Consider the following 57,671-nt stretch of genomic DNA (forward strand, 5'->3'; position numbering starts at 1 on the left):
AGCATGGCCGGTCTCGGCCCGCGGCGCCCTGTTCTAGGACCCCGGATGAACGATCCATGGCGTGTCGGGTCGTATCCTACGTGCTAAGATAAATTATTCTTCGAGGAGGGTGCCATGGCTGTGAAAAGACTCAACAAGCAAGAATTCCTGGATGAACTCAATCGCAACCTGAAAGATCATCCTGGGTATGAAGACTGGATGCAATTCGTGCCGCCACCTGAAGGTGTGGAGCCGGATACGGTAGAAGGATTTGAACGCGCCGGACCGGAACCGCGTCACTCGCTGTATGACCTGGTCGCGCTGAAAGTCGGCGAAGCCTTCGAAATATTCCCTAAATAATTATCCGCCTGTCTTCCCATCCCGCCCGGGATGGGAAGTTACGAAGCTGTTATTCGTTCTCTGATTTTCCAACCAGCACGCCGCGCGCATAAGCCCAATGGTCTTTCGGCGCCGGCCTGGATTCGCCTTCATCCATCAGGTAAACCTCGGTCACTTCACGTGGAAAGTATTCCAGGTGCACCCAGAAATTCTGTGTCTTGCCCTTGTAACCGGCCGAAGCGGTTTCGCCTGAAATGGAATCCTGGTACCAGACGATCTGCACGTGCTCCAACTCTACTTTTTTCATTTTGATCCTCATCGCTAATGGCTACCGTCATTCTACGCCGGCAACGCAAAGCACACATATGAGGTGGGTGGGTTGATTCCGGTTTACAGATGACGCGCTGACATCTTCTTACAATGTGCCGCCATTCGCAACCGTAAACCCGATAGTCGTCACTTCCGCATTGCTCGCGGCAAACACCGTACCGCCGTGCATATGGGCAATCGCCTTGACGATGGCGAGGCCGAGTCCGTGGCTGTTGTCACTATCTGTGCGGGAAGAATCGACGCGATAGAAACGTTCGAATAATCTCTCGAGATGATGCGGCGCAACCGGAACACCCTGGTTGCTGACATTGATTGCAACAGCATGGTCGCGCTCTTCGATATGCACGCGGATAGTCGAATTGCGATCGCAGTGCTGGATCGCGTTGTACAGCAAATTGGTAATCGCGCGGCCGAACAATGATTTATCTATGCCGGCTTCAGCATCGCCTTCCACCGCCAGCGAGACGCCGGCATCTTCGATCAACATATCGAGGAATTCGGCACTCTTCAACACTTCCGATGCGATTGATGTCTGCTCCAGATTGGCCGCGCGTATGCCGCGATCCGCCTGTGCCAGGAACAGCATATCGTTGATGATGGTACGCAAGCGTTCCAGTTCTTCCAGGTTCGACTGCAATACTTCGGTCAACTCTTCCACCGAACGTTCACGTGACAGCATCACTTGGGTCTGCCCGATCAGATTACCGAGCGGTGTACGCAATTCATGCGCAACATCGGCATTGAAAGTCGACAATTGCACATAAGCCTGTTCGACCCGCCCCAAAGCACCATTGAAAGACAGCACCAAACCATTGAGTTCGCTCGGCATATCGCCGGTCGGCAAACGTTCCGCCAGGTTCAGCGGGCTCAGGTTTTCCGCATGGCGCGATAAATCGTCGACCGCCAGCAAGCCGCGCCGCGCAATCCACCAGCCGAGACCGGCCACCACCACCACGCCAAACAGGAAGGCAATGACCAGCGCCGCATTGATGGCACGGCTGGTGGTATCAAAGGCGCTGGCATCCAGTCCGACCGTCAGCGTTACCGCCGGTCGCTCACCGGAGGCCGGGATTTCACGGCTCAGGGTCAGGTAAGTACCATTCTCGGTAACAATCCGGCGCACGCCATTACCCTCATTGCTGACCCGCGCATCGGCGGCGAAAGGCCGCCCTAGCCGGAATGCCGGATCCTTGCCTTCCACCAGATAGACGATGCTGCCGTCTTGCGGCGTCAGCTCGGTCATCTTGTCCTCCAGCAGCAGCCACTTTTCGGCAGTATTGATGCGCCTGACGATCAGGCTTTCAACAAACTCGAAACGGGTTTTGATTTCCTGCAATTGATGGCGGCGCAATTCCACGCACTGGAATTGATATAGCGCATAACCGGTGATGGAAAACACCACCGCGGCCGCCAATGCAAACATCAGCGTCAGGCGGCGCGCAATCGAATGCGTACTTGCGCGGATAGCTGCGTTGGCTGCGTTCATGCAGACGCCTCGCTACGCTCTTCCAGCAAGTAACCCATGCCACGTATCGTGTGCAAGAGTTTGATTTCCGATGGCTCATCGAGTTTGGCGCGCAAACGCTTGATCGCCACCTCGACGACATTGGTATTGCTTTCGAAATTGACGTCCCACACCATCTCGACGATGACGGTCTTCGACAGGACTTGTCCACGGTGTCGTGCCAGCGCCGCCAGCAAAGCGAATTCCTTGGCTGTCAGATCCAGTCGGCGCGTACCACGCGTGGCGCGACGCGCGATCAGGTCGATATGCAAATCTGCCATGCGGATATGTGTCGACTCTTGCGGACGACCACGACGCCCGAGCGCTTGCAAGCGCGCCAGCAGTTCGAGGAAGGAAAATGGCTTGACCAGGTAATCGTCAGCGCCGGTCTGCAAACCATGGATGCGGTCATCGACCTCACCGCGCGCCGTCAACATGATGACCGGCGTACTCTTTTGCCGACGCAGGGCTTGCAATACTTCTATGCCATCACGACCCGGCAGCATGATGTCGAGCACGATGGCGTCATAGTCGCCGGTCAGGGCCAGGTGCTGGCCGTCGACGCCATTGTTGGCGACATCCACTATGCAACCTTGCTCGGTCAGGCCTCGCTGCAGGTAGGCGACCGTCTTGACTTCGTCTTCGATCAACAAGATTTTCATAAGATACGCATCTTCCTTTTTGCCGCTTATGAATAGCGTAAGGGCAAGATCAAACCCGCCGCTACTGCCTTATTCATGCGCATGCCAGCCGCCGCCCAGGGCCTTGATCAGCTTTACCGTATTCACGAGGCGCTGCCCATGCAATTGCACTTCCTGCCGTTTGTAGTTGAGGAAGGTTTGCTGGGCAACCACCACTTCGAGATTCGTTGTAATCCCGCTTTGATACCTGTCGGTAGACAAACCCAGCGAACGATCCGCACTGTCAGCCGCAACCTTGGCCGATGTGATCGCCTGCGCCAGCGCTACGTCACTGTTCAAACCATCCTGCACTTCCTGCATCGCGACCAGCACACTTTGTCGATAATTGCCCAGCGCCTGCTGGTAGCCGGCTTTGGCGAAATCAACATTCGCTTTGGTACGACCGCCATCAAAAATGGTTTGCGTTGCACTGACACCAATCGACCACAGCAAAGCAGGTGCACTAAACAAATTACTGAGCTGGTTCGCGTCACTGCCGTACAGGCCGGACAAACCCAGCGACGGGAAGTAGGCGCTGCGTGCCACGCCGATTTGCGCATTGGCTGCCGCCATCGCACGTTCGGCGGTGGCAATATCAGGACGTCGTTCGAGCAGGGCCGCCGGTGCCGTCAATGAAATCGCAGGGACTGTCGTTACCGCGAGATTGACCGGCAGTTTGAAATCCGGGGCCGGTACACCAACCAGGGTCGCGATCGCATTTTGATAGCGTGCGCGCTGGTCGCGCAACAGGGTGAGTTGCGTCTGGGTTGCCGCCGTCAATCCTTGTTGCTGGTTAAGATCGAGGCCCGATGCCGCACCCAGTTCGTGGCGTGCACTAATGAAGTCCAGCGCCTTGGTTTGTGCACCCAGGGTTTGTTGCAATACATCGATCTCTGCATCGGTCTGGCGCAAGACCAGGTAATCAGCGGCCAGTTCAGCCGTCAACACCAGACGCGTATTTTCAAAATCGGCTTGTGCCTGTTGCGCGGTAGCGCCGGCACCTTCGGCCTGGCGGCGCACGCGGCCGAACAGATCCAGTTCATAGCTCACGGTAAAGGCAGCATTGAAATCATTCTGGATGACGGAAGTATTCGGCGTGTTGTAATTACTCAGCGGGCGGTCTGCCGAAGTACGGTTACGTGCAGTCCCGGCCTGCGCGCCTATCCTTGGGAAGAAAGAGCTATTCGCGACATTCGCCTGCGCCCGTGCCTGGTCGACACGTGCTTGCGCGATCACCATGGTTTGGCCATTCTTCAGCGCCTGTTCCTGCAAGGCGTTCAATTCCGCATCGTCGAATATCTTCCACCACGCGCCTTTCAATTCGTCATCACGCGGATTGCTGGCTTGCCAGCCGGCTTCAGTCTTCCATGCCTGCGCCACCGGCGCATCAGGACGCTGGTAGTCAGGACCGACCGCACAGCCACCCAGTATCAGGAGTGCCAGCAGGGAGGCAAAGGCCGGGCTACGACGCAGGATCACGACGCTTTCCCCTTGTTGGTCGCTGGTGTAGCTGCCTTATCAGCCGGCGGTGTGATCACGCTCACTGCATCGCCATTGCTGAGCGAGTCGGCCGGATTGATGATCAGTTTGTCTTGTGCCGTCACACCGCTCGCCAGTTCAATATCCACACCCAGTTCACGCGCAATCACAACCGGCTGCAGACGCACTTTGCCATCGTCGCCGACGACCGCGACGCGCGGGCCTTCTGGACGGAACAACAAGGTGTTATTCGGTATCGTCAGCGAACTCGCACTGCCGCCGCTGGCCTTGATCGCGACCTGCGCATACGCACCCGGCAACAGTACACCATCAGGATTCGGCAAATCGATAGCGACCTGCAAGGTGCGGGTTACCGTATCGATCGCGCCTGCGGTACGGGCGATCTTGCCGTCAAATACTTTGCCCGGTATTTCATTCAGCGTGATGCCTACCGTATTACCGGCCTTGATCTGCGTGGAGTAACTTTGCGGCACATAGACATAGACGCGCAAAGGATCGCTTTTCGCCAGCGTGAACAGCACGCGTGTGCTGCCGCCTGAATCGACCAAAGTACCGATATCAATATTACGACGCGTCACGATGCCGTCGAAGGGCGCAACAATACGGCTGTAACCCAACTGATCCTGCAGACGTTGTACCGCCGCTTTGCTTGAGTTGTCAGCCGCTACCGCAACTGCCAGTGCATTACGTTTTTCATCCAGGTCCTGTTGCGATACCGCGTCGCGTTTGCGCAATGCATCCCAACGTTCAAAGGTGCTCTTTGCCAATTGCAGGTTGGTAGTGGCTTGCGCCTGTGTCGCCTTGGCTTCGTTCAATTGCTGCGCGACTTCCGGTGTATCGATCACGGCCAGCAAGTCGCCACGCTTGACCGGGTCACCGATGTCTTTCACCCAGCGACTGACGTAACCGTTGGTGCGCGCATTAATGGGCGCTTCGATAATCCCCTGCAGCGTACCCGGCAGGCGCAGTACATTATCCGTCGCCGAACTGCGCGGGCTGGTTACCGAGACATAGCGCGTGGCTTGCTGCTTCGATACCTCGGCCAGTTCAGTCGCTTTCGCGAAACGCAGGCCGATGACGATCGCAGCGCCTATCAGCAGGACGCCGACGGCGATCAGCGCGAACTTCCGGGTCCGTGACAACAGGTGCAAACGTTGTATCCCGTGCGCAGCCTGATGCGCTTGCAAGCCGTGGATACCGATATTGGAGTGGCGATCTTGAGTCATATCAGCTATTTCCTTCGAGTACTGCAGTATGGGGCGGCGGCAAACCTTTTTTGGCTGCACGCTGCGCCAGGAATTGATGGACGCCGGCAAACACCAGCGGCACAAAGAATAAAGTCGATGCGGTCGCAAACAGCAAACCGCCAATAGTGGCGCGGCCCAGCGGCGCATTTTGCTCGCCACCTTCGCCAAAGCCCAAAGCCATAGGCAACATACCGATGATCATCGCCAGCGCCGTCATCAGCACCGGACGCAAGCGGGTGGCACCTGCTTCCAGCGCCGCTGACAATGGCGGCTCGCCGGCCAGCAAGCGTTGCCGTGCAAACGACACCATCAGGATACTATTCGCGGTCGCCACACCGACCGTCATGATGGCACCAGTCAAGGCCGGCACGCTTAGTGTGGTCCCGGTGAGGAAGAGCATCCAGGCAATCCCGGCCAGCGCGGCCGGCAAGGCGGTAATAATAATCAGCGGATCTATCCACGACTGGAAGTTGACCACGATCAGCAGATAGACCAGCACGATCGCCATCAGCAAACCGATACCGAGGCCGACAAAGGACGACTGCATGGTTTCAACCTGGCCGCGCATATTGATCTTTGATCCTTTCGGTAATTGCGCGCGTATCGGTTCGATAGCCTTCGCCACCTCACGTGCCACCGAACCCAGGTCACGGCCGCTGACACTGACGTACAGGTCAATCACCGGTTCTATGTTGTAACGCGAGATCACTGATTGTTCACGGCCGGTTTTGACATCCACCAGATTGCTCAGCAACTGGGTAGGCGTACCCGCACTGCCGGTACCGACCGGGATTTGCATCAGCGCATCCAGGCTGTCTATCTTGTACTGCGGCGTCTGTACCGTGATGTTATAAGCGATGCCGTTAGCCGGATTCAGCCAGAATGCAGGTGCAGTCTGCGAGCTGCCGGAAAGCGGAATCAGCAGATTCTGCGCCACGTTGGCCGCACTTAATCCCATCTGCTGCAGGCGACTGCGATCCATCGTCAACTGCATGGCAGGCTGATCAATACGCTGACGGATGTAGACATCGACCGCACCCGGAATCTGTTTCACCGCATTCTGCAACTGCGCGGCCAGGCGGTAATTTTCCTTGATGTTATTCCCGGCAAATTGCACATCAATGGCAGCCGGCAAACCGAAGTTCAGGATTTGCGTAACGACATCTGCTGGCTGGAAGTAAAACTCTATGCCGGGAAAGCGCTTCGGTAATTCGGCTCGCAATTGCTTCACATAATCATCGGTCGGCGCATGGCCTTTTTTCAGCGCAATCTGGATTTCACCATCGAAGGTACCTATGGTGCCGGCATTGCTATACGACAGATTGATACCGCTATACGGCAGGCCGAGGTTGTCCAGCACGGTTTCCAGTTCATCGGCCGGTATGGTTTCGCGTATCACCGCTTCGATCTGGTCAGCGAGGCGCGCGGTCTCCTCTATACGGGTACCGGTCGGGGCGCGGAAATGCAGGCGTGCCAGGCCGGCATCCACGCTAGGGAAGAAATCCTGTCCCAACGTAAAGTACAGGCCGCTGGACAAGACCGTGAAGCCGAGGAAGACCGCCGCATAAAAGCGACGACGCGGCAGCAGGGCGCTCAGGACCAGGATGTAACCGCGACGCATGCGTTCAAAGCGTGCATCGAAGCTCGTGTAAACACGTTGCAACAAGCCAGGCTTGCCTTTCGCTTCGGTATGACCGGCACCATGCGATTTGCGCATGAACAGCATCACCAGGGTCGGCACCAAGGTACGCGACAGGATGTAGGACGCAATCATCGCAAACATCACCGCTTCGGCCAGAGGCACGAACAGGTAACGCGCAACACCGGTCAGGAAGAACATCGGGACGAAAACGATACAGATACACAAGGTCGCCACCAGCGTCGGGATCGCAATCTCGCCGGCACCTTCCAGGATCGCCGTCTCCAGGTCATGCCCGAGATGCAGGTAGCGCTCGATATTCTCGATGGTCACCGTCGCATCATCGACCAGGATACCCACCGCCAACGCGAGCCCACCCAACGTCATGATATTGATAGTCTCGCCCAGCGCATGCAAGGCCAGGATCGATGACAGCACCGACAACGGAATCGAAATCGCGATGATGCAGGTGGTGCGCCAGTTGCCGAGGAAGAGCAGGATCATGGTTGCGGTCAGGCAGGCGGCAATCAATGCTTCATGCATCACGCCGCTGATCGCGGCCTTGACGAAGACCGACTGGTCGAACAATGCCGTGACTTTAACGTCGTCCGGCAGGGTCGGAATGATGTCGCCCAGTGAAGCGCGTACCGCATCAACAATTGCCAAGGTCGATGCACCGCCATTTTTCAGCAGCGACAACAACACGCCACGCTGGCCATCCTGTCTGGCGATATTGGTTTGCGGCGTGAAGCCGTCGCGTACATGCGCCACTTCACCCAGATAGGTGGTGGCACCGTTGACGCTGCGCACGGGCAAGTCATTCAACTCATCCAGCACACGCGGCGAACCATTGATATTGACGGTGAATTCGGTGCTGCCGAATTTGGCGGTACCGCCCGGCAGGATCAGGTTCTGTGCATTCACCGCATTGACGATATCGGTTGGCGACAAGCCTTTGGACTGCAAGGCCTGCGCATCCAGATCGACGGAAACGACACGGCTTTTACCGCCGTATGGATACGGAATCGCGACACCCGGTATCGTGACCAGTTTGGTACGCAAGGAGTTGAGTGCAATGTCGAACAAGCCCTGTTCCGACATGGTCGGGCTGGACAAACCCAGCTGCATGACCGGAATGCTGGAAGCGGAATATTTGATGATGAGGGGCGGCGTCATGGCGGGTGGCATCTGGCGCAGAATGGCCTGCGATACCGACGTCACCTGTGCAATAGCGGTCTGGATACTGGCACCAGGCTGGAAAAATACCTTGATGACAGCAACCCCGGCCAGCGTTTGCGATTCGATGTGCTCAATGTCGTTGACGGTCGTCGTCAACACCCGTTCATTGACGGCGGTAACCCGCTGGCCCATCTCCTGTGCCGAGAGACCGTTGTAGTTCCAGATGATGCTGATGACCGGAATATCGATTTCCGGAAGAATGTCGGTCGCCATGCGCGTCAGCGCGATAGGCGTGGCCAGAAAAATCAGCAAGGCCATTACCAGGAAGGTATACGGCCGCCGCAAAGCGATTTTGACAATCCACATCGAATAATTTCCGTTCTTGTTTGGGATACCGCTGCAGCTGCATCGTCCGGATGCCAGCCCCGATGCGGCAAACAGCGAGAGCCTTGGGCATAAAACGCCACAAGGCAGTCAATATACATTGCCGGCTATGTCTTGTTGCTGACTGGAAAATGACAAATTTGTCAGTTTTGCACGCCTTTCGGCCGGAACCGATGCAAGGGCTGTGATTTTACGCCTGTCCATGCCGCTATTTCCTGCCTACAAACGTTAACAATTGAAGCCGTAAAAAGCCTTTAAAACTTGCAAATAACATGCCGGATTTGGTGTAACCTGCTTCATATAACGAGCCTTTAAGGCCTCGAAAAAATAAAAGACACACCAGACAGACACGGCCGGCGCGTAGCGAGGGCCACGGAGGAGACATGAAGACGCTAACGTGCGCCTTGCTGGCGCTATGTTTAGTCGCCTGCGGCAAAGCAGTCGAAACCAGGACCGGCGAAGCGCCGGAACGACACAGCAGCCTGGGCCGGGAAGCCGAGTTCGAGCTGACTTCGGAACAGTTCGCCAGCGCCTTTAATGCCGCATCGCGCGCCTACGGGCAATCATTCAAGATCGCTAAAGTCGAGGTCCGCCACGGTGCGGTCCACGACTACTTCCAGCACACATTTTCGACCGGCATCTCGCTGACGGCCGCGGTTTCCAAGGAAACCGGCCACATCACGAGTGTCACCGCACTGGTCGCCGAGAATGGCACAGCGGCCGATAACCGCAACAATGTGTTGGCACTGTCGGAAGTCGTGGCTGCAACTGTCAACCCGCGCCTGAGCCAAAACAAAACCAGCGAACTGGTGAGGGACATGATGCAGGAAGCCAGCAGCAGCCAGGACGCCGGCAAATTCCCGCAACGCTTCATCAACAATGTCCGCTATGTACTGCGCAATGGCAGCGGCATTGGTTACTGGTGGATCGCCAACCCCGTCTGAACCCGCGGCGGTGGCATCGCCATCGCCCGCCTTCCCGAGCCGTCTTCGACAGCCCCCGCGACCTGCCCGTCAGCCCACCGCTTATCCCGCCATCCACCCGTTTTGCAAAAACTGTTGCTACCGGTCACCGCCTGCATTGATTTGACATCGGAATTACCGCAGTATTTACTCACTTTTGTTAACAGATAGCGCGCAGTTAAATATGGCGCTCCCCTGGCACTTCAGCCATAATGCCCAGAGGCAAGAAGTATCAAAACAAAGCCGCTCCCGCCTTCTTACAGTACAAAAAATATTCTCCACGAAAGCCCGCCAACATGAAAAATTGGACAATCAAACAACGGATCCTCGGGAGCTTTGCGCTCATCCTGCTTTTGATGGCCTTGATGGCGGCAGTAGCCTGGGTACGCCTGGCAAAAATCGATAACGCGGCCACCAGCCTGCAGGAAGATTCCACGCCCGGTTTGCATGCCAGTGCGATGATCAATGCCTACTGGTTTGAAAACTACATGCTGACGCAACAGATCGCCGAGATCGCGGACAGCGACACGAATCGCAAAAATGATCTGGCCAAGCTGCAAGTCAATAACGAGCACATCAATGCCTTGCAGGTCGAATACGAAAAATCGATTTTTGCCGCAGATGACAAAGCCCAGTTCGAAGGATTCAAACAGGCGCGCGCCAAATATCAGCAAATCCAGCAGGAAATCCTGCGCCAGGACTTGAGCCGTTCATCGCCGCTGGTACATAAATTATTCACAGATCAACTGCGTCCGGCGTGGAAGGATGCGCATGCGCTGATCCAGAAGATCACGGAAAACAACAAAATCATTGCTGATCAATCAGCCCAGCACATCATCGACTCGGTGCATCAAGCCAAGGTCAATATGATGGTGGCCCTCATCGTTGCATTGCTGGCGGCCATCATCTGGGGCTACTTCCTGTTGCGCGCGATTACCGTGCCTATGCAAAAGCTGATCAGCATCCTTGACGTCATGCGCTCCGGCGATTTTTCGCAACGCCTACACCTGGAGCGCAAGGATGAATTCGAGCACCTGGCTTCCGGCTTCAACCGCATGACTGATGAGCTGACCATATTGGTCGGACAAGCACAAAAATCATCGGGCCAGGTGTCCAGCTCGGTCACCGAGATCGCCGCGACCTCCAAACAACAGCAAGCTACCGCTGCAGAAACCGCTGCCACCACCACCGAAATTGGCGCGACCTCGCGGGAAATTTTTGCAACCTCGCGCGACCTGGTACGCACCATGAATGAAGTGTCGCTGGTATCCGAACAAGCCGCGACCCTGGCCGGCAGCGGCCAGACCGGCCTGACCCGGATGGAAGATACGATGCAGGCGGTGATGGATGCAGCAGGTTCCGTCAGTGGCAAGCTGGCCATCCTGAATGAAAAGGCCGGCAATATTAATCAAGTCGTGACCACCATCACCAAGGTCGCTGATCAAACCAATCTGCTGTCGCTGAACGCGGCCATCGAAGCGGAAAAGGCCGGTGAATACGGCCGTGGCTTCTCGGTCGTGGCAACCGAAATCCGCCGCCTGGCTGACCAGACCGCAGTCGCCACCTATGACATCGAATTGATGGTCAAGGAAATCCAGTCGGCAGTCGCCGCCGGTGTGATGGGTATGGATAAATTCTCCGACCAGGTCCGGCGCGGCATGCAGGAAGTACAGCAAGTCGGCAGCCAGCTCTCGCAAATCATTGCGCAGGTACAGGCACTGGCACCACGCTTCCAGGTCGTCAATGAAGGCATGCAGGCACAAGCCAATAGCGCCGAACAGATTAACCAGGCGCTGGTACAACTGAGCGAAGCCGCACAACAAACCGTCGAATCGCTGCAGCAATCGAGCCAGGCCATCGATGAATTGCACCTGGTGTCGAACGGCTTGCGTAACGGCGTATCGCGCTTCAAGGTTTCGGCCTGACGGTAACGGTCATGACTGCCGGTAACGGACCACAGATGCTGTTCCTGCTCTTTCAGATCGGGCGGGATCGCTATGCACTGGAAGCCGCGCAAGTGGCGCTGGTGCTGCCGCTGGCGCGCCTCAAGGAAGTGCCGGGCACACCGGCATGGGTATTGGGTCTGTTCAATTACGATGGCCAGCATGTGCCGGTACTCGACGTCAGCCTGCTCGCGACCGGACAAGCTGCGGCATCACGACTCAGCACACGCCTGGTGCTGGTGCACTACACACCGCTAGGGCAAGCACCGCAATTGCTCGGCCTGGTCGTTGAAAAGGCCACCGATACCCTGCGTTGCGATCCCGCTGATTTTTCCGATTCAGGTTTATCAAACCAGGATGCGCGTTACCTGGGACCCGTCTTGCGTCGTGATGATGGCTTGATCCAGCGTATCAATGTGCAGGACTTGCTCGATACATCGGTGCAAGCCCTGTTGTTTCCGGAAGTGGTCAGCGAATGACGACGCTCAATCGCATCGCCAGCCTGCTCCGCCACAGTATGGGGCTGGATGTGGCATCGGTCGGCATGATGCTGATCGAGCGCGCCGTCAGTGAACGCATGTCAACACTGGGCATGACGCAGGATGCCTATCTTCTGGCCTTGCAGTCAGCGCCCGGTGAATTGCAGGAATTGATCGAACTGGTGATCGTGCCCGAAACCTGGTTCTTCCGTGACCGCGAAGCGATCCTGTCGCTGGCCCGCATGGCGCGTCAACAGATCGCGGAAAAACCGGATCGCTGCGTGCGTGTACTCAGCCTGCCGTGCTCCACCGGCGAAGAGCCGTATTCCGTCGCGATGGCTTTGCTGGATGCAGGCGTCCCGCCAGCCAATTTCCATATCGATGCGATAGACATTTGTCACCGCTCGCTCGGCATCGCCGAACGTGGCGTATATGGGCGCAATTCTTTCCGCGGCAAACTGCTGGAATACCGTGACCGCCACTTCGACACCAGCAAGGATGAAGCCCGCTTATCGGAACTGGTGCGCCAACAAGTCAATTTCCGCCACGGGAATATGTTTGCCAGTGACTTCCTGCTGAATGAAAAACCGTATGACTTTGTGTTTTGCCGCAATGTCCTGATTTACTTTGATCGTGAAATGCAACAACAGGCGGTAGAGGTATTGGACCGACTCCTGCATACGCAAGGCACGATCTTCGTCGGCCCGGCAGAAGCCGGTGTGATGCTGCGCCCGAACCTGGTCTCGGCCGGTATTCCATTGGCCTTCGCTTTCCGCAAACGTAGCGGCGCGCATCCTGCAACCGTCGTAGTGCGCAAAATCAGCCCGCCACCGATGCAGATCAAACCTGTGCCGACTGCGGCACCAGTCAGAAAACCATTCGCCAACGTCATACCCGCAGTTACGCCAGTCGCCACGCCGACAGCCCCGGCAAACGAAGCAATACTCGCGCGCGCCATGCAATGTGCGAACCAGGGTGAACTGGCAGAAGCCGCAGCACTCTGCCACGAGCACATACAGAAAAATGGGCCGAATGCCGCTGCTTACTACCTGATGGGATTGATCAGCGATGCCCGGCAAGATAATGGTGAAGCGCTGCAGTTCTACCGCAAGGCGATTTACCTGCAACCGAATCATTACGAAGCGCTGACGCATCTGGCGGCACTGCTGGCGGCACAAGGTGACACCGCCGGTGCCCGGTTAATGCAACAACGTGCGCAACGGGTAGCCGCTACTGTGGCAAATACGCAGGAGCAACCGCATGCATGAACCCCTGCAAATGGCTGATGTGGCCATGGATATAAAAGTAGACGATTGCTGGAATCGCATCGGCGTGCGCGGCGATAGCACCTGCCCCAAACTGCAAGACTACTTCCGCTGCCTGAACTGCCCGACATATGCCGCAGCCGCCTCGACCTTGCTGGATAGGCCGACGTCGGATGCTGACCTGATCAGTGACTGGGGCCTAAGCAAACAAAGTCTCGCGCGCAGCGAAACCGCCGTTTCCGCATTGATTTTCCGCGCCGGTATCGAATGGCTGGCCTTGCCTACCGATGCCATCGTCGAAGTCGCCGAACAACGCACGATACACAGCCTGCCACATCAGGCCAATCGCGCCATCCTCGGTTTGAGTAATGTGCGCGGCTCCTTGCTGCTCTGCGTTTCACTGACGCAAATGCTGGGCGCTGAACGCGGCACCGCCGCGGCTATCCAGCGCTTGCTGGTAGTCACGCACCAGGGACAGACGCTGGTATTTCCTGTCGATGAAGTCCTCGGCGTACAGCGCTTTAGCCAGGCCGAACTGCAAGCCGTACCATCGACGGTGGCACAATCAAGCATGACTTATACGCAAGCCATGATCGCCGGCAAAGACAGGAAGATAGGTTTGCTGGATTGCAGCCTCTTGTTTTACGCATTGAACCGGAGCCTGACATGAGCTCACCCGACCTGAGCCAAATGTCGATGCTGGAATTATTCCGCCAGGAAGCGGAAAGCCAGACGCATGTCTTGAGCGTGGGCTTGCTAGAACTCGAACAGAATCCGCGCTCCGCCGACCAGTTGGAAGCCTGCATGCGTGCCGCGCACTCGCTCAAAGGTGCCGCGCGCATCATCGGCCTCGCGGCCGGGGTCGATGTTGCACACGTGATGGAAGATTGCTTCGTGCTTGCACAGCGCGGCGAACTGCTGCTGCATCGCAAGCAAATCGATGTCTTGCTCAAAGGTGTGGACTTGTTGACACGCATTGCCAATCCGCCCGGCAACGACGAAACCTGGGGTGATCATGCGGGCAAGCCGGAAATCACCGCTTTCATTTCCAGGCTGACTCTTGCGATGGCGGATCCGGATGGCAGCGACAGCAGTGCCGATATCGCGGCAGAAGATGCCGCACCTGAAGCAGGGAGCCCACCCGTCAGCAATGGCAGCACGGTATCAGAAACACAGGACAACGGCATTCGTTCCGTACGCGTCAATGCCAAAAACCTCGATCGCCTGCTCAGCCTGAGCGGCGAATCGCTGGTCGAATCGCGTCGCCTCAAACCGTTCACCGCTTCCATCCTGCGCCTCAAACGTACGCAGCGCGAGGCCGGGCAGGCGCTGGATCTCTTGCATCAACAGTTATCCGCGCAGACGGCCGATGAAGCGACGCAAGCCGCATTGTCGGAAGTACGTACGCTGATGATGCAATGCCAGCACATGGTGGCTGATCAACTGGGAGAACTGGAAACCTTCGACCGCCGCTCGGTGAATCTGTCGCAACGTTTATATGATGAAGCCCTGGCTTGTCGCATGCGTCCGTTCGCCGACGGTACCCACGGTTATGCACGCATGGTGCGCGACGTCGGCCATGCACTCGGAAAATCGGTACGGCTGGACATCATCGGTAATGCAACGCAGATAGACCGGGACATCCTCGAAAAACTGGAAGCACCTATCGGCCACTTGCTGCGTAATGCCATCGACCATGGCATAGAAAGCCCGCAACAACGCAAAGCCGCAGGCAAGCCGGAGCAGGGCTTGATTACGCTGGAGGCGCGCCACAGCGCCGGCATGTTGCTGGTCAATGTCAGCGACGACGGTGCCGGCATCGACCTCGACCAATTGCGCAGCACCATCGTGGAACGCAAGCTCTCGAATGCCGATACGGTTGCCCAACTGAGCGAAACTGAGTTGCTGGAATTCCTGTTGTTGCCGAGCTTCAGCCTGCGCGATACAGTCACCGATATTTCCGGACGCGGTGTCGGCCTCGATGTAGTCAGCAATATGCTCAAGCAGGTGCGCGGCACCATACGCATTTCCAGTGCGCCGCAACAAGGTACACGCTTCCAGATGCAACTGCCGCTGACCCTGTCCGTCATCCGCAGCCTGCTGGTCACCATCAATGATGAGCCTTACGCCTTCCCGCTGGCATATGTGAACCGCACCCTGGAATTGCGGCGCGATCAGCTGGCCATGCTGGAAGGGCAACAGCACTTCACTTTTGACGGCCGCCAGATCGGCTTGGTCAGTGCGCATCAGATCTTGCAAAAGGGCGAACTGCGCGCCAAGGATGACCTGGTTTCCGTCGTCGTCATCGGCGACCATGAACACACTTACGGCCTGGCGGTCGATGACTTCCTCGGTGAACGCATGCTGGTAGTGCAACCGCTGGATGCACGCCTCGGCAAAGTACCAAATGTACTGGCCGGCGCCTTGATGGAAGATGGTGATCCGGTACTGATTCTCGATGTTGCCGACATGGTGCGTTCGGTAGAAAAACTCACCGCCGCCGGCAAGCTGGATGTGGTCCAGCACGGCGGTAAAAACCTGAATGACGTCAAACGCAAAAAAGTGCTGGTGGTCGATGACTCATTAACGGTACGTGAACTCGAGCGCAAACTATTGAGCAATTGCGGTTACCAGGTGGTGGTTGCAGTCGACGGCATGGATGGCTGGAATGCGGTACGTACCGAACATTTCGACCTGGTCATCACCGATATCGATATGCCGCGCATGGATGGCATAGAACTGGTATCACTGATCCGGCAGGCGGCCAACCTGCAATCGCTGCCGGTGATGATCGTCTCGTACAAGGATAGGGAAGAAGACCGGCAACGTGGCCTCGATGCCGGTGCTGATTACTACTTCACCAAGAGCAGCTTCCACGACGAGACTTTATTGCAGGCAGTCGTTGATTTGATCGGAGCGGCCTGAACGTGAAAATCGGCATCGTCAATGACGTACCCATGGTGGTTGAAATATTGCGACGGGCGCTGGCAGAGCATCCGCAGCATCAATTAATCTGGGTCGCGCAAGACGGTGTACAGGCAGCAGAAATGTGCGCATGGCAGTTACCCGATATCGTGCTGATGGATATCGTCATGCCGAATGCGGACGGGGTAGAAGCCACGCGTCGCATCATGCAAAAGACGCCTTGCCCCATCCTGTTGGTGACAGCTGATATCAGCGCCAATGCGGTCAAGGTCTATGAGGCACTCGGGCATGGGGCGCTGGATGTAGTGACCACGCCGGTCATGACCGGCGGCAATTTCCAGCAGGGTGCAGCCGCACTGATTGCCAAGATAGAAAAAGTCGCGCGCATGGGCAAGAAGATTGAAGCGCCGGCACCGGTCAAGAAAGCCGCTGTAATACGGGAACCCGATCCTTCTACCAAACTAGTCGTGATCGGCGCTTCCGCCGGTGGTCCGGCAGCACTGGCCGAACTGTTGCGCGGCTTGCCGGCCGACTTCCCGGCGGCCGTCGTCATCGTGCAGCACATCAATCCGGCGTTTGTCGACGGCATGGCTGATTGGTTGCGGCAACAAACCGCCTTGCGCGTACGTGTAGCGAAGGAGGGTGATCAACCGCTGAGCGGGACCGTCTTCATCGCCGGCACCAACCAGCACCTGTTGATCAAGAACCGTGACAGCCTCGGTTATGTGCAGGAATCACCCAACGATATTTACCATCCATCTATCGACGTATTGTTTCACAGCGTAGTGCAACAATGGCAGGGCAAGGCAGTGGGAGTACTGCTGACCGGCATGGGACGCGATGGCGCGCTCGGCCTGAAAGCGATGCACGACAATAAATATCACACCATCGTGCAAGACCAGGAAAGCAGTTCTGTATACGGTATGCCGAAAGCTGCCGTCGCACTCAATGCGGCGACCGACATCCTGCCCGTATCCGGTATTGCACAAAAATTAGTAACTTTGTTTAATTGAATCAAGGGGCAACAAATATGGACTCTTCAGCATTGAGCGATAGCGATCTCGGAATCCATTTACCGGCGGAAGAATACAAGATCATGGTGCTGCTGGTCGATGACCAGCCCATGGTTGGTGAAGCAATACGGCGTGCCTTGTTGAGCGACCCGAATATCGATTTCCATTACTGCGCACGTGCCGACGAAGCCTTGCGCGTCGCAGAAAAAACCAAACCCACCGTCATCCTGCAGGATCTGGTGATGCCGGGTGTCGACGGCCTGACACTGGTGCGCCAGTATCGGCAGAACGCGACCACCTGTGATATTCCTATCATCGTACTGTCGACCCGCGAAGACGCCGAGGTCAAGCGCGACGCCTTCGCCACAGGCGTCAACGACTACATGGTGAAATTGCCGGATACGATAGAACTGATCGCACGTATCCGTTACCACTCGCGTTCGTACAACAATCTCTTGCAGCGCGATGCCGCATATCGTGCCTTGCGCGAAAGCCAGCAGCAACTGCAAAAGAGCAATTTCGAACTGCAACGCCTGACCAATACCGACGGCCTGACCGGTATCGCCAATCGCCGTTACTTCGATGATTACCTGGGCGCGGAATGGAAGCGTGCCCGTCGTGAGCAGCAAGAGTTATCGATTCTGCTGATCGACGTCGACAACTTCAAGTTGTACAACGACACCTACGGTCACGTGGCCGGTGACCTGGTATTGAAGCAAGTCGCCAAATCACTGGAAGCCAGTGCAATGCGTCCGGCTGACCTGAGCGCACGTTTTGGTGGTGAAGAATTCGCGATCATCCTGCCTGCTACCGGCAGCAATGGTGCCGTCATCTCGGGCAAGAAAGTGTGCGCGGCAGTGGAAGCCTTGCGGATACCACATGCTCACGCAGCGATAGGGGAATGGCTCACCGTCAGCGTCGGCGCCGCCACCATCACCCCGCAATCCGAGCAAGTACCTAACGACCTGATCGAACTGGCGGACAAGCGCCTGTATCGCGCCAAGGAATTGGGCAAGCATCGGGTTATATGGGAAGACGCATAGAGCACGCTGCGCCGCAGGCTGACCCAATAAAAAAGGCTTCCATCAGGAAGCCTTTTTACATCTGCCCTAAGCGAGCTTACGGACTGGTATGTTGCACGCCGACATCGATCACGCCGTAGGCATCTACGCTTGAGCTGCCGTTGGGTGTACGGGCGTAGCCGCCACATCCGGCCAATGCTAAAGTAAGCGGTATCAGCAAAACGAAAGTCAATTTACGCAGCATTTGCTTCATTGCATCACCGTATCAGGTTTGCCTGCCAGGATTTGGCGGGCTTAACCCATACGACATCACAGACGCATAAACATTCCCGTCCCGGCATCCAATTTAACGAACTACGCAATCGACGGCATTGGACCTGGGTGCATTTTGTCCCGTGGTAACCGGAGGAGGCAAACTAAACGCCGGTGGCGGAATAAATTGCAAAGCCGGGTTTTTTGGCACGACGACGGGGGCTTGTATCGGAGTAGGCGTAAAGCCAAACTGGCCCGGGGCAAAAGTCTGCGCGCCGCCCTTATTCGTCACATTAATCAAACCGTCGATTACCTGTATATACAAACCCGGCGGCAAGGGTGGCGTTAAACCGGTGGCTTTCGGCGTCAGCCCTGTGGGTAAGGGTATATTGATTTGCGCCAGCATCAGAGGCTGGATAGCTGCAGGAGCCGGCATGTCGCTACGTGTCGCTTGCATAGCCACATCCAGCGCTGCAGTACTGGCCAGCAGATAAGCTTCACGCGCAGCAGCAATGGCTTCTTCGTCCGACTTCACATATTGCACAACGACATTCGCCGCCTGCATGCTGATGTTTGCCATAGGTGTCACCATCTGCACGCTGTCCTTGCTACGCTTGCCAAGCAAACCCGCATTCGCACGCACACCGCCTTGCACCAGTGTGTAAGCAATATTATCAGCCGATGGTTTGGCCACATCGTAAGAAAACTTATCTATCGTCAACACGGTATCCGGTTGCAGGATCAGTGTGCTGCCGTCGCTGAATTTGATTTGTGCGTAACTCTTGCCTTGGGTCGATAAAGTATCGCCAGGCTCAACTGCCGATTTCGTCGTCAACACGCGCACGCTGCCGTTCGCCTTCTTCGCCAGCAAAGGACCACTCAGGTGCGTGACCGTACCGACTCCCGCTGCCTGCACCACTGTTGCTGTACACAAGACTGCCAGCAACAGCACAGACTTAATTACAGTACATTTTCGGAGCTGATTCATTTTTGGTTCCACTCTTGTCATTGGATGCGACTTCTTTGGTATCGGGTTTTTTATCATCGGCTTTTTTATCATCCGGTGTAGAGCTGCTTCCAGATGGCCCCGATCCGCCGGATGAACCATCGCCTTGCTTCTTCGTATCGAGGAAAGCTAGTTGATCCAAATCAGTCTTGGGGGCGGATTGCGTCACCGTCCTGATAACTTCATTGCTTGCCTGTTGTACCGGTTTGACCGGTTCACTGGCGGTTGGTGGCGACAATACCTGGCACAGGGCCGAGTTGGGCGCGATGGTGCAGATGTCAACGGAAGGGGGTGGAGTCACTGGAGGCACTACAACGGGCGGATTCAAATAGTCTGTAATGGTCTTGACCCCTCCGGCATTGATGGCAGTTATACCATCACCTAGAACTCGCCCCTCGCCAGTACCAAAGTAATTCGCAGCCAGCGTTATGTCTTTAGTGAACCTCAACATCGCATCCACGTATATGTTGTTGCCGGCCTGAGCAGTGAGACTCACACCTTCATGTGTGTTGTCGACACCATATTGAAAAGTAATGTCGTTGGTCGCTTGCAGAATGACGTCTGCTGTTGCATTCGCCAGTAACTGCGCACTGATTTCTGTAGTTTCACCGGGACGATTGCTAAATGCCGCGGCATCACTCAAAGGTGCCGGTCCATCGTTCACAATGATATTTTCCGGATCAAGCAACCACTGCCCGTTTTTTCCTTGCGACGCACCGGCATTGACACGTATCCCGGCCACATCCAGATGATGCAGGCCCGAAGTCTCGATAAAGCCGCCATTACCCCAGGCGGCACCACCGCGCGCAAATATGGAACCGTAAACCTGTGCAGTCTGGTTACCCCAGACGATGACCTTACCGCCGTTACCACTGGCGATCGCATCTGCCTTGACCACAGCATCTTTACCGACAAAGGTTTGCTCGGCATTCATCACCGCCGCGTTCTTACCTTGGTAGTCACCACCTATCAGTGCGGTACCACCACCGGTCTGGCCACTTACATCGACCAGGGCATTACCCATCAGACCGACTTTTTCACCGAGTACCTGGACTTCACCACCGGCACCTGCGCCGGTTGCCGTCGTCGTACTACCGGCTTCCAGCAAAGTCGTAGCGCTTGCTTTCAAAATGATCTTACCGTTCTCCCCGACCACCACGCTGTTCGCATTGAGTTTGCCACGTTGGTTGATCAAGGCAGCATAGATACCGATCCTGCCACTCTGTGCAATCACGTCACCCAAATTCAATGCCCGGTCGGTCGGAGCAGACACCACCACGTGCATATCCGGATTAGTCGAATCCGCCAGTTGCACACTGCGTCCGGCCGCCAGTACCACATCTCCTTTCGGCGACGTGATGATGCCGCTATTGCTGACATCCGGTGCAATCAGGTAGACCTGCCCACCGGATGGCGTGGTAATCCCACCAAGATTGCTGACTGCACCGGCGACATCGCCCGCGGTGAATTTGTTTTTACCAGCAAGGAAGTTGCTATCTGAAATCGCCAACGTCGAAGCGACCAGGCCCGCCACATTCACTTGCGAACCGGCACCAAACACGATGCCGTTTGGATTGATGAGGAAGACACGACCATTCGATTCCAGTGCACCCAGGATCTGGCTCGGGTTCTGGCCGGTAACGCGGTTGAGGACGCTACTACTGCTGTTTTGCTGGATGAAACGCACAACCTCACCCGCGTTGATCGAGAAGCTGGCCCAGTTAATGATTGCGCTCGGGCTATTCGTGATCGTATAGACGTTGCCATTCTGCGAAAAGCTCACCTGCCCATGCGCGACGCTCGGGTTGGATGGATTTGCCGCCGCACTGCCAATACCCAGGCAGGCTGCCAGCACCGGCGACAGGAAGGCGCAGCGTATAGCCCAGGCCAGGGCTTGAGGTTTGTTCACAGCCATATTCATAGTGTTCTTCATCATGGCACCTTAGAAAGACAAGGCAAGGCGGGCGTGTACACGGTTGTCACCACTACGGGTGGTCGTCGCTTCTGCGTGCAGGACATGCCCGACATCAACCTGGAAGTTCACGTCATTCCCTAACTGCAAGCGTAGACCCAAGCCGACGCTATTGATAGAAATAGTTGAAAATTCACCGGGTAAGGCGTGATTACGTGTCAGATAAGCATGATCGTAAAAAGCCAGTGCGCGGCATTGCCATTTGCCGCTGCCGCACAATGGCGAGGTGTAGACCTCGAAGTTACCGGTGATACCCGAATCATTCGCCACTTCCCGCTCCAGGAAGCCACGTACCGAGGCGGCACCACCGGCTCCGAATTGTTCACCCGGCACCAGGGCATCCCGGGTGTATTGACCATTGATGATGGTACGCGCCAGCCATTGTTCCGGCAAAGCCTGTGTCAAGCTGCCGCCCACGCGGATGGCGGTGTAATTGGCCTTTGCATCGAAGCGTACGCGGTCGAAGTCACTCTGGCGGCCGTTCGAACCACCGGAAATATTGTGCAGCAGGGTGGTGGCGAAACCGATGGCACCATCGCCCCAGCTCCAGTCGCCCTGGTAGGCGACGCTCAGCGGACGCACGGTAATGTCAGCACCCAGCTCGATACCAAGCAACTGCATGCTGTTCTTGTATTGTTTTAAATCGATGCCATACATCAGCTTGGATTGGTAATTGCCGACGGTCGCGAGATTCTGGTTATAACGGGCGCCATACATGGAGCCCTTGCCGCTGACCGCGACATCGAAGATACCGGCGGTAACGGTGCCGGCATTCACATCCGAATAACTCGCATAGAAATCCATGGAGTCACCCAGCGCATACAGCGGTATGTGGTAACCGACGCCATAGACACCGACGCGACTCGGTTCTTCCAGGGTGGTCGTGTACTGCAGACTCATTACATGATCGAGGCCGAACATATTGGCGTTTTGCAGCATCACACCGGCACGGGTGCGGCCGGTGGAAGGGACGCCGGTATTGTCGAAATTGACCGTGGTACGCCAGACCGACTCGTCAACGACTGCTAACGTCGCTTCGACTTCATCATCCTGCTCGGCCGACTTCATGCTCATCGTGACCTTCTTGGCCGGGTTTTCATTGGCCAGCTTCAGGCTTGTGGACACCGCCTTCAAATCGGGCGTTTGTCCCTCTTGCAGCGCCGGTAAGGAGCGGCGGATGTTCGCATCATCGAAATGGCTATTGCCTTCGATGACCACATTGCCGATCTTGGTCTGGACCACATTCAGCACGACCGTGCCCTGGTTCAGTTCCTGTTCCGGCAAATCGATGCGCACCAGTTGGTAACCGCGTGCGTGATAGGCCGCTTCCAGTGCTTCGAGTGCCTTCATCACATCGGCAAAATCGCGGTCCTTACCGAGGTAAGGTGCTACCAGGCTATCGATGGTCTGCGTCGGCAATAAGGTATTGCCGCGGACATCGAAGCGCTTGATATCGAAGTGGATGGAAGTGTTAGCGGTATCGGCAAATGCCGACGCACAGGTCGCGGCCAGCAGAGTGCCGGCCAACATAGACATCAAACGGTGTTTCATCGGATCGCCCTTGGGCAGCGTAGTTATTATGGTTTTAGGTAGACGCTGCGCGAGTTGCGTAGACATCCTGCCGTGGCCTCCAAGTCTACAGAATTTGGATTTCCTGCAAGTAAAATTTCCACAGAAAAACTGACATATGATGTCGGGAAGATACAATCGGATTAAAAGAGCTTGCCTAACATTACATTGAATTTACTTACTCGAACAATCTAACCTTCGCTTCCCAAAGGGTCGATTTCAACGTTTTGTATAATTACGACCTTCACCAGGCGCACCTGGCCACTTAGGTTTCACTTAAATCAAATAATTTAGGGAACAGCCCAAGGCTTGATTAATTAAGCAAAACCTACCAACTGCCGAAACCCCACGATTTACTCCATTAAGTAAATTGTGCTCTAAGCACAAGGCCGTTATCGATTTGCATCGACAATCAGAATATTGACACAAAGTATCTAGCCATATACATTGACGCCCAAGGAGGCGTCAATGCGCGTTGTAGATTTATTTGCAGGATGTGGTGGACTGAGTAAAGGCTTTGAACAAGCCGGGTTCGAGCTTACCCTCGCAGTTGAGCAATGGGAAGCTGCCCGCACCACGTATAGCAACAATTTTCATCATCCTGTTTCGAACATGGATTTGAGTGAAGTTATTGACGCCACTAAATTAATTCGTGCTCAACGCCCCGATTTAATTATCGGCGGGCCACCATGCCAAGAGTTTTCTGTCGCGGGTAGCCGTGTTGAAGGCCCCCGAGCGCAACTTACCGTGAGTTTCTCCGAAATTGTCAGAGACTCGGGTTCCAAATGGTTCATGTTGGAAAATGTTCAGGGCATCCGCAATAGCGATGCATGGATTGCCGGCAAGAGCCTTCTCGAAGAAGCTGGCTATGGCATTACGGAGTGTGTGCTTAATGCTGCCTATTTTGGAGTCCCCCAAAATAGAAAACGCTTCTTCGCCATCGGCTGCTTGGGCGAAAAAAATGATTTTTTATTAGACCAACTCGAAGTCGGAGCTACAGATAACCCGCTATCAATAAGAGATTTTCTCGGCGACGAATTTGGAATCGAGTTTTACTATCGGCATCCTCGAAACTGGGGACGACGCGGCATATTTTCCATTGACGAACCATCGCCCACTATTAGATCGACCAATAGATCTGTTTCTCCAGGATACACACCGCATCCTGACGACGCGGGCCCTTCGACAAATGCTCGGCGCTTGTCTACAGCGGAACGGGCACGAGTGCAGTCATTTAGTAGGGACTTTAAGTTTTCAGGCTCAATGACAGACCAAAATACCATGATTGCAAATGCAGTACCGGTACTCTTGGCTCAACACGTTGCATCAGCCATTGCACGTTATGAGGAGGAAAGATTAATGTTTAGTGATCCGCATTTCAGGCAATGGCTTGCACACACTCATGAGTACACACCAAAAACCGTTAGTAACGTAATTTCCAGAGTAAAACGAGCTTCACGTATTCTCCATGCCAATTTCATTCCACCAGATCCATTAGATGCCATTAATGCGCTTGAAAGAAGAAAAGAATTTATTGATTTATCTTCTAGCGTGCGCTCACAAATAAAAAAAGCAATTAAGCTACACGCTGAATTTCATCGTAGATAAAACTCAGCGTTACCAATTCTCCTTAACGCATTAGCGTGATGACGGTGCGGCGTGTGCAAACACACAAGGCTCTGCCCCAGAAGGCGTAGCTAGTACCGGCCACCAAAATGGATTATCTGCAGCCCAATTTAAAGATTTAGACCCCTCTTGTTCGAGCATGACTAAGGCAGGTTTTTTACGTCCAGCAACTTGAAAAATTGCACGCGTTTTAGTCCCTAGCACGGATAAGCCTGATTTTTCACCTGAGCTCTCCCTATCTAATTTACGCCCTTTCTCAACTAAAAGTTGGACCACATCAGATTCATTAGCGGCACAGTAATATTTAAGCAAACTCGTCATTGCATCCCATTGAAAACTGGCACCTCTTCCAATTTTCATCGTTTGCATCGAAAGTTCGATAAGGCTAATTGCTTCGTCAAGAGATATATCTACAAGATCTGGATTGCCGTTCGAATGCCGATCTAGCGATGCAGTCAATTGTTGAATCGCAGTCTTTGCAGTTTTCCCTGGCAAGGTATCAAATCCTGTTGGAAGATAAAAATCATTTGAGCCAACCGTAACAACATCACTAGTTGCAATCTTACTAGGCGCGCAAGGCACAATACCATTCTTCGTATCATTCTCAAGAAACACAACTCCTCCTTCGTTAGCACCGCTTTCAAAAGCTTCACGAAGTGTGTCTTCCAATTTATGTATTTGACCCAAGCGCTTATACACTGTCTCTGATGTATAAAAACGAGTAACCGCAACATCTTGTCTATCTCGATTACCGTACATGCGCGAATGCTGAAGAACAGTATCTGCTTGCATGCGTTTAGGATTGCGACCGTAATAAAATGCAACAAGCGATGGGACCGTAATACCTCGATCAAGAATACTCCCGCCAATAAATATATTGGCTTGAGCACGCAGGCGTAATTCAGCAGTATCTGGATCTAATAAGGGCGCGAGTTGAACATCCGAATTAACACGTTGAACATTCAACTCACCGTCCAATATCATTTCCTTGATTGCCTCGTACGCATCTTCTTTAATCGGTAAACGTCCGCCATGAGCAATTACAGAATTGGTGAGATCTGCAAATGCTATTTCAAATAACTCTTTAAGCTGTATATCGTTATTGGCCGCCGCATGTTCGAATGCATTACGCAAGCGCTCAACGGTGTCCCACTGCCATTGATGCGCTGCCCGTTGCGTATCGTTATGCATAATCATTGCAAATTTTCCAGGCCGCAGTTCTTGCTGCTGCTGCTGCCATCGCCGCACTACTACGGCCAAAAGAAAAGTCATGACCGCTTGACGCAAAATATTAATATTGCCAGATGACCAAATTCTATCTTCCCTAATAGCCCTGCCATCAGCGGTACGAAGTGCATCTAATTCAGATTGAGGGACTGGCACAAATAAATAGTTGCGAGGGTCATCGCGACCGTGCTCACCAAAATAATCATCTCCACCTACATATCCACTGTGAATTGGAAGCAACACCGTAAAAGCAGGACGCTTGGGAAGAACTACAAATTTATTATTCTGGGTCGAATATTGTTCCGGCTGCAGATATAAAGCATAAGGTGTCGCGGTCACCTGAAGAAATGCGAGTCCAGGAATGAGCTTGCGTAAATCGTCCATTTGCTGGGCGATTGATCCTTGAGTGTATTCGGTAGATCCTTTTTTCCGAACAAACCGCACGCTTGCCATGTCCGCTTCATCGTCCACTAATAGAACCCGCCGTTCAGCCAACTCGGGATAAGTAGCCCCCATGAGCTCAAGAACTCGAGTTAAATTATTTGACTCTTTTTTCGCAACGATTACGATTTTACGACGGAGCTCAGATCTAGTTAGTCGTTCTGGCATTTCCATAATGTCATAAACACTTATTTCCTCATCATCTATAAATGTTTTGAAATCGAAACTTATTCGCCGCACTGTTTGACGAGCCAAAGTCTTGGTTCCTTTAGTGAAGACCAATGCAATGTCGAACCCACGATCAAATGCCCGAGTAATCACGCCTAAAAAACCCCGAGTTTTTCCGGATTGAATTTTTCCCAACAACATCCCCGGCTGATCAGCAGAAGTGGTACTTGCTTCAAGACGGTTAACTACATTTTCAATGCAGTCCTGCATAAGTGAATCATCCCCACGATTATCTCGTAGCCGAGCATAGAATCCGTGCATCATTTCTCCCTATATATGCCTAACTCATTACAAAACAAAATTGTTGTTGAACGACTATTATCGAACTAAGAATATTCGTCAATCTTATATTTATGGCATATTGCAGCTTCTTGTAAAACTTTTTCTCTTATTCGCACCTTCAAACCGTTGTACTCATATAGATGCTTGAAAAGTTACGTTTCAAACACCTCTTAATTAACATCTGTTATTCATATTGAAGCGGAAATGGCATCTATACGACAGCACATTTTTAGTATAAAGATCTAACCTAAAGTAAAAAAGCCTCCACAAGGAGGCTTTTTTACGAGGGTTAAAGCGAAAATTAAATATCAATATTCCCCGCCGAAAGCGCATTCAACTCAATAAACGCCCGACGCGGCTCAACATCATCACCCATCAAAGTAGTAAAGATCTGATCCGCAGCAATCGCATCTTCGATCTGCACTTTTAACAAGCGGCGCACAGCCGGGTCCATCGTTGTTTCCCACAGCTGCTCTGGATTCATTTCACCCAGACCTTTGTAGCGTTGCTTGCCGACGTTGCGTTCTGCTTCGCTGCGCAGCCAGTTCATCGCCTGGTGGAAGTCGCTGATGGCCGATACTTTGGCTTTTTCGCCGGCGCCACGTTGTACCAGTGCACCTGGGCCGATGAGGCCTTTGAAGGTTGCTGCCGCTGCCGCCAAGACTGTGTAATCAGGACCGGTGACAAAATCGCTGTCTATGCTGCTGGCTTTGACGTTGCCGTGGTACATGCGGTTGATGCGCAGGGTGTGTTTGCCCGACAATTCATCCGATTTCACCGTGACAGTTACCGCTGGTTCGTTGATACCTTGTTCCAGGCGCTGCGCAGATGCTTGCGCAGCGTCGACCGAGCTCAGATCCAGCGTGACGCCGGTCATGATGGCGGTGAGGGCGGCACCGTCTACTGCGCGGGTCAGGCGGTTGATGATGGCGTTGGCCATGTTGTACTGACGGACCAGTTCAGCCAATGCATCGCCGGCGATAGGCTGTGCGCCTTCGCTTGGAATCAACGCTGCATCGTTCAATGCGATTTGCATCATGTAGACGGCTTCTTCCACGTCATCTTTCAGATAACGTTCGTCCTTGCCGTGCTTGACCTTATACAGCGGCGGTTGCGCGATGTAGACGTGGCCGCGCTCTACCAGTTGCGGCATCTGGCGATACAGCAGGGTGAGCAGCAGGGTGCGGATGTGGGCGCCGTCGACGTCAGCATCGGTCATGATGATGATGCGGTGGTAACGCAGCTTTTCGATGTTGAATTCATCCGCGCCGATGCTGGTGCCTAGCGTCGCGATCAATGTCGTGATCTGTTCGCTGGCCAGCATTTTTTCAAAGCGGGCTTTTTCCACGTTCAAGACTTTACCGCGCAATGGCAAGATGGCCTGGAATTTACGATCGCGGCCTTGCTTCGCCGAACCACCCGCGGAATCACCTTCGACTACGTAGAGTTCGCACAGCGCCGGATCTTTTTCCTGGCAGTCGGCCAGCTTGGCGGACAGGCCGAGGCCGTCCATTACACCTTTACGACGGGTGAGGTCACGCGCCTTACGCGCTGCTTCACGCGCACGCGCGGCTTCAACGATTTTGCCGCAAATGATTTTGGCGTCGTTTGGTTTTTCTTGCAGGTAGTCAGCCAGTGTCTTCGCGACGATTTCTTCAACCGGGCCGCGTACTTCGCTCGAGACCAGTTTGTCTTTGGTTTGCGAGCTGAATTTAGGTTCAGGCACTTTGACCGACAATACGCAGGTGAGGCCTTCGCGCATGTCGTCGCCGCTGATTTCCACTTTGGCTTTTTTTGCGAACTCGTGTTCGTCGATGTATTTGTTGATGACGCGTGTCATCGCCGCGCGCAAGCCGGTCAGGTGGGTGCCACCGTCACGTTGCGGGATGTTGTTGGTGAAGCAGAGTACCTGTTCGTTGTAGGCGTCGTTCCATTGCATCGAAACGTCGACCGTGATGTTGGTGCCCTGGTCCGACAAGCGTTCGCCAGTCGCCTGGAAAATGGTCGGGTGCAGCACGCTCTTGGCTTTGTTGATGTATTCAACAAAACCGCGGGTGCCGCCTTCGAATGCGAAGTCTTCTTCCTTACCGGTGCGCTGATCGCTCAGCTTGATGTGCACGCCATTGTTGAGGAAGGACAGTTCGCGGATACGCTTGGCCAGGATGTCGTAGTGGAATTCGACGTTGGTGAAGATTTCTTCATCCGCCCAGAAGTGCACTTCGGTACCGCGCTTGTCGGTATCGCCTACGACTTTGATCGGGGACACGACCATGCCGTCGATGGTTTCGACTTCACGGTTTTGCGGTACGCCGCGCACGAATTCCATTTCATGTTTTTTGCCGTCGCGACGAATGGTGAGCTTCAGCAGTTTCGACAAACCGTTAACGCAAGACACACCGACGCCGTGCAAACCGCCGGAGACTTTGTATGAGTTTTGATCGAATTTGCCGCCTGCGTGCAACTCGGTCATGACGATTTCCGCCGCGCTGCGTTTCGGCTCGTGCTTGTCATCCCACTTGATGCCGGTCGGGATGCCGCGACCGTTATCGGTGATGGAGATGGAGTTGTCGGAATGGATGGTGACGTGGATCTCGGTACAGTGACCGGCCAGCGACTCATCGATGGAGTTATCCAGCACTTCGAACACGCAGTGGTGCAGACCGGTACCGTCCGACGTATCACCAATGTACATACCTGGGCGCTTGCGCACTGCTTCCAGCCCTTCGAGGATCTGGATGGAGGACGCACCGTATTGAGCGGATTGCGGCTGTGGGGCGTTGTCGTTAGGGATCGCGGACATGGTTACCTTTAAAAAACGGTTACTAAGTCATTCACCTGCTGTGGGAGCTTGGCCTTTCTCCCGGCGCGTGGCGTCGGGCTGGAAAAACGGAAGGCGGGTTTGAATACCTGGCGGTTACTCAAAGAGGCTGACCTATCCGGTTTTCCCCTGAAAGGGAAAGAACTGGCTTGCGCGGCTCATACAATTTACGCGCGCTGGCTGGCTTGACCTCACACATACTGGCAAATAACTTAACTACAAAAAATTGCTGCAAAACTGACTGCTGTGTTCTCTTTACTACTGCAAAGCCGACCATCTTTATCCATTGCAACAAACAAAAATGGAGGTGCTTTGCGATCTTTCCTACATGGGGGCAAAGCGCTGTTTTTAAAGCGTTTTATCCCCTTTTTCGGCTCTTGTTCCAGCCCTTAAATACGCATCGGCATGACGACGTATTTGAAGTCCGGATTATCCGGCACGGTGATCAGTGCGGACGAATTGGCATCACCGAGGGCGATGTTGATGCTGTCGCCTTTCAGGTTGTTCAATACGTCCAGCAGGTAGGTCACGTTGAAGCCGATATCGACGCTATCGCCGCCGTAATCGATTTCGATTTCTTCGACCGCTTCTTCCTGGTCGGCATTGGTCGAGCTGATTTTCATGCTGCCCGGGCTCATGATGCAACGTACGCCCTTGAACTTGTCCGAGGTCATGATCGCAGCGCGCTGCAGCGAACGCAGCAGGGCATCGCGGCCGATGGTGAAGTTGTTCTTGTAACCCTTGGGTACGACACGGGTGTAATCCGGGAACTTGCCTTCCACCAGCTTCGAGATCAGTTCGATATCGCCGAAGGTCAGCTTGACCTGGTTGTTGGCGATTTCCAGATCAACCGGCTGGTCGTTTTCTTCCAGCAGGCGCTGCAGTTCGATGATCGTTTTGCGCGGGATGATGACTTCCTGGCGTGGGAATTCCTGCTCGGTAGCAACCTGGCAGAAAGCCAGGCGGTGACCGTCGGTTGCCACGGCAATGACGTTCTTGCCATCGACCACCAGCAACAGGCCGTTGAGGTAATAACGGATATCTTGCTGCGCCATCGAGAAGTGGACCATGTTGAACAGGTGCTTCAGGGTTTTTTGCGGCAGCGTGACTTTGGCGTTGTATTGCTCAGCTTGGGCCACGGTAGGGAATTCTTCAGCAGCCAGGGTCTGCAATGCAAAACGGGATTTGCCCGATTGCACGGTCATGCGCTTGTTAGCAAGTGTCAGCGACACGTCACCGGAGTCCGGCAGCGCGCGCAGGATGTCTAGCAATTTACGCGCAGCAACCGTGGTCGATGCAACGTCGTTGCCGCTACCGACTTGTGCATGCGTGGTGATCTGCACTTCAATGTCGGTCGACAGGAAAGAGACTCTCTCGCCATCCTTGCGAATGAGGATATTGGCCAGAATCGGCAATGTGTGCCGACGCTCGACAATACCACTCACAATCTGCAGCGGACGTAACAGCGCGTCTCGTTGGGTTTTGACCAATTGCATAGTTAGATCCTTATCGATAGTTAAACGAATACGGTATTCAGTGAAACCCATGCCTGATGCACTTCATCGGCACTCTATATATAGAGACTGATTTCGCACACGTCGACCGGCATTCTTTTTGGCCTTCATTCCATTTCCACCTGGATAAAAACAGGGTGGTGCGGAACGCGGCATTTTTAACCGGAGGCATACTCTACAACACCCCGTATTTTGACAGAAACACCCGTCTAAAAGCCGGTTTGCCGTGATTTTGTCCTTCTTCTTACTTATGCACCGGATATCCACCACTTATCCCACGGATATCCACAAAGTTATCCACAGGCCGATAGGCAGCAGCGATTTCGGTGCTTAACCTTTTAGCGTTTGCTCGAGCACATGCAACTCATGGTTGCATTCCGGGCTCTTGCCGCGATCCGCCGCGATCTTGCGTACCGCGTGCAAGACCGTCGTATGGTCACGTCCGCCAAACAGCTCGCCGATTTCCGGCAAACTCTTTTGCGTTAATTCTTTGGCAAGGTACATCGCAATCTGGCGTGGTCGCGCAATATTCGCAGGGCGCTTTTTGGAGTACATATCCGCCACTTTGATATTGAAAAAGTCAGCCACGGTCTTTTGGATGTTTTCCACCGAGATCTGGCGGTTCTGCACCGACAGGAGATCTTTTAGTGCATCCTTGACAACTTCAATCGTGATGTCTTTGCCATGGAAACGGGAGTAAGCAAGAATCTTGCGCAGCGCACCTTCCAGTTCACGAACGTTCGAACGTAAATGTTTGGCAACAAAAAACGCCACGTCATCGGAGAAGGTCACACCTTCCTGCACCGCTTTTTTGAGCAAAATGGCAACCCGCATTTCCAGTTCCGGCGGTTCGACGGCAACCGTCAAACCCGAATCGAAACGTGAAATCAGGCGGTCATCCATGCCGGTGATTTCTTTTGGATAGGTGTCACTGGTGATGATGATTTGCTTCTTCGCCGCGATCAGCGCTTCGAAGGCATAGAAGAACTCTTCCTGCGTGCGGCTCTTGCCGCCAAAGAACTGGATGTCGTCAATCAGCAACAGATCGAGCGAGTGATAGTAGCGCTTGAAGTCGTCAAAACCCTTGCGTTGGTAAGCGGTCACTACGTCGCGAACGTACTGTTCTGCATGGATGTAGCGTATTTTGACGTCCGGATTGTCAGCCAGTACCTGGTTGCCGATGGCATGGATCAAGTGGGTTTTACCGAGGCCGACGCCGCCATATAAGAACAGCGGATTGTAGGAACTGCCGGGATTATTGGCGACCTGGATCGCCGCCGCACGGGCCAGCTGGTTGGCTTTACCGGTGACGAAACTGTCAAATGTCAGCGCTGTATTAATACGGCTTTGATCACGCCGCGGGGTGTGGTCGGTCGCGTTCGACGGAATCGGTTCCAGCACGCTGGCCGGCACATCGTCGGATTGTGTTGGGGCAACATTGGCGGACGCGGCCGGTTTCTTGGCCGAGGCCAGGCGCGGGTCGAGCACGAACTGCACGTCGACCGGCATGTCCCAAAATTGTGCGGCAATACTGGTGATGCGGCCGGCGAACTGGGTTTTTACCCAGTCCAGCTTGAAGCGATTCGGCGCGGCGATCCGCAGCGTGCCATCCTCGTAATCGAGCGGTGCCAGTGGTTTAATCCACGCACTATATTGTTGAGGCGTCAATTCCTGCTCCAACTGGGCGGAACAGGTCTGCCAGAAATTTTCCATGAATCGTCTACGTGAATTTGTTCGGGGGTGTTGCTGCGGCGGCCAAGGGTGGTCTATTTATATGCCGGTCGGCGCGCCACATGTTGGCCTATTCTACCCTTGACCGGCAAAGTTATCCACAGGCTGGACGCTTATTTCAATGTGTACTTCTTGCGTAAAAGTATGCTAAGTGATTGACAGGGAAGCAGAAAATGCTGTCTAATTCAGGGTTCACTACCCAGGATGTTGGTAAGTTGTGTTGTCGCCAGTCAGGCATCAGCATGCACCAGCTGCCCAGAAATTTGGCGATGGGCGCGTGATGTTCCGATTTATATTATTTGCTGATTAGCGAGACCAACATGAAACGTACTTACCAACCTTCCGTCGTACGCCGCAAGCGCACCCATGGCTTTCGCGTCCGTATGGCAACCCGCGGTGGCCGCGCTGTGCTCAATGCACGTCGCGCTAAAGGCCGCAAACGCCTCGCTGCTTAAGCGAATGGCGTGACCGGCGATCGTTCGCTCGACTTTGCACGCGATCGGCGGATCGTTAAAACGGATGAATTTTCATCCGTTTTTCGTTTGCGACCCGTGCAACGTACCGCACACTTCGTGCTGTACACGCGTCAGACCGATCTGCCACACGCCCGTCTGGGTGTGGTAGCAGCCAAGCGCTTCGCGCCACGTGCCGTGACTCGTAATACGATCAAACGCGTGACGCGGGAATTGTTCCGACAAACGGCATTGCCGTCCATCGATTGCATCGTTCGTCTGTCACAACCTGTTAATTCGAAAAAAGGGCCAGCCACCACGGCCAGCCTGAAAGCCGCATTACGGGAAGAATTGACGCGACTGTTTGCTTCTCTAAGTCTGCATCAAGGTGTTTCGCAGCGTTTGCCGGAGGCGAACAAATGAAAACGATCTTGCAGTTACTGGTACGTGCTTACCAATTGGGCATCAGCCCGTTTCTCGGACAGAATTGTCGCTTTTATCCAAGCTGCTCCAGCTATGCTATCGAGGCTCTTGAAGAGCACGGCGCATTGAAGGGCAGCTTTTTGGCGACCAAGCGCCTGTGCAAATGCCATCCGTGGCATGCCGGCGGCGTTGATCCGGTACCCAAAAAATCATCGTCCAAAACTTCTACAACCGCTTGCGGTTGCGGCCATTCCTGATTACTGATTAAGACACTTATGGATATCAAACGTACCGTCCTGTGGGTTGTGTTCTCGTTTTCACTGTTGATGCTGTGGGACAACTACAACCGCTATACCGGCAAACCATCGATCTTCTTCGACAATCCGACCACGCAAGCAGCCAAACCTGCTGCGACTGACGACGGTAAAACGGCCGCGGCTCCAACCGCAGATGTCCCGACTTCCAGCGCCCACGCAGCCAGTGCTGCCGGCGTACCGGATGGCGTAGCACCGACCAAGAGCGAAATCGTGACCATCACGACCGACCTGATCAAAGCTGACATCGATACCGTGGGCGGCGAAATCCGTCACCTCGAATTGCTGACGCACCACGAAAGCTCGGATTCGACCAAAGATATCGTGCTGTTCGATTCGACCCCGCCACGTACCTATCTCGGCCAGACCGGCCTGATCGGCGGCGCATATCCTAACCACAAGTCGCTGTTCACCGTGCGCCCGGGCCCACGCTCGCTGGAAGCCGGCGACCAGGTACAACTGGTGCTGGAAGCCGAACAAAACGGCGTCAAACTGGTAAAGACCTACACCTTCAAGCGCGGCGAATACAAGATCGACATCAAACATGATGTCGTCAACAAAACCGCTGCCGCGATCAATCCATCGCTCTACCTGCAACTGGTACGCGACGGTTCGAAGCTGAATAATGAATCGATGTTCTACAGCACCTTTACCGGTCCTGCAGTCTATTCAGATAGCGACAAGTTCCAGAAAGTCACTTTCGAATCGATCGAAAAAGGCAAGATCGAGCACGTCGTGAAAGCCGACAGCGGCTGGATCGCGATGGTGCAGCATTACTTCGTTTCGGCTTTCGTACCACCGGCCAATGTGCCGCGTGAATACTTCACCAAGAAACTGGCAACCAATCTGTACGCAGTCGGCGCGATCATGCCTATGGGCGCAGTCGCTCCTGGCGCAACCCAGTCGATGGATGCGACGCTGTACTCCGGCCCGCAAGAATCGAAACGCCTGGAAGCAGTGGCTCCCGGCTTTGAACTGGTCAAGGATTATGGCTGGCTGACGATCATCGCCAAGCCGATTTTCTGGCTGATGATCCAGATCCACCAATTGCTCGGCAACTGGGGCTGGACCATTGTGGTGCTGACCATCGTCATCAAACTGGCTTTCTTCCCATTGTCGGCTGCCAGCTATCGCAGCATGGCCAAGATGAAACTGGTCACGCCGAAGATGACGGAAATCCGTACCAAGTACAAAGGCGAACCGCAAAAGATGAATGCGGCCATGATGGAGCTGTACAAGAAAGAGAAGATCAATCCTTTGGGCGGCTGTATGCCTATCGTGATCCAGATCCCGGTCTTCATTTCGCTGTACTGGGTACTGCTGGCCAGCGTCGAAATGCGTAATGCACCATGGCTGTGGATCAGCGATCTGGCGTCGCCGGATACCCTGTTCGGTTCGTACATGATCGGTTCTTTCCATCTGACCATCGGTATCCTGCCGATCCTGATGGCGATTTCGATGTTCATCCAGACCAAGCTGAACCCGACTCCGCCGGATCCGATCCAGGCTAAAGTCATGATGTTCATGCCGATCGCATTCTCGCTGATGTTCTTCTTCTTCCCTGCCGGCCTCGTGCTGTACTGGGTAGTCAACAACATCCTGTCGATTGCGCAGCAATGGACCATCAGTAAAAAGATGGGCATCGTGAACTAAATCAGCGCCGGTAATCACCGATTACCGCAAATAAAAAAAGCCCGTGTTGTTTGCGGGCTTTTTTGTTGCCTAAAACATCTGAACAACCTATAGAATTACTGCATGAACTTTGACTCTTCCCCCATCGCAGCAATCGCCACCGCTCCAGGCCGTGGCGGCATCGGCGTCGTACGCGTCTCCGGTAAAAATATCTCTTCCATCATCGAGGCAGTGTGCGCCACCAAAGGTGCCGAATTACAGCCGCGCCATGCGACTTTCACCAATTTCGTCAATGCCGATGGCAGCGTGATCGACCAGGGTCTGGCGATTTACTTCAAGGCACCGCATTCCTATACCGGTGAAGATGTGCTGGAACTGCAAGGCCACGGCGGTCCGGTCGTGCTGCAAATGCTGCTGACACGTTGCCTGGAAGCGGGTACTGATATCGGTCTACGCATGGCACAACCGGGTGAATTCACGCATCGTGCCTTCCTCAATGACAAACTGGACCTGGCGCAAGCCGAAGGCGTGATCGACCTGATCGAAGCCTCGACCGAAGCCGCCGCCAAGTCGGCCTCACAATCCTTGTCCGGCGCTTTTTCGAAAACCATCCAGGACCTGGTCGACAAGATCACCAACCTGCGCATGCTGGTCGAAGCCACGCTGGATTTCCCGGAAGAAGAAATCGACTTCCTGGAAAAATCCGACGCACGCGGCCAGCTCAATGGCATACGCGAGGCACTGCAAGCTGTTTTCACCCAGGCTTCACAAGGTGCTTTGCTGCGCGACGGCTTGAATATCGTATTGGCCGGGCAACCGAACGTCGGTAAATCTTCGCTGTTGAATGCTTTGGCCGGCAGCGATGTCGCCATCGTCACCGCGATTGCCGGCACCACCCGCGACAAGGTGATTGAAACCATCCAGATCGAAGGCATACCGGTCAACGTGATCGATACCGCCGGCATCCGCGATGCCAGCGATGCCACCGACGAAGTAGAGCGCATCGGTATCGAACGCACCTGGGCTGCAGTAAAGACCGCCGACGTCATCATCCACATGCTGGATGCCAACCGTGGCCCGACCCGGGCCGATGAACAAATCGTCGAACGCTTCCCGGAAAATATCCCGGTCATGCGCATCTGGAACAAGATCGACCTGTCCGGTCATCGCCCTGCAATCGACCGTATGCCGGATTCGACGCATATCTATGTGTCGGCAACCGACTTGCAAGGCATGGATTTGCTGCGCGGTGAATTGTTACGCCTGATCGGCTGGCAACAAACCGGCGAATCGCTATACCTGGCGCGCGAACGCCATCTGGTCGCCTTGAAGTCAGCACATGACCATCTGGAAATGGCGGCGCAACACGCAGCGCACGATAGCGAAGCAACCGACCCGGCCCTGGATCTGTTCGCCGAAGAATTGCGCCTGGCCCAGGAACGCCTGTCCAGCATTACCGGTGAATTCACTTCCGACGATTTGCTTGGCGTGATTTTCAGCCGCTTCTGTATCGGCAAGTAGTTATTTTTACAGACGATCTCAAGCCGTTTCGACATTACCGCAATTTGGTGATCAAAAAAACATTATGAATTCCAAACTGTGAGCACCACCGGAACATTGGAGGAAACCATCTGATGGATAAACTCCAATTCAGCGAACGTGACATTTGCACCAAGTTCATTACACCTGCTCTAGAGAGGGCCGGATGGGATGTTCTGACTCAGGTCCGCGAAGAATTTCTGCTGACCAAGGGGCGCATCATTGTGCGCGGTAAACTGCACACGCGTGGTCAGCACAAGCGCGCCGACTATGTGCTGTTCCACAAGCCCAACCTGCCCATTGCCGTCATCGAGGCCAAGGACAACAAGCATGCCATCGGCTCGGGCATGCAACAGGCTCTTGGCTATGCCGAAATGCTGCAAGTGCCTTTCGTGTTCAGCAGCAATGGCGATGGCTTCCTGTTTCACAACAAGATCGTCAAAGACGGTGTTATCGAACGCGAACTGAGCCTGGATGAGTTCCCCAGTGCCGATACGCTGTGGCAATGGTGGGCTGAGCATCAAGGGCTGAGCACGCAGCAACAGGCTTTGGTAGCTCAGGACTACTACAGCGATGGCAGCAACAAGACGCCCCGTTACTACCAATTGCTCGCCATCAACAAGGCCATCGAGGCGATAGCCAAAGAGCAAAAGCGCATTCTGCTGGTGATGGCCACGGGCACAGGCAAGACCTATACCGCCTTCCAGATCATCTGGCGGCTGTGGAAGTCGCGCGCCAAGAAACGCATCCTGTTCCTGGCAGACCGCAACATCCTGGTCGATCAGACCATGACCAACGACTTCAAGCCGTTCGGCGCAGCGATGACCAAGATCCAGAAGCGGCAAGCCAACAAGTCGTATGAAATCTACCTGTCGCTTTACCAGGCCGTCACCGGTAACGAAGAAGAACGGAACATCTACAAGCAGTTCAGCCCGGAATTCTTCGATCTGATCGTGATCGATGAATGCCACCGAGGTAGCGCTGCCGAAGATTCGGCCTGGCGTGAGATCCTGACGTATTTCCATTCCGCCACCCAGATCGGCTTGACCGCTACGCCCAAGGAAACCAAGGAAGTTTCCAACATCGACTACTTCGGCGAGCCCATCTACACCTATTCGCTACGGCAGGGCATCGACGATGGCTTTCTCGCACCCTACAAGGTGGTGCGCATCGACCTGGACAAAGACCTGACCGGCTGGCGTCCCGACAAGGGCATGCTCGACAAGCACGGCAACGAGATCGAAGACCGGATCTACAACCAGCGTGATTTCGACAAGATGCTAGTACTGGAACAGCGCACCCACGTGGTAGCGCGCAAGATAAGCGAGTACCTGAAAGCCAGCAACCGCTTCGACAAGACCATTGTCTTCTGCGACAACATCGACCATGCCGAACGTATGCGCCAGGCGCTGGTCAACGAAAATGCCGACCTGGTGGCGCAGAACCACCGCTATGTCGTGCGCATCACCGGCGACAATGAAGAAGGCAAGATGGAGTTGGATAACTTCATCTTCCCGGAAAGCAAATACCCGGTCATCGCGACCACCTCCAAGCTGATGACCACGGGCGTCGATGCCCAGACCTGCAAGCTCATCGTGCTGGATCAGCGCATCCAATCCATGACTGAATTCAAGCAGATCATCGGCCGCGGAACGCGCATCAACGAGGACTTCGACAAGTACTGGTTCACTATCCTCGATTTCAAGAAAGCGACCGAGCTGTTCGCCGATCCGACTTTCGACGGTGATCCCGTGCAGATCTATGAGCCAGGCCCAGGCGAGCCACCGCTTCCTCCAGATGAAGAGGATGAGGAGGCGTCACCTGACGATGAATTCACCTATCCCACGTCGGGCGACAACGCCACGTCTCTTGGTGGCATAGCCGAACCCCTGTCAGGCGAGGAAGGCAGCAATGTGCGCCGTTACGTTGTGGCCAATGTTGAGGTCAAGGTGGTGGCCGAACGGGTGCAGTACTTCGACGCCAACGGCAAACTGATCACCGAGTCCCTGAAGGACTATACTCGCAACACCTTGGCCAAGGAGTTCGCATCGCTCGACGATTTTCTGCGCCATTGGGGCAAGGCCGAGAAGAAGCAGGTTATCATTGAGGAACTTGCCAACCAAGGCATCTTCTTCGAAGCATTGGCCGACGAGGTGGACAAGCAATCCGGCAAAGATTTCGACCCTTTCGATTTGCTATGCCATGTAGCTTGGGACCAGCCCGCGCTTACTCGCAAGGAACGGGCTGAACAGGTCAAGAAACGTCATTACTTCGCCAAGTACGGCGAGCGGGCGCAAAAGGTACTCGAAGCCTTGCTCGACAAGTATGCCGACGAAGGCGTAGCAGCTATCGAGGAGACACAGATCCTCGCCATCGCTCCTTTCAACCGCTTGGGCACACCAATTGAACTGGTACGTGCCTTTGGCGGCAAGACCCAATACCAACAGGCTGTCAACGAGCTCGAGCAAGAACTCTACCGCGCCTGACCAGAACTAAACCCAGAAAGTATTCATGTCACTTGCAACTCTGATCAAAACCATCCAGGACATCATGCGCAAGGATGTCGGCGTCGATGGCGACGCTCAGCGCATCAGCCAGATCTGCTGGCTGATGTTCTTAAAAATCTTCGACGACAAAGAACAGGAGTGGGAACTAACTCAGTCCAATTACCGTTCGCCGCTGCAAAGCCGTTTCCGCTGGAGCAATTGGGCCAAGGATCCTGAGGGCATGACTGGCGAAGAATTGGTCGACTTCGTCAACAATGACCTCTTTCCTTCCTTGAAACAACTAGCCACCAAGGCAGGCGTGTCCGCGCAAGGCCGGGTGATCGGCTCGGTATTCGAGGATGCCTACAACTACATGAAGTCCGGCACGCTGCTGCGCCAAGTGATTAACACCATCGAAGAAGACGTGGATTTCAACTCGTCCAGCGACCGGCACCTATTCAACGATATTTACGAGAAAATCCTCGCCGACCTGCAGTCGGCCGGCAATGCAGGCGAGTACTACACTCCGCGTGCAGTCACGCAATTCATGGTCGATATCCTCGACCCGAAACTCGGCGAGAGCATTCTCGACCCGGCCTGCGGCACGGGCGGCTTCCTGACTTGTACCATCGAACACCTCAGGAAGCAGGTCAAGACGCCAGATGACAACCGGCTGGTGCAAGAAAACATCCACGGCGTCGAGAAGAAGCCCCTGCCGCACATGCTGGCCATGACCAACATGATGCTGCACGGCATCGACGTGCCTACCCGCATCCGCCACGACAACACACTCTCTCGGCCCTTCAAGGACTATGGCCCACGCGACCGGATGGACATCGTCATCACCAACCCTCCCTTCGGTGGCATGGAAGAGGATGGCATCGAGAAAAACTTCCTCGCCAAGCATCAAACCCGTGAAACCGCCGATCTGTTCATGGCCTTGATCATGCACTTGCTCAGACAAGACACGGGACGTGCCGCCGTAGTGCTACCGGACGGCTTCCTGTTCGGTGAAAGTGTGAAAACCACGCTCAAACGCGAACTGCTGGAAGAATTCAACCTGCACACCATCGTGCGCCTACCCAAAGGCGTGTTCGCCCCCTACACCAGCATCTCCACCAACATCCTGTTCTTCGAGAAGGGCGGCCCGACAAAGGACGTTTGGTTCTTCGAACATCCCTATCCGGCAGGCTACAAGAGCTACTCGCGCTCCAAGCCGTTGACCATTGAGGAATTCGATCTTGAGAAAACCTGGTGGGGCGGCCCACAACGCAAGGGACGCAAGACCACCGAGCATGCCTGGAAGGTCTCAGCCAAGGATCTCGCTGCTCGCAACTACAACCTGGACAGCAAGAACCCGCACGAGGTGGCTATCGAACTGGCTGATCTGGACGAACTGATGGCCGAATACCAAGACATTACCCGACAGTTACAAGCAGCCCAACAGGCGCTGAAAACCGAACTGCTAGCCACGCTCAAGACCACCAGCGGAGGGGCGAAATGAACGACCATTCCGTGTTCTTCAACAAGACCCAGCCCATGGGCGTGGTGGAGTACCAGATCGAGCGAGAACTGGGAGGCGAGTATGAATAAACACACCGCCGAACTGCTGGAAAAGCACTTCGATACCGCCTTTGCCGCACCCGATGGCATCAAGAAGCTCCGCGAGTTGATCCTGACGCTGGCCATGCAGGGCAAGCTGGTGCCGCAAGATCCGAGCGAGCAGCCTGCAAGCGATCTACTGCAAGAAATCGAAGCTGAGAAACAGCGGCTGGTGAAGGAAGGCAAGATCAAGAAACCCAAGCCCCCACTGCCGGAGACTGAAGAGGAAAAGCCGTATGCATTGCCGCCGGAATGGGAGTGGGTGAGGCTCGGGGCGATCGCTTCGTATATCCAGCGAGGTAAGGGGCCAAGCTACGTAGATTTTTCGACCCACAGAGTCATATCGCAAAAGTGCGTGCGCTGGTATGGCCTTGACCTAGAACCGGCTCGATATATAGATCCAGAATCATTGGAGAAGTATGAGTCCCTACGTTTTCTGCAAGGGGGTGATTTACTTTGGAATTCCACTGGCACCGGAACGATCGGTCGGGCCTGCCTTGTCCCAGATGATCTGAATAGCACAGAGCTTGTAGCGGACTCACACGTCACTATTGTTCGCGCTCTAAGTGTTAATAATCAATTCCTCTGGCGTTGGATTCAGAGCCCGTGGGTTCAAGCGGGCATCGAAACCTCTGCCTCGGGCACCACCAATCAGATTGAACTCAATACATCTACTGTCATAAATCACTTAATTCCTTTGCCGCCTCTAGCAGAGCAAAAACGAATCGTCGCCAAAATCGACGAACTGATGGCGCGTTGCGATGAGCTGGAAAAACTGCGTACTGCACAGCAGGGAGCGCGCCTGACCGTTCATGCCGCAGCCGTCAAGCAACTGCTGGACATCGCCGAACCCGACCAACACCAGCGCGCCCAGGCCTTCCTCGCCGAACACTTCGGCGAGCTCTGCACCGTTAAGGAAAACGTCGCCGAACTGCGCAAGGCCATCTTGCAACTGGCGGTGATGGGCAAGCTCGTCCCGCAAAACCCGGGCGACCAGCCAGCCAGCGAACTTTTAAAAGAGATCGAAGCCGGAAAACAGAGACTAGTGAAAGAGGGGAAAATTAAAAAAACCAAGCCCTTGCCACGAGTGACCGAAGAGGAAAAATCCTATAAGTTGCCGCAGGGATGGGAGTGGTGAGACTGGGAGAGGTAACCTCAAAAGTTACTGACGGAGATCATAAAACGCCGCCCCGAATATCATCTGGCTTCAAACTCCTTTCTGCAAAAAATGTTCGAAATGGTTTTTTGAGTTTTGATAATTGCGACTTTATTTCTGAACAACACTATCTAAAATCAAGAGAAAGATGTCTACCAGAGGCTGGTGATCTCTTAATTGTATCCGTCGGCGGAACAATTGGCCGCGCATCGCTTGTACCTCAAAACTCAGACTTCGCACTAGTTAGAAGCGTAGCACTGATAAAACCATTACTTCTGGATAGCAAGTATCTGAAATACTCCATGAACTCAGATTTACTGCAAGCATCTATTCATAGCAAAAAACGCGGCGGCGCTCAGCCATGTCTTTATTTATCGGAAATTGTTTTATTCCGTTTCCCTCTACCTCCTCTATTCGAACAAAACCGCATCGTCTCCAAAATAGAAGAACTAATGGCTCTGTGTGATACGCTGGATCAACACATCAACGCAGCCAGCAACAAACAGGCCGAATTGCTAAACGCGTTGATGCATACCCAATCGCAAGCCGAGGTAAAAGCAGAGCCGTCGCAAGCAGTGCCTTCATGCCCCCAAGTAATCAACTTGGCCGACTACCGCGCTACCATCGGCGGCTATATCATCAGCAAACTGGCCAACGCGCCGAGCTTCGGCCGAACCGCTGCCGCCAAGGTACTGTACCTGACGCAAGCACATATTGGCCTCGCGCTGGACCTGAAGCCCGAGCGTGAAGCTGCCGGGCCACTAGATACTTGGATTTATGAATTCGAGCGACAAGGGCAAAGCAAGCACTGGTTCGAGGTCAATGAAAAGACCTTGGCCAACGGCAGGAAAAAGACGGAGTACCGCCGCTTGTCAGCATTATCGGAGCCTGCGGCACAAGCTGAAACCTTGATGACACCCGCGCAGAAAACTGAATTTGACCGTCTAATCTACGCCTTGGCAGACAAGAAGACTGAAGAAGTCGAGATCATCGCCACGCTTTTTGCAGTCTGGAATGATTTTCTGATCGATGGTACTCAACCGACGGATGCACAGATCATCTCAGATGTTCGCGAAAACTGGCACGAACGTAAAGCACGTTTTACATCTCAAGAGCTTAAGCAATGGCTTGGTTGGTTGCGCAAAGAAAACTTCATCCCTCGCGGACTTCCTCCAAGAACCGTCCAACAATCCAAACTCGGATTTGATTAACAATTAATAGCCAGCAAACTCAAATACTGCGACAGCCCAACCGTCTGCTTGCATAATCAAGCAGGCAGTTTGGCCTTTTTGCTTGCCCTTGCGCAGCACCTTCCAGATGGCTCCCATATTCAGCCTGGCTAAATAACTTAACAATCGCTCGCGTATTCAGCGTCTGCGTTCATCCCGCATTTCTCAGCACCCAGCGGTACGGTTGTCCAGGCAGTCGATCAAAGCGGACGCCAACATCAGCGCTACAGGTTTTACCCGCTGTATCCCGTTCATATGATTTCTCCCTGCCTGTGACGGTACCTATCAACTGAGCAGTATTCATCTCCGTCTGAGCAGCGGGGAATAGGACGCTTCCCGAAAGGTCAGCCCCGGCCTTGTGAATACTGGTTTTGCCTGCGCAAACCCATATAACTCTTGTGGATTTGTCACAATAAGCAGTCAGGTATGCGGATGCGACCACAGTTGGGTACAATTTGGGATTCCAGTCACACTGAAACTGAATTGGCGACCACAGATCTGCCATCAAGAGACCCGTGTGATACTCAGCCGCCCCTGCAACGGCAAGCAGTAACAATATGCACGTGTAACCGTCGTGGATGGCGACCCGGGCATACAGCAGATGTTCCACACTAACGTGTCATCGCATCGATCGACGGCAAGAGCCGCTCTTTGCTTTGATATTTCTTTACCTCAGCACAATAGGAAATGACCATGCCCGCACGTTCGAAGATTATCTATACCCTCACTGACGAAGCGCCTGCGCTGGCAACGTATTCATTACTTCCTATCGTCGAAGCATTCACCCGCACTTCCGGCATCGCCGTTGAAACCCGCGACATCTCGCTGGCGGCCCGCATCCTCGCCGCTTTCCCCGACTATCTGGACGACAAGCAAAAGATTGCACCGGCACTGGCCGAACTCGGCGAGCTGGCGACCAAAGAAGAAGCGAACATTATCAAGTTGCCGAACATCAGCGCCTCGATCCCGCAACTGAAGGCCGCGATCAAGGAATTGCAAGGGCAGGGTTACAAACTGCCGTCCTATCCGGATGAAGCGAATAGCGCCGAAGAAAAAGACGTCAAGGCACGCTACGACAAGATCAAGGGCAGTGCGGTCAATCCGGTGCTGCGCGAAGGCAACTCGGATCGCCGCGCACCTTTATCGGTCAAGAACTATGCACGCAAACACCCGCACAAGATGGGCGCCTGGTCTAAGGATTCGAAAGCGCATGTCGCACATATGGACCATGGCGATTTCTACGGCAGCGAAAAATCCGCACTGATAGCACAAGCCGGCAATGTGAAGATTGAACTGTTTGCAGCCGATGGCAGCAAGACCGTATTGAAAGAAAAGACCGCGGTCAAAGCAGGCGAAATCATCGACGCGGCAGTGATGAGCCGCAATGCCTTGCGCAGCTTCATCGAAGCACAAATCGTCGATGCCAAAGCCAAGGACGTATTGTTCTCGGTGCATCTGAAAGCAACGATGATGAAGGTGTCCGACCCTATCATCTTCGGCCAGGTCGTTTCGGTATTCTACAAAGATGCTTTGACCAAGCATGCAGAAGTATTGAAGCAAGTCGGCTTTGATCCTAACAATGGCATCGGCGATTTGTACGCCCGCATCAAAACCTTGCCGGCCGATACCCAGGCTGCGATCATCGCCGATGTCGAAGCTGCTTACACCCAGCGTGCGCAACTGGCGATGGTGAATTCCGAAAAAGGTATTACCAACCTGCACGTCCCTAGCGATGTGATCGTCGATGCATCAATGCCTGCAATGATCCGCGATTCCGGCAAGATGTGGAATGCAGCCGGCGACTTGCAGGATGCGAAAGCCGTGATCCCGGATCGCTGCTATGCCGATATTTACCAGGTCGTCATCGACGACTGCAAACAAAACGGCCCGTTCGATCCGGTCACCATGGGCAGCGTACCTAACGTCGGCCTGATGGCGCAAGCCGCCGAAGAATACGGCTCACATGACAAAACCTTCCAGCTCGCCACGGACGGCGTGGTGCGCGTGACAGATGAAAGCGGCAAGGTATTGCTGGAACAAAAAGTCGAAGCCGGCGACCTGTTCCGCATGTGCCAGACCAAAGATGCGCCTATCCAGGACTGGGTCAAACTGGCCGTCAATCGTGCCCGCGCCACCGGCACACCGGCCGTGTTCTGGCTGGATGCCAAGCGTGCACACGATGCGCAAATCATCGCCAAAGTGAATCACTACCTAAAAGACCACGACACCAAAGGCCTGGACCTGCGCATCCTGTCGCCGGTGGAAGCGACTAAATTCTCGATCGACCGCATACGTGCCGGCAAGGATACGATTTCGGTCACCGGCAATGTCTTGCGCGATTACCTAACCGATCTGTTCCCTATCATGGAGCTGGGCACCAGCGCCAAGATGCTGTCCATCGTGCCTTTGATGGCGGGTGGCGGTTTGTTTGAAACCGGTGCCGGTGGTTCCGCACCGAAACACGTACAGCAATTCGTCGAAGAAGATTTCCTGCGCTGGGATTCACTCGGCGAATTCATGGCATTGGCCGCTTCGCTGGAACACCTCGGCAATGCCTACGGCAATGCGAAAGCACTGGTACTGGCGAAAACCCTGGACCAGGCAACCGGCAAATTCCTCGATACCGACAAGTCACCGGCACGCAAGGTCGGCGGCCTCGATAACCGCGGCAGCCATTTCTACCTCGCACTGTACTGGGCGCAGGCACTGGCCGAGCAAACCGAAGATCCGGACCTGCAAGCGCAATTCAAGGGCCTGGCCAAAGCGCTCGCCGACAATGAAGCCACCATCGTGGCCGAATTGAAGGCGGCACAAGGCAAGCCGGTCGATATCGGTGGTTACTACCACCCGGATGTCAGCAAAACCAGCAAGGCCATGCGTCCAAGCAATACGTTGAACCAGGCTTTGGACGCAGTCGCCTAATTCACAAGCCAACCCATCGCTCCAGGGATCGCTGCCACTCGCGCAGCGATCCGTACCATGCTTAGCCGCAACAAGAACTGCGGCTGACCACGGCCTTGCCCGTCCAAATCCCCGCGTTTGTTAAGATAATGTTCAGATTGCAACACTCCCTGCAGAGCCCGCTGCAGTTGGGTACAATTTGCCTTTCGCCCTGTCTGTACTATTTCTACCGATGATTAAATGGACTCTGATCACGCTGTTCCTGGCCAGCGTTTGCTATACACATTACCGCGGCAAGATACGGCATAAATGGTTGCGTCAGTCGACTGACCATTCGACTTTCATGGCGCCTATCAATGCGTTCATGACGCTGTTTTCCAGCCTGCCGGACAAGCCTTACCACGACGTCAACAGCTATCCGGAACTGAAAAAGCTGGCCGACCAGTGGGAAGTGATCCGCGATGAAGCCGTTGCGCTGCAAAGCGAAGGCGGTATCAAGGCCTCCGCCAAGATGGACGATGCCGGTTTTAATTCCTTCTTCCGTCGCGGCTGGACCCGTTTTTACCTGAAGTGGTACGGTGACAGCCATCCGTCGGCAATCGCCCGTTGCCCGCGCACGGTGGAAATCCTCGATTCGATCCCGTGCATCAAGGCGGCGATGTTTGCGCAATTGCCACCGGGCGCTGACCTCGGCAAGCACCGTGATCCGTATGCCGGTTCGCTGCGCTACCACCTCGGCCTGGTGACGCCGAATGACGATCGCTGCTTCATCAATGTGGATGGCGTCGATTACAGCTGGCGCGACGGCGAAGCGGTGATTTTCGATGAAACCTATATCCACTGGGCCGCCAACAATAGCGACAAGAACCGCATCATCCTGTTCTGCGACCTGGAACGCAAGATGAAGTGGGGCTGGGCGCAAGCGGTGAACCACTGGTTCAGCAACACCGTAATGTCGGCCACCGCAGCGCCTAACGATATGGAAGACCGCACCGGCGGCGTGAACCGCGCCTTCAAGAATATCTATGCGATCCGGGCCAACGGCAAGAAGCTGAAGGCTTATAACAAGCCGCTCTACTATCTGGTGAAGTGGTCTATCCTGCTCGGTATCGTGGCAGCGATCATCATGATCTGATGTAAACGGACGGAAACACAAAGCTCGCTACGGCGGGCTTTTTTTATTGTCGCTCACATGCGGTGGGCATGCGCTAAAGCGGGCGCACAAATAAAAATGGCCTGGTTGCCCAAGCCATTGATGTGGTTACGGATGAATATCTAGTGGTGCACGGCGGGGATTTCCAGCCGCTTGTTCCAGGCAGTTACTGCGTTTTCGCTATTCCTGGCTTCCGTGTTGCCGCTGAAATGCGCAGTGTTGTGGTTGAGGGTGCAACTTTCACTCGTGCAATGCACGTAGCTGTAAGGCAATTCGGATTCAAGGTAATGGGCTTCTTTCAGTTCTGCCTTGCTGCCGCAGAACGGACAGGATTTCAGTGCTTTATCCATTTTTTTCCTCCAAGTGATTGCGTTATATCTCTCAGTTTGGTCCCATCGTTTGATAACTTGGATACTCAAGAGTTCAGCCGAATTCCCCTTAATAAAAATGAGTTGTTGTTGATGCCTGATGAAGGGCTGCAGTGACGCAGCCACTCGATTTAAATTCTAGTACAAATTTAAAAGTAAAGTTTGAAGTAAAACCGATAACCCTATTACTTGTGGCTATATTGCTCCATTGTTCCCCGCAGCACATTGCATTTCAATTGGTCGTTCAACCACGGCTGCACATGCAGACGTTGACCCGCCACCTCCAGATCCTGGAACAGCGGCGGTGTGCTGCGGAAGCGACCAGCAGCCAGCGCTTCGGCTACTTCCTTGCAGCCGGCATGGCCGGTCATAGACCCGGCCGGTTTCCACGAGCCATCGGTTTGCTGCGCAAACACGACGAAGTGACCGTAATCCTGCTCATTTTTCAACAGGATCTCGGTTTTGCCGTCGCCGTTCAAATCCAGTAGGTAGGCATTGCATTTGCTGTTTTGCAATTTAAGGCAGTCAGGCAGCAAATAACTACTCCCGCCATCCCCCCAATTCTGCTTCAGGAAAGCTTCCGGCAAAGTCTGACCTTTCGGCCAGACCGCTATGTTGGCGGCACGTGACTGGCTGTTCGCATCCGGATCCTGGCGGCTCCAGCGATTTTTCTTTTCCAGCGCGGCAGATGCACGTTTGCTGATCACCGCCGCATCCGGACCTTCCGCTTTTTCCTTGAATGCTTTCAAGGCCCTGTCACCGTAGCGCGCCCCTTCAAAGCGGAGATATTCAAAATCAAACTTATCCGCGCTGACCTGGCCGGACTGCAAGCGTGCCAATTGATTGGAGACCGAAATTCGCGCCGGATCTGCCACCGGAGTAAACAGGGCCAGCAGTGTCGCCAGGATCAGGAAGGAGGTCAGGACATTGACCGCCGCTATGCGCGCCAGCCAGACTCCGCGTTCCAGTGCCGCCCACAGATAACCGCTGGCGTAGCAGGTAGCCACCAACAGACAGGCGGCAGCAATCACACGATCATGGCTCCAGCCATATTGCTGCACACGCAAAGTCAGCGAATAGATGGCGATCAGTGTCATCGGCAACAACAGTAGGCACGCCAGTCGCGCGCTGATACGCAGTACACGTGCGACTTCCTTGCCGACTTCACCACCCTGGAATGCCGCATTGATCAATATCACCAGGGTAGCGCTGGCACCGAGCAAGACCGAGGTCGCATGCCGCGTCGCCCATAACGGTTCCAGTCCGGTGAACGGCAGGGTCAGCAAAAAGCCGCCCACGATCAGAGCCGTAATCGGCAACAGCCAGGACATCAGTACCAGCAACAGGCTGCGTATGCCACGCACGATGCCAGGTCGCACATCGGTTATATGAAGCGCGGTAGAGAAAGCAAAGGTGATGACCGGAATCGCAAACCATGACTGTTCCAGCAGCTTTTGCAGGAAATTGACTTTGACCAGCATGAACAGCGTCGCGCCCAGCCACAGGATCAGCCACAAGACGGCGACGAAGAGGATGGAAAACTTGATCTGGATGATCAGCTTCCACGCCGTTTCAAAGTAAGTCGGGTAACGCGCGATGCGTTTGTCATCGGCCGCAGCGGCGAGGACCAGGGCATGCGCTATATAAAAACCGCCGGTGACGAATAACAGTACCAGCGTAGAGGGCGTGCGCCGGACGCCATCCACACCGAACCAATCATTGCTGTCGATATAGCCTATGCGCCAGATATCGTAGACACCCATTAACACGCATATCACGGCGGCGGCTATCATCCAGATCCACATCCGGCGTGCGTTCAGATGCCCCAGTCCAGAGATGAAGAGTATCGGCACGAAGACAAAGATCATCGTCAGCGGCGAGAACAGATAGCCGTTGTTAGCAGGCCAGAATTTCTCTTTCAGGCTGAAATAGAGTGCATACAGGATTGCACCCTGCAGCAAACCCGTCAGCAGGCGCAGGCGCGCGACGCGATCGGTGACGATGGCCCGGGGTATCGAAAGTTCTTCATCTGCCGTGTGCATGTTTGCTCTCGCTGTTAATTGTCGGATGAGGAATGCAAGGCTGATCTTACCTAATTATTGCGGCAGACAAGACTCATTTTCCAACATCCGACAGCGGAAGCCATGCGGCACGACTACAGACGATTCAGGTGTGCCGAACGGTCCGCTTAAAACCGATGCTGGATACCGGCAAGCATACCGGTTTGATTATCAGCAAAACCTTTGTCATCGCGCGATACGCCTGTCAATTGGCCGTTCTTGGCCTTGGCGTAAGCAGCGCTTAAGTACAGGTCCGTACGTTTCGACAAGGCATACTTTGCGCGCAAAGTAAGCATGTATGGATCTGCATCAGTGCCGGCCGCAACATTCTTGATGTCCTGATAGGACAGCAGGGCAATTAGGGTCAAGGCCGGGGTCGTTCTGTACGTCAGGCCGCCCCAGTAGAAATTGCTGCGCAAGTCGGCTGCGTTATTCGCAAAGGTCTTTTTGTAATTACGGTAGCCGAGGTCCAGTCCCCAGGTATCGTTGAATTGATAGTCAGCGGCCAGATGCGCGATGGTGGCTTTATCGTATGCACCCAAGCCATTGGCCGCACCATTCGCGCGTTGTACCGTTGCTGCGAGGTGTAATGGGCCACGGTCGTAACCGGCACCGAGGTCGAACTGGGAACCGGCCTGGTTGTTGCCGGCAACTTCACCAAAGCCATAGTTTGCGCCGACTTTGAAGTCACCGAATTTGCCCAGGTATTTGACCATGTTCGGGCTATTAGTCACCATGCCATCTTTGCGATCACCGGTTGCACTGCCTGCGGTAACCCATGAGTAAGCAGCCGAATAACCGGTCGGGTCGAATTGTCCGATGAAATCATAGGTGGTGGTGAAAGAGCGTCCGGCGACGATACGGCCCCAGCTGCCTTCCAGCCCGACGTTAGCCTGGCGACCAAAGAAGTCCGGGGCGTCTTGCGCACCGGTATCTACCTTCAGGCCACTTTCCAACTGGAATACGGCCTTCAAACCACCGCCCAGATCTTCAACGCCACGGAAGCCCAGACGTGAAGTGTTCATGGTGCCGGAATTCAGGCGGGCCAGACCGTCTTTATTCGCATTGGCGTTGTTCACATACTCGACGCCGGTATCCATGATGCCGTAGATAGTGACGTTGGATTGCGCATAAGCGCCGGTGGCCATCAGGCCAAATGCGGCGAACATTGCTGTCGCCAGGTTTTTCATTTTCATTTTTTAAATGCCTCAAGAATTGGATGTTGTCGTCTGTTGATACTTGTTTGTGCAATTCGATTACGCGGTACAAATTTATTGCGTGCTGCGGATGCGCCCCCTTTCTGTATGCTATGACTACAGTCTGTAAGGCCCATGGCGCCTGTTGCGGCAATTGCTATCCGGGCGCGTCAGGGCCGCTCCCCCGCTTGCAGGCGGGCAGAGATTTGCTGCACTACGAGGGGCAAGTCGGCGACGCTATCAATTACATAGTGCGCGCCGGCCTCGCGCAGACGCTGTTCCGCGTTGGCCTTCAGGCTTGCAAGTTGTTCCGGTGGCAGTTGAGTGAGTTGTTCCTGCGTACAGCCGACCTCATTACCGGACAGGGAAACACCAACGCTCCACATCCCGGCACGCAAACCTTCATGGATGCCGGGTACGGTGTCATCAACCTTGATACAAGCAGCGACGTCGCCGATCTTCAGTGCCAGCACATTCGCGAGTGCCATATACGGGCCAGGACGGCCGCCGGCAGCCAGTTCATCACCGGCAATCACATGATCCGGTGCGATACCTTCCTGCGCCGCCAGTGGCAGCAGTATGTTCAATACCTCACGTGGATAACCGGAGCAGGAACCTACTTTCAATCCTTGCGCACGCAAGGCCGCCAATGTGGCGGCCGCACCGTCAATAGGCTGCGAGTATTCACCGACCTTGGCGATTTGCATCGGCATGAAACGCGCATAGAGGGCGTCGACATCCTGATCGGTTGGTGGCTTGCCCACGCATTGCTGCCACTGCTCGGCGATGACCGCATCATCCAGCAAGGTGCGGATGTGCTGCCATTTGGATAAACCCATAGGGCCGCGCGCCTGCTCCAGGCTGATGTCCATACCGAAACTCTTGAAGGCATCGACAAAGATTTGTGTGGGTGCCAGTGAACCGTAATCGACCAGTGTGCCGGCCCAATCAAAGATGACAGCTTCCAGTGGAATGGCCGGTTTAGCGGAGTTGAGCATGATGTGTCCTTAGTATTAAATGGTGCTTGCGATGTTGGAAATGAAGTTGCGACCACGTGGCCCTTGCAGCGCGCGCTGCACCAGGCCATCCATGTCGTCGCCTATGCCGTAACTGGCGGGATCGGTACTCACACCCAGGCCTTCGAGGAAGGCAATCAGGCGCGCAACCGCCATGTCGGAATTGGTGGCGTCGAAGATTTGCAGCAGGAGTACATCGACTTGCGCATCCTTGCCGAATGCAAGGCGCATGACGTGCGGTAGCGAGAACGAGCAGGCAATGCCGTGCACTACGCCGTGGGTCAAGGTGATGTCATATGAAAGTGAATGTGCGAGTGCAGTCTTGGTATTCGAGAATGCCAGACCCGCCTGCAGCGCCGCGCAAGCCATGCGTTCACGCAACTGCAGATTGGCGAGATCGCTCATCAGCAAAGGCAAGCCGGCAAGAATTTCGCGGGCCGCGCTCAAAGCGAGGCTGGACGAAACCGGATTGCGATTGACGTTCCAGATCGCTTCCAGCGCATGCGATAGTGCATCGAGTCCGCTTGCCAGCGTGGTAGCCGCCGGTACGCTCAACATCAGCGTTGCATCTATCACCGCGGTTTGCGGCCAGGTCCATGGACAATGCAGTGAATATTTACTGCCGGCTTCCGCATCCCATACCGTGGCCCACGGCGTCACTTCGCTACCCGTGCCGGCGGTGGTGGGAATGGCAATCAAAGCCTTCGCGCCTGCGCCGGATAGCTGTGTGCCACCACGCAAGTGTTCCAGCAGTTCATCGAAACTTCCCGAGGGGGTCGGTGCCAGCATGACTTTGGCACAGTCGATGACACTCCCGCCACCAAGCGCGATGATGCACTCGACATCTGCGTAACGTTGCCAGATCCGTTCATACAGCGCCGCCAGCCAGCTGACGTCGGGATTTGGTTGTACCGCGTTTTCGATACCGACCAGATGATCGCCCAGCAACTTCGCAACTTGTCCTTCGATGCCGAGTGCGGCCGCTTCCGGAAAGGTAATCAGTAGTGCACGCCTGTCACCAAGCAAAGTTGCAAGGCGTGACAAGCCCTTGGTGTCGGCATGAACCGACACCGGATTGTGATAATTCCACATGGTTGGTTTTTTCTAGAGTGAAAGTTCGGGTGAACTTCCAGGACTTACACCGCAGTGATATCAGTGCGTGCGACCGTCCTGGATCATTTGCCGCAAGCGGCTCGATAGTGTGTCTGCTACCACCACCATCAGGGTCACCACGACGATGCAGGTCGCGGTTTCCTGGTACTTGAATAGCTTGAGGCTGTTGACCAGTTCAAAGCCCAGACCGCCGGCACCGACCATGCCCAGCACAGTGGCCTGGCGCAGGTTGACTTCGAAGCGATACAGTACGGTGGCTATCCATGCAGTGATGACTTGCGGCAGTACACCGAAGGCGATGACTTGCAGCGGACTGGCGCCGGTAGCCCGCAATGCTTCGAGCGGACCTTCATCGATTTCTTCTATGCTTTCGGCAAAGAATTTGCCAACCATGCCGATGCCATGCAAGGCCAGCGCCAGCACACCGGGGAAGGGACCGAGGCCGACGGCCGAAACGAAGATCAGGGCCAGGATCAATTCATTGATGCTGCGTGTGATGTTGAGGAATTGGCGCACCGTCTGGTAGACGAGGCGATTTTTGTTCAGGTTGCGCGCCGCCAGGAAGGAAACCGGGATCGCACCAAGCACGCCCAGCAATGTGCCCCACAAGGCGATTTGCAAGGTTTCAATCGCAGGCGCAACCAGGGAGCCGAGTATGCCCCAGTTCGGCGGGAAGGAACGGCTGAGGAAATCGCCGATTTGCGGCAAGCCATTCGCCAGTTCGGTCCAGCTCAGCTGTGTGCCTTTTGCGCTCCATGCCAACAGGAGCGCGACCATGACTACTGCGACTATGAATAGCAACCAGGCCTGCAGGGTCAGCGGACGCGGACCGGTCCAGATATAGTCGTGATAGCTTGCATCATCGCGCGTGGTTTGTAATGAGGCGCTCATGACAACGCTCCTTGCAATGATAATTCTGTAGAACGCTGGACTTCGGCATGGGTCGCTGTTTCATAGACACCAGCTTGCGCCGTCTTATCGAGACCGCCATAGATCAGGTTGATATGCGAATCCCTCAGCTCATTGCTGCGGCCATCGAACACCAGCTTGCCGCCGGCCAGGCCGACTATGCGGTCACCGAATTCACGCGCGTGTTCCACCTGGTGCAAATTGCAAATCACGGTGATGCCCAGTTCACGGCAAGCATCGCGCAAGTACTGCAAAACCAGGCGAGCGGTTTTCGGATCAAGGCTGGCGATAGGTTCGTCCGCCAGGATGACTTTCGGGCGCTGTGCCAGTGCGCGGGCAATGCCGACGCGCTGGCGCTGGCCACCGGATAATGCATCAGTGCGCTCTCCCGCCTTGTGTTCAAGCTCGACCCGGCGCAGGCAATCCATCGCCAGCGCCACATCCTGCCTGGAAAACAATTGCAGCAAGGAAGACAGCGTCGATACCTGGCCGAGGCGACCGGTCAATACATTCTTCAGCACCGATAAGCGCGGCACCACATTGTGATGCTGGAAAATCATTGCCACTTGCTGGCGCAAGCCACGCAGGTTACGACGACTCGCGGTGTTGGTGGCGTCGAAGCCGGCGACGGATAGCTCACCACCACTCGGCGTAATCAAGCCGTTGATACAACGCAGCAAGGTAGATTTGCCGGCACCCGACGGACCGAGCACCACCAGGAATTCACCCGGCACGACATCCAGGTCGATACCGCGCAGCACGACATTCTTGCCGTATTGCTTGGTGAGGGAACGGATCTTGATCATTTCATCCCCTTGAGATCAAGGTTGAGGATCTTTGCCGCATCGCGTACGACGTTGTATGCATTGTCATCTGTCGCAACAAAGCCGTTCAGGATGCCCTGGTCGCCCCATTTGACGTCCTTGATATTGGCAAAGGCTGCAGCGATCTTTTTCTTCAAGGCCGGGTCCAGGTCCTTGCGCCAGACCATAGGCGACTCCGGAATATCGGGTGACGACCAGACGATATTGAAATCGGATTCCTTGACGACACCCTTCGCAATCGCAGAAGCCAGGATGCGATCAGCTACCGCGGCTGCATCTACCTTCTTGTTCGCCACCGCCAAAATACTGGCGTCATGTGAACCTGAGAAAATCACGCGGGAAAAGTACTTGTTTGGATCGATATTGTTTTTACGCAGGCCGGCACTCGGAAACAGATGGCCGGAAGCAGAGGTCGGATCAACGAAAGCCATGGTCTGGCCTTTCAGTTGCTCGATGTTTTGGATGCCGCTGTCCTTGCGTACGATGATCAGGCTCTTGTAGAAGCTCTTGCCGTTCTTCTTGGTTTCGGCAACGGAGAAGGCTTCCACATTGGCGACCGAGCTGGCGAGTACATAGGAAAAAGGACCGAGATAGGCGACGTCCAGTTTCTTCGCACGCAAGGCTTCGATGATGCCGTTGTAATCGGTTGCGATGAATGGCTTGACCGGCATGCCCAGTTGTTCCTGCAGGCTGCTGATGACTTGCTTGCTGTTTTCCAGCATGGCTTGCGCATCTTCGGCCGGAATCAGGCCTATCGTCAGTGTCGGTGCTGCCAAAGCTGCCTGGCTAAAGAGCGAGACACTGAAAACGCTCATGCAAAGTGCTAAAAGAAAACGTCGTTTCATGATTGATCCTTAATCATTGCCGTGCTGGTCGGTAAAGAAAACAAATACGGGATGGCATTTGTTTCGAACAGACGCAAGGTTAAGGACGATTTATGACAAGCTTATTATCGATATAATATAAATTAAGACACCAAAGTATAGATAGAACCTATAGATGACTCCTGCCCAACTTCGCGCCTTCCTTGCCGTCGCCCGCCACCGTGGCTTTTCCTCTGCGGCGCGTGCGCTCGGCCTCAGCCAGCCCACCCTGACCACGCAGGTCCAGGCGCTGGAACGCGAGTACAACGTTGAGTTGTTTTTTCGCCGCGGGCGCAGGATAGACCTCAGTGAAACCGCGCAACGCCTGTTGCCTATCGCACAAAACATTGCCGAACTGGAAGTGGACGCGCTCAACCTCCTGGTCAATTCCGGCGCACTGCATGTCGGGAGTTTGCGTATAGGTGCAGTGGGACCATTCCATGTGATTGAAATGGTGGATGTCTATCGGGCGCAATACCCGCGGGTGGAGTTGTCGATCAAACTCGGTAACTCGGCACAATCACTGAATGACCTGGAAAACTATGTCACCGACGTTGCAGTGCTGGCCAATTTTTCCAATGATGCCCGCTTTGTCAGCGTGCCTTATGCGAAACATCCGGTGGTACTGTTTGCACACGTCGACCACCCGTTCGCCAAACGCGAATCGGTAGCACTGAAAGAATTAGCGAAGCAGCCGATGCTGATGCGGGAGCAGGGATCCACCACGCGACTGGCACTGGAAGCAGCACTGGAACAAGCCGGCATACGTCCGCAAGTCGTGATGGAAATCGGTAGCCGCGAAGCATTGCGCGAAGCGGTAGGGCGCGGACTGGGACTGGGCACCGTATCGGATGCGGAGTTCATTCCCGACCCGCGCTTTCGCAAGGTGCGCATCCAGGGCGATCCCGTGACTACACATACCTATGTGTATTGCCTGGCCGAACGGCGTGCGACGCGCCTGGTCGGTTCTTTCATGGATATCGCGGAACAGCATGCGTTGCACGGCAAGTGAAACACCTCATCGTTGCCTGCCATGGGCACTGCATCCTTAATACGACATTGCAGGATGTATACCGCCTGTATACCGCTATAAACGACTGTTAGCGATTGATGCCCGGCTGTCGGCAAATGTAGTATGAGGAATCCATCTCCCGTCCTGCCCAAGCCTGAAGCAAGCATGCAATATCACAAAAAGAAACTGCCATTGGCGATCTCGCTGGCCTTCGCCGCCATCGCGCCAGCCACTGCAGCAGAGCAGACCGAACTGCCCGCCATCAACGTCATCAGCCACTACAACAATGCCATCGGCAGCTCCAATGCAGCCAGCCAGGGCACTGCGACCTCCAGCCTGGTCGAGAACCGGCCGGCGCTACGTACCG

At 54.6% G+C, this 57,671-nt stretch carries 46 protein-coding genes (2 of these 46 running past the window's edge); 24 read left to right on the forward strand and 22 right to left on the reverse strand.

Annotated elements, in window-relative coordinates; all coding sequences use genetic code 11:
* Together ACFQPC_RS11930 and ACFQPC_RS11935 are read left to right on the forward strand one after the other, a co-directional pair.
* A protein-coding gene (locus ACFQPC_RS11930) for a DSD1 family PLP-dependent enzyme (RefSeq protein ID WP_382272167.1) crosses the window boundary here: on the forward strand, positions 1-37 show its end. 1,103 nt of this gene lie to the left of the window's left edge; the window shows 37 of its 1,140 coding nt (coding positions 1,104-1,140); its start codon lies off the left edge, out of view; its stop codon occupies positions 35-37.
* Between the two features lie 77 nt (positions 38-114).
* The gene (locus tag ACFQPC_RS11935) at positions 115-339 is read left to right on the forward strand and encodes a hypothetical protein (RefSeq protein ID WP_382272168.1); all 225 of its coding nucleotides are present in this window, start codon (positions 115-117) and stop codon (positions 337-339) included.
* A 49-nt stretch (positions 340-388) separates the two neighbouring features.
* Here ACFQPC_RS11935 and ACFQPC_RS11940 read toward each other — a convergent pair whose 3' ends face one another.
* From ACFQPC_RS11940 to ACFQPC_RS11965, 6 genes are all read right to left on the reverse strand, one after another.
* Positions 389-625 (reverse strand): hypothetical protein, encoded by a 237-nt coding sequence (locus ACFQPC_RS11940; RefSeq protein WP_382272169.1) that lies wholly within the window; start codon positions 623-625, stop codon positions 389-391.
* A 108-nt stretch (positions 626-733) separates the two neighbouring features.
* A complete protein-coding gene (locus ACFQPC_RS11945) occupies positions 734-2,134 on the reverse strand; it encodes a heavy metal sensor histidine kinase (RefSeq protein WP_382272170.1) in 1,401 nt (466 codons plus the stop codon).
* Positions 2,131-2,814 (reverse strand): heavy metal response regulator transcription factor, encoded by a 684-nt coding sequence (locus ACFQPC_RS11950; protein WP_382272171.1) that lies wholly within the window; start codon positions 2,812-2,814, stop codon positions 2,131-2,133. The genes ACFQPC_RS11945 and ACFQPC_RS11950 overlap by 4 nt, the downstream gene beginning before the upstream one ends.
* Positions 2,815-2,883: 69 nt before the next feature.
* Positions 2,884-4,311: an efflux transporter outer membrane subunit gene (locus ACFQPC_RS11955; protein WP_382272172.1), complete on the reverse strand. Its 1,428-nt coding sequence runs from the start codon at positions 4,309-4,311 to the stop codon at positions 2,884-2,886.
* Positions 4,308-5,558, reverse strand: a complete 1,251-nt coding sequence (locus ACFQPC_RS11960; RefSeq protein WP_382272173.1) for an efflux RND transporter periplasmic adaptor subunit — start codon at positions 5,556-5,558, stop codon at positions 4,308-4,310. The genes ACFQPC_RS11955 and ACFQPC_RS11960 overlap by 4 nt, the downstream gene beginning before the upstream one ends.
* A 1-nt stretch (position 5,559) precedes the next feature.
* Positions 5,560-8,763, reverse strand: coding sequence for an efflux RND transporter permease subunit (locus ACFQPC_RS11965; protein ID WP_382272174.1), 3,204 nt, complete (start codon positions 8,761-8,763; stop codon positions 5,560-5,562).
* 401 nt (positions 8,764-9,164) lie between these two features.
* Between ACFQPC_RS11965 and ACFQPC_RS11970 the strand changes: the two genes are divergently transcribed.
* The 8 genes from ACFQPC_RS11970 to ACFQPC_RS12005 all read left to right on the forward strand — a co-directional run bounded on the left by ACFQPC_RS11970 (position 9,165) and on the right by ACFQPC_RS12005 (position 18,411).
* The gene (locus tag ACFQPC_RS11970; RefSeq protein WP_382272175.1) at positions 9,165-9,725 is read left to right on the forward strand and encodes a hypothetical protein; all 561 of its coding nucleotides are present in this window, start codon (positions 9,165-9,167) and stop codon (positions 9,723-9,725) included.
* Positions 9,726-10,039: 314 nt separating this feature from the next.
* Positions 10,040-11,668 (forward strand): methyl-accepting chemotaxis protein, encoded by a 1,629-nt coding sequence (locus ACFQPC_RS11975; RefSeq protein ID WP_382272176.1) that lies wholly within the window; start codon positions 10,040-10,042, stop codon positions 11,666-11,668.
* Between the two features lie 11 nt (positions 11,669-11,679).
* Entirely contained in the window at positions 11,680-12,165 is a 486-nt protein-coding gene (locus ACFQPC_RS11980) for a chemotaxis protein CheW (protein ID WP_382272177.1), read from the forward strand.
* Complete coding sequence (locus ACFQPC_RS11985) at positions 12,162-13,433, forward strand: CheR family methyltransferase (RefSeq protein WP_382272178.1); 1,272 nt, start codon at positions 12,162-12,164, stop codon at positions 13,431-13,433. Before ACFQPC_RS11980 ends, ACFQPC_RS11985 begins: the two co-directional genes overlap by 4 nt.
* Positions 13,426-14,100, forward strand: a complete 675-nt coding sequence (locus ACFQPC_RS11990) for a chemotaxis protein CheW (protein WP_382272179.1) — start codon at positions 13,426-13,428, stop codon at positions 14,098-14,100. The genes ACFQPC_RS11985 and ACFQPC_RS11990 overlap by 8 nt, the downstream gene beginning before the upstream one ends.
* The gene (locus ACFQPC_RS11995) at positions 14,097-16,355 is read left to right on the forward strand and encodes a hybrid sensor histidine kinase/response regulator (RefSeq protein ID WP_382272180.1); all 2,259 of its coding nucleotides are present in this window, start codon (positions 14,097-14,099) and stop codon (positions 16,353-16,355) included. The genes ACFQPC_RS11990 and ACFQPC_RS11995 overlap by 4 nt, the downstream gene beginning before the upstream one ends.
* Positions 16,356-16,357: 2 nt before the next feature.
* A complete protein-coding gene (gene cheB, locus ACFQPC_RS12000; RefSeq protein ID WP_382272181.1) occupies positions 16,358-17,368 on the forward strand; it encodes a chemotaxis response regulator protein-glutamate methylesterase in 1,011 nt (336 codons plus the stop codon).
* Between the two features lie 17 nt (positions 17,369-17,385).
* Positions 17,386-18,411: a diguanylate cyclase gene (locus ACFQPC_RS12005; protein ID WP_382272182.1), complete on the forward strand. Its 1,026-nt coding sequence runs from the start codon at positions 17,386-17,388 to the stop codon at positions 18,409-18,411.
* Positions 18,412-18,487: 76 nt separating this feature from the next.
* Here the strand turns inward: ACFQPC_RS12005 and ACFQPC_RS12010 are convergent, their stop codons facing one another.
* The 4 genes from ACFQPC_RS12010 to ACFQPC_RS12025 form a co-directional block, all read right to left on the reverse strand.
* Positions 18,488-18,643 (reverse strand): hypothetical protein, encoded by a 156-nt coding sequence (locus ACFQPC_RS12010; protein ID WP_382272183.1) that lies wholly within the window; start codon positions 18,641-18,643, stop codon positions 18,488-18,490.
* A gap of 93 nt (positions 18,644-18,736) precedes the next feature.
* Positions 18,737-19,630: a FecR family protein gene (locus tag ACFQPC_RS12015; RefSeq protein WP_382272184.1), complete on the reverse strand. Its 894-nt coding sequence runs from the start codon at positions 19,628-19,630 to the stop codon at positions 18,737-18,739.
* Complete coding sequence (locus tag ACFQPC_RS12020; protein ID WP_382272185.1) at positions 19,599-21,584, reverse strand: two-partner secretion domain-containing protein; 1,986 nt, start codon at positions 21,582-21,584, stop codon at positions 19,599-19,601. The genes ACFQPC_RS12015 and ACFQPC_RS12020 overlap by 32 nt, the downstream gene beginning before the upstream one ends.
* A 6-nt stretch (positions 21,585-21,590) precedes the next feature.
* Entirely contained in the window at positions 21,591-23,171 is a 1,581-nt protein-coding gene (locus ACFQPC_RS12025; RefSeq protein WP_382272934.1) for a ShlB/FhaC/HecB family hemolysin secretion/activation protein, read from the reverse strand.
* A gap of 486 nt (positions 23,172-23,657) precedes the next feature.
* On the opposite strand from ACFQPC_RS12025, the gene ACFQPC_RS12030 reads away from it, so the two are divergent.
* Positions 23,658-24,797 carry a DNA cytosine methyltransferase gene (locus ACFQPC_RS12030; protein WP_382272186.1) on the forward strand — a complete coding sequence of 380 codons (1,140 nt, stop codon included), beginning with the start codon at positions 23,658-23,660 and terminating at the stop codon, positions 24,795-24,797.
* Between the two features lie 30 nt (positions 24,798-24,827).
* On the opposite strand, the gene ACFQPC_RS12035 is transcribed toward ACFQPC_RS12030, so the two are convergent.
* The 4 genes from ACFQPC_RS12035 to dnaA form a co-directional block, all read right to left on the reverse strand.
* Positions 24,828-26,975 carry a Z1 domain-containing protein gene (locus ACFQPC_RS12035; protein WP_382272187.1) on the reverse strand — a complete coding sequence of 716 codons (2,148 nt, stop codon included), beginning with the start codon at positions 26,973-26,975 and terminating at the stop codon, positions 24,828-24,830.
* 319 nt (positions 26,976-27,294) lie between these two features.
* Positions 27,295-29,793 carry a DNA topoisomerase (ATP-hydrolyzing) subunit B gene (gene gyrB / locus ACFQPC_RS12040; RefSeq protein WP_382272188.1) on the reverse strand — a complete coding sequence of 833 codons (2,499 nt, stop codon included), beginning with the start codon at positions 29,791-29,793 and terminating at the stop codon, positions 27,295-27,297.
* 407 nt (positions 29,794-30,200) lie between these two features.
* The gene (gene dnaN / locus ACFQPC_RS12045; protein WP_011979228.1) at positions 30,201-31,307 is read right to left on the reverse strand and encodes a DNA polymerase III subunit beta; all 1,107 of its coding nucleotides are present in this window, start codon (positions 31,305-31,307) and stop codon (positions 30,201-30,203) included.
* Between the two features lie 348 nt (positions 31,308-31,655).
* The gene (dnaA, locus tag ACFQPC_RS12050) at positions 31,656-33,038 is read right to left on the reverse strand and encodes a chromosomal replication initiator protein DnaA (protein ID WP_382272189.1); all 1,383 of its coding nucleotides are present in this window, start codon (positions 33,036-33,038) and stop codon (positions 31,656-31,658) included.
* A gap of 338 nt (positions 33,039-33,376) precedes the next feature.
* Between dnaA and rpmH the strand changes: the two genes are divergently transcribed.
* From rpmH to lpxO, 11 genes are all read left to right on the forward strand, one after another.
* Positions 33,377-33,511: a 50S ribosomal protein L34 gene (gene rpmH, locus ACFQPC_RS12055; RefSeq protein ID WP_011872825.1), complete on the forward strand. Its 135-nt coding sequence runs from the start codon at positions 33,377-33,379 to the stop codon at positions 33,509-33,511.
* A 9-nt stretch (positions 33,512-33,520) separates the two neighbouring features.
* Complete coding sequence (rnpA, locus tag ACFQPC_RS12060) at positions 33,521-33,931, forward strand: ribonuclease P protein component (RefSeq protein WP_012081531.1); 411 nt, start codon at positions 33,521-33,523, stop codon at positions 33,929-33,931.
* The gene (gene yidD, locus ACFQPC_RS12065) at positions 33,928-34,188 is read left to right on the forward strand and encodes a membrane protein insertion efficiency factor YidD (protein WP_012081530.1); all 261 of its coding nucleotides are present in this window, start codon (positions 33,928-33,930) and stop codon (positions 34,186-34,188) included. Before rnpA ends, yidD begins: the two co-directional genes overlap by 4 nt.
* A gap of 18 nt (positions 34,189-34,206) precedes the next feature.
* Positions 34,207-35,898: a membrane protein insertase YidC gene (gene yidC / locus ACFQPC_RS12070; protein ID WP_382272190.1), complete on the forward strand. Its 1,692-nt coding sequence runs from the start codon at positions 34,207-34,209 to the stop codon at positions 35,896-35,898.
* 102 nt (positions 35,899-36,000) lie between these two features.
* Entirely contained in the window at positions 36,001-37,398 is a 1,398-nt protein-coding gene (mnmE, locus tag ACFQPC_RS12075) for a tRNA uridine-5-carboxymethylaminomethyl(34) synthesis GTPase MnmE (protein ID WP_382272191.1), read from the forward strand.
* Positions 37,399-37,511: 113 nt separating this feature from the next.
* Complete coding sequence (gene hsdR / locus ACFQPC_RS12080; protein ID WP_382272192.1) at positions 37,512-39,902, forward strand: EcoAI/FtnUII family type I restriction enzme subunit R; 2,391 nt, start codon at positions 37,512-37,514, stop codon at positions 39,900-39,902.
* 25 nt (positions 39,903-39,927) lie between these two features.
* Positions 39,928-41,406, forward strand: a complete 1,479-nt coding sequence (locus ACFQPC_RS12085; RefSeq protein WP_382272193.1) for a type I restriction-modification system subunit M — start codon at positions 39,928-39,930, stop codon at positions 41,404-41,406.
* An 81-nt stretch (positions 41,407-41,487) separates the two neighbouring features.
* Positions 41,488-42,642, forward strand: a complete 1,155-nt coding sequence (locus ACFQPC_RS12090; protein WP_382272194.1) for a restriction endonuclease subunit S — start codon at positions 41,488-41,490, stop codon at positions 42,640-42,642.
* Positions 42,639-43,871 (forward strand): restriction endonuclease subunit S, encoded by a 1,233-nt coding sequence (locus tag ACFQPC_RS12095; protein WP_382272195.1) that lies wholly within the window; start codon positions 42,639-42,641, stop codon positions 43,869-43,871. Before ACFQPC_RS12090 ends, ACFQPC_RS12095 begins: the two co-directional genes overlap by 4 nt.
* 711 nt (positions 43,872-44,582) lie before the next feature.
* Positions 44,583-46,811: an NADP-dependent isocitrate dehydrogenase gene (locus ACFQPC_RS12100; RefSeq protein WP_382272196.1), complete on the forward strand. Its 2,229-nt coding sequence runs from the start codon at positions 44,583-44,585 to the stop codon at positions 46,809-46,811.
* 214 nt (positions 46,812-47,025) lie between these two features.
* Positions 47,026-47,925 carry a lipid A hydroxylase LpxO gene (gene lpxO, locus ACFQPC_RS12105; protein WP_382272935.1) on the forward strand — a complete coding sequence of 300 codons (900 nt, stop codon included), beginning with the start codon at positions 47,026-47,028 and terminating at the stop codon, positions 47,923-47,925.
* Positions 47,926-48,065: 140 nt separating this feature from the next.
* On the opposite strand, the gene ACFQPC_RS12110 is transcribed toward lpxO, so the two are convergent.
* The 8 genes from ACFQPC_RS12110 to phnD form a co-directional block, all read right to left on the reverse strand.
* Positions 48,066-48,293 carry a Lar family restriction alleviation protein gene (locus ACFQPC_RS12110; RefSeq protein WP_382272197.1) on the reverse strand — a complete coding sequence of 76 codons (228 nt, stop codon included), beginning with the start codon at positions 48,291-48,293 and terminating at the stop codon, positions 48,066-48,068.
* 203 nt (positions 48,294-48,496) lie between these two features.
* Positions 48,497-50,353, reverse strand: a complete 1,857-nt coding sequence (locus ACFQPC_RS12115; protein ID WP_382272198.1) for a DUF4153 domain-containing protein — start codon at positions 50,351-50,353, stop codon at positions 48,497-48,499.
* 146 nt (positions 50,354-50,499) lie between these two features.
* Complete coding sequence (locus ACFQPC_RS12120; RefSeq protein WP_382272936.1) at positions 50,500-51,561, reverse strand: porin; 1,062 nt, start codon at positions 51,559-51,561, stop codon at positions 50,500-50,502.
* A gap of 176 nt (positions 51,562-51,737) precedes the next feature.
* Positions 51,738-52,565 (reverse strand): phosphonoacetaldehyde hydrolase, encoded by an 828-nt coding sequence (gene phnX, locus ACFQPC_RS12125; protein WP_382272199.1) that lies wholly within the window; start codon positions 52,563-52,565, stop codon positions 51,738-51,740.
* Positions 52,566-52,580: 15 nt separating this feature from the next.
* Positions 52,581-53,675, reverse strand: a complete 1,095-nt coding sequence (gene psrA / locus ACFQPC_RS12130; RefSeq protein WP_382272200.1) for an iron-containing alcohol dehydrogenase PsrA — start codon at positions 53,673-53,675, stop codon at positions 52,581-52,583.
* Positions 53,676-53,735: 60 nt separating this feature from the next.
* On the reverse strand, positions 53,736-54,587 hold the full coding sequence (phnE, locus tag ACFQPC_RS12135) for a phosphonate ABC transporter, permease protein PhnE (protein ID WP_382272201.1): 852 nt from the start codon (positions 54,585-54,587) through the stop codon (positions 53,736-53,738).
* Positions 54,584-55,411 carry a phosphonate ABC transporter ATP-binding protein gene (phnC, locus tag ACFQPC_RS12140; protein WP_382272202.1) on the reverse strand — a complete coding sequence of 276 codons (828 nt, stop codon included), beginning with the start codon at positions 55,409-55,411 and terminating at the stop codon, positions 54,584-54,586. Before phnC ends, phnE begins: the two co-directional genes overlap by 4 nt.
* Complete coding sequence (gene phnD / locus ACFQPC_RS12145) at positions 55,408-56,274, reverse strand: phosphonate ABC transporter substrate-binding protein (protein ID WP_382272203.1); 867 nt, start codon at positions 56,272-56,274, stop codon at positions 55,408-55,410. The genes phnC and phnD overlap by 4 nt, the downstream gene beginning before the upstream one ends.
* A 154-nt stretch (positions 56,275-56,428) precedes the next feature.
* Between phnD and ACFQPC_RS12150 the strand changes: the two genes are divergently transcribed.
* Entirely contained in the window at positions 56,429-57,304 is an 876-nt protein-coding gene (locus ACFQPC_RS12150) for a LysR substrate-binding domain-containing protein (RefSeq protein WP_382272204.1), read from the forward strand.
* Between the two features lie 165 nt (positions 57,305-57,469).
* Positions 57,470-57,671, forward strand: partial view of a TonB-dependent receptor gene (locus ACFQPC_RS12155; protein WP_382272205.1) — the start only. The gene runs 1,853 nt beyond the window's last position; 202 of the gene's 2,055 nt are visible here — the first part of the coding sequence; it begins with the start codon at positions 57,470-57,472; the stop codon falls past the right edge of the window.

The sequence above is a fragment of the Herminiimonas glaciei genome, from assembly GCF_042664955.1.
GTDB classification, from domain to species: domain Bacteria; phylum Pseudomonadota; class Gammaproteobacteria; order Burkholderiales; family Burkholderiaceae_D; genus Oxalicibacterium; species Oxalicibacterium glaciei.

Bases quoted from the DNA above. Each gene is read 5' to 3' on its own strand.
- ACFQPC_RS11980 (WP_382272177.1), top strand. From the start codon at position 11,680: ATGACTGCCGGTAACGGACCACAGATGCTGTTCCTGCTCTTTCAGATC.
- ACFQPC_RS12110 (WP_382272197.1), bottom strand. From the start codon at position 48,293: ATGGATAAAGCACTGAAATCCTGTCCGTTCTGCGGCAGCAAGGCAGAA.
- psrA (WP_382272200.1), bottom strand. From the start codon at position 53,675: ATGTGGAATTATCACAATCCGGTGTCGGTTCATGCCGACACCAAGGGC.
- hsdR (WP_382272192.1), top strand. From the start codon at position 37,512: ATGGATAAACTCCAATTCAGCGAACGTGACATTTGCACCAAGTTCATT.
- ACFQPC_RS11935 (WP_382272168.1), top strand. From the start codon at position 115: ATGGCTGTGAAAAGACTCAACAAGCAAGAATTCCTGGATGAACTCAAT.
- ACFQPC_RS12030 (WP_382272186.1), top strand. From the start codon at position 23,658: ATGCGCGTTGTAGATTTATTTGCAGGATGTGGTGGACTGAGTAAAGGC.
- ACFQPC_RS12090 (WP_382272194.1), top strand. From the start codon at position 41,488: ATGAATAAACACACCGCCGAACTGCTGGAAAAGCACTTCGATACCGCC.
- ACFQPC_RS12010 (WP_382272183.1), bottom strand. From the start codon at position 18,643: ATGAAGCAAATGCTGCGTAAATTGACTTTCGTTTTGCTGATACCGCTT.
- ACFQPC_RS12015 (WP_382272184.1), bottom strand. From the start codon at position 19,630: ATGAATCAGCTCCGAAAATGTACTGTAATTAAGTCTGTGCTGTTGCTG.
- ACFQPC_RS12020 (WP_382272185.1), bottom strand. From the start codon at position 21,584: ATGATGAAGAACACTATGAATATGGCTGTGAACAAACCTCAAGCCCTG.
- ACFQPC_RS12035 (WP_382272187.1), bottom strand. From the start codon at position 26,975: ATGATGCACGGATTCTATGCTCGGCTACGAGATAATCGTGGGGATGAT.
- ACFQPC_RS12085 (WP_382272193.1), top strand. From the start codon at position 39,928: ATGTCACTTGCAACTCTGATCAAAACCATCCAGGACATCATGCGCAAG.
- gyrB (WP_382272188.1), bottom strand. From the start codon at position 29,793: ATGTCCGCGATCCCTAACGACAACGCCCCACAGCCGCAATCCGCTCAA.
- ACFQPC_RS11995 (WP_382272180.1), top strand. From the start codon at position 14,097: ATGAGCTCACCCGACCTGAGCCAAATGTCGATGCTGGAATTATTCCGC.
- yidC (WP_382272190.1), top strand. From the start codon at position 34,207: ATGGATATCAAACGTACCGTCCTGTGGGTTGTGTTCTCGTTTTCACTG.
- ACFQPC_RS11945 (WP_382272170.1), bottom strand. From the start codon at position 2,134: ATGAACGCAGCCAACGCAGCTATCCGCGCAAGTACGCATTCGATTGCG.
- ACFQPC_RS11975 (WP_382272176.1), top strand. From the start codon at position 10,040: ATGAAAAATTGGACAATCAAACAACGGATCCTCGGGAGCTTTGCGCTC.
- dnaN (WP_011979228.1), bottom strand. From the start codon at position 31,307: ATGCAATTGGTCAAAACCCAACGAGACGCGCTGTTACGTCCGCTGCAG.
- phnE (WP_382272201.1), bottom strand. From the start codon at position 54,587: ATGAGCGCCTCATTACAAACCACGCGCGATGATGCAAGCTATCACGAC.
- ACFQPC_RS12025 (WP_382272934.1), bottom strand. From the start codon at position 23,171: ATGAAACACCGTTTGATGTCTATGTTGGCCGGCACTCTGCTGGCCGCG.
- ACFQPC_RS11970 (WP_382272175.1), top strand. From the start codon at position 9,165: ATGAAGACGCTAACGTGCGCCTTGCTGGCGCTATGTTTAGTCGCCTGC.
- ACFQPC_RS11965 (WP_382272174.1), bottom strand. From the start codon at position 8,763: ATGTGGATTGTCAAAATCGCTTTGCGGCGGCCGTATACCTTCCTGGTA.
- phnC (WP_382272202.1), bottom strand. From the start codon at position 55,411: ATGATCAAGATCCGTTCCCTCACCAAGCAATACGGCAAGAATGTCGTG.
- ACFQPC_RS11950 (WP_382272171.1), bottom strand. From the start codon at position 2,814: ATGAAAATCTTGTTGATCGAAGACGAAGTCAAGACGGTCGCCTACCTG.
- phnX (WP_382272199.1), bottom strand. From the start codon at position 52,565: ATGCTCAACTCCGCTAAACCGGCCATTCCACTGGAAGCTGTCATCTTT.
- ACFQPC_RS12150 (WP_382272204.1), top strand. From the start codon at position 56,429: ATGACTCCTGCCCAACTTCGCGCCTTCCTTGCCGTCGCCCGCCACCGT.
- ACFQPC_RS11940 (WP_382272169.1), bottom strand. From the start codon at position 625: ATGAAAAAAGTAGAGTTGGAGCACGTGCAGATCGTCTGGTACCAGGAT.
- phnD (WP_382272203.1), bottom strand. From the start codon at position 56,274: ATGAAACGACGTTTTCTTTTAGCACTTTGCATGAGCGTTTTCAGTGTC.
- mnmE (WP_382272191.1), top strand. From the start codon at position 36,001: ATGAACTTTGACTCTTCCCCCATCGCAGCAATCGCCACCGCTCCAGGC.
- ACFQPC_RS11990 (WP_382272179.1), top strand. From the start codon at position 13,426: ATGCATGAACCCCTGCAAATGGCTGATGTGGCCATGGATATAAAAGTA.
- ACFQPC_RS12115 (WP_382272198.1), bottom strand. From the start codon at position 50,353: ATGCACACGGCAGATGAAGAACTTTCGATACCCCGGGCCATCGTCACC.
- yidD (WP_012081530.1), top strand. From the start codon at position 33,928: ATGAAAACGATCTTGCAGTTACTGGTACGTGCTTACCAATTGGGCATC.
- ACFQPC_RS12120 (WP_382272936.1), bottom strand. From the start codon at position 51,561: ATGAAAAACCTGGCGACAGCAATGTTCGCCGCATTTGGCCTGATGGCC.
- ACFQPC_RS12005 (WP_382272182.1), top strand. From the start codon at position 17,386: ATGGACTCTTCAGCATTGAGCGATAGCGATCTCGGAATCCATTTACCG.
- ACFQPC_RS11960 (WP_382272173.1), bottom strand. From the start codon at position 5,558: ATGACTCAAGATCGCCACTCCAATATCGGTATCCACGGCTTGCAAGCG.
- rpmH (WP_011872825.1), top strand. From the start codon at position 33,377: ATGAAACGTACTTACCAACCTTCCGTCGTACGCCGCAAGCGCACCCAT.
- ACFQPC_RS11985 (WP_382272178.1), top strand. From the start codon at position 12,162: ATGACGACGCTCAATCGCATCGCCAGCCTGCTCCGCCACAGTATGGGG.
- ACFQPC_RS12100 (WP_382272196.1), top strand. From the start codon at position 44,583: ATGCCCGCACGTTCGAAGATTATCTATACCCTCACTGACGAAGCGCCT.
- dnaA (WP_382272189.1), bottom strand. From the start codon at position 33,038: ATGGAAAATTTCTGGCAGACCTGTTCCGCCCAGTTGGAGCAGGAATTG.